The sequence below is a fragment of the Streptomyces griseoruber genome (genome assembly GCF_001514205.1).
In the GTDB taxonomy this organism is placed as follows: domain Bacteria; phylum Actinomycetota; class Actinomycetes; order Streptomycetales; family Streptomycetaceae; genus Streptomyces; species Streptomyces griseoruber.
In genome coordinates this window covers 111,326-167,368 of the sequence record NZ_KQ948764.1, presented here as the reverse complement: position 1 = coordinate 167,368, position 56,043 = coordinate 111,326, and the positions used below count along the sequence as shown (strand labels likewise).

55 protein-coding genes and 1 pseudogene (2 of these 56 only partly in view) are annotated in these 56,043 nt (G+C 70.6%); 38 read left to right on the top strand and 18 right to left on the bottom strand.

Features of this window, described 5'->3' with window-relative positions; genetic code table 11:
* Positions 1 to 14, top strand: partial view of a Fe-S cluster assembly sulfur transfer protein SufU gene (gene sufU, locus AQJ64_RS05150; RefSeq protein ID WP_055636908.1) — the final stretch only. It extends 451 nt beyond the left edge of the window; only the last 14 of its 465 coding nucleotides appear in the window; its start codon lies beyond the left edge, outside the window; its stop codon occupies positions 12 to 14.
* Positions 11 to 343: a metal-sulfur cluster assembly factor gene (locus AQJ64_RS05145; RefSeq protein ID WP_055636909.1), complete on the top strand. Its 333-nt coding sequence runs from the start codon at positions 11 to 13 to the stop codon at positions 341 to 343. The genes sufU and AQJ64_RS05145 overlap by 4 nt, the downstream gene beginning before the upstream one ends.
* Positions 344 to 431: 88 nt before the next feature.
* Here AQJ64_RS05145 and AQJ64_RS05140 read toward each other — a convergent pair whose 3' ends face one another.
* Positions 432 to 1,316, bottom strand: coding sequence for an AbfB domain-containing protein (locus AQJ64_RS05140; protein ID WP_055636910.1), 885 nt, complete (start codon positions 1,314 to 1,316; stop codon positions 432 to 434).
* Between the two features lie 200 nt (positions 1,317 to 1,516).
* On the opposite strand from AQJ64_RS05140, the gene AQJ64_RS05135 reads away from it, so the two are divergent.
* Positions 1,517 to 1,837: a DMT family transporter gene (locus AQJ64_RS05135; protein ID WP_055636911.1), complete on the top strand. Its 321-nt coding sequence runs from the start codon at positions 1,517 to 1,519 to the stop codon at positions 1,835 to 1,837.
* Entirely contained in the window at positions 1,837 to 2,409 is a 573-nt protein-coding gene (locus tag AQJ64_RS05130; protein ID WP_059202438.1) for a TetR/AcrR family transcriptional regulator, read from the top strand. Before AQJ64_RS05135 ends, AQJ64_RS05130 begins: the two co-directional genes overlap by 1 nt.
* Here the strand turns inward: AQJ64_RS05130 and AQJ64_RS05125 are convergent.
* Positions 2,363 to 3,262, bottom strand: coding sequence for a winged helix-turn-helix transcriptional regulator (locus tag AQJ64_RS05125; RefSeq protein ID WP_059202437.1), 900 nt, complete (start codon positions 3,260 to 3,262; stop codon positions 2,363 to 2,365). The two genes, AQJ64_RS05130 and AQJ64_RS05125, sit on opposite strands and share 47 nt — an antisense overlap.
* Before the next feature lie 83 nt (positions 3,263 to 3,345).
* Here AQJ64_RS05125 and AQJ64_RS05120 point away from each other — a divergent pair, with 83 nt between their 5' ends.
* Positions 3,346 to 4,575 (top strand): MFS transporter, encoded by a 1,230-nt coding sequence (locus tag AQJ64_RS05120; protein ID WP_079061479.1) that lies wholly within the window; start codon positions 3,346 to 3,348, stop codon positions 4,573 to 4,575.
* A gap of 97 nt (positions 4,576 to 4,672) precedes the next feature.
* On the top strand, positions 4,673 to 5,662 hold the full coding sequence (gene dapD / locus AQJ64_RS05115) for a 2,3,4,5-tetrahydropyridine-2,6-dicarboxylate N-succinyltransferase (RefSeq protein ID WP_059202435.1): 990 nt from the start codon (positions 4,673 to 4,675) through the stop codon (positions 5,660 to 5,662).
* A gap of 130 nt (positions 5,663 to 5,792) precedes the next feature.
* Here the strand turns inward: dapD and AQJ64_RS05110 are convergent, their stop codons facing one another.
* Positions 5,793 to 6,281, bottom strand: coding sequence for a hypothetical protein (locus AQJ64_RS05110; RefSeq protein ID WP_206189651.1), 489 nt, complete (start codon positions 6,279 to 6,281; stop codon positions 5,793 to 5,795).
* A 107-nt stretch (positions 6,282 to 6,388) separates the two neighbouring features.
* Between AQJ64_RS05110 and AQJ64_RS05105 the strand changes: the two genes are divergently transcribed.
* Both AQJ64_RS05105 and AQJ64_RS05100 read left to right on the top strand, forming a co-directional pair.
* Positions 6,389 to 6,958, top strand: a complete 570-nt coding sequence (locus tag AQJ64_RS05105) for a hypothetical protein (RefSeq protein WP_157880878.1) — start codon at positions 6,389 to 6,391, stop codon at positions 6,956 to 6,958.
* Between the two features lie 247 nt (positions 6,959 to 7,205).
* Positions 7,206 to 7,520, top strand: coding sequence for an SUKH-3 domain-containing protein (locus tag AQJ64_RS05100; RefSeq protein ID WP_420876526.1), 315 nt, complete (start codon positions 7,206 to 7,208; stop codon positions 7,518 to 7,520).
* Positions 7,521 to 7,648: 128 nt separating this feature from the next.
* Here AQJ64_RS05100 and AQJ64_RS05095 read toward each other — a convergent pair whose 3' ends face one another.
* The 9 genes from AQJ64_RS05095 to AQJ64_RS05055 form a co-directional block, all read right to left on the bottom strand.
* The gene (locus AQJ64_RS05095; protein ID WP_079061477.1) at positions 7,649 to 8,077 is read right to left on the bottom strand and encodes a hypothetical protein; all 429 of its coding nucleotides are present in this window, start codon (positions 8,075 to 8,077) and stop codon (positions 7,649 to 7,651) included.
* On the bottom strand, positions 8,067 to 8,624 hold the full coding sequence (locus AQJ64_RS47750; RefSeq protein WP_206189652.1) for a hypothetical protein: 558 nt from the start codon (positions 8,622 to 8,624) through the stop codon (positions 8,067 to 8,069). The genes AQJ64_RS05095 and AQJ64_RS47750 overlap by 11 nt, the downstream gene beginning before the upstream one ends.
* Before the next feature lie 132 nt (positions 8,625 to 8,756).
* Positions 8,757 to 9,485 carry an SDR family oxidoreductase gene (locus AQJ64_RS05085; protein ID WP_055632852.1) on the bottom strand — a complete coding sequence of 243 codons (729 nt, stop codon included), beginning with the start codon at positions 9,483 to 9,485 and terminating at the stop codon, positions 8,757 to 8,759.
* Positions 9,482 to 11,923: a site-specific integrase gene (locus AQJ64_RS05080; RefSeq protein ID WP_059202434.1), complete on the bottom strand. Its 2,442-nt coding sequence runs from the start codon at positions 11,921 to 11,923 to the stop codon at positions 9,482 to 9,484. The genes AQJ64_RS05085 and AQJ64_RS05080 overlap by 4 nt, the downstream gene beginning before the upstream one ends.
* Complete coding sequence (locus AQJ64_RS05075; RefSeq protein WP_055632854.1) at positions 11,920 to 12,267, bottom strand: helix-turn-helix domain-containing protein; 348 nt, start codon at positions 12,265 to 12,267, stop codon at positions 11,920 to 11,922. Before AQJ64_RS05075 ends, AQJ64_RS05080 begins: the two co-directional genes overlap by 4 nt.
* 14 nt (positions 12,268 to 12,281) lie before the next feature.
* Positions 12,282 to 13,385, bottom strand: coding sequence for a tyrosine-type recombinase/integrase (locus tag AQJ64_RS05070; protein WP_055632855.1), 1,104 nt, complete (start codon positions 13,383 to 13,385; stop codon positions 12,282 to 12,284).
* A 65-nt stretch (positions 13,386 to 13,450) separates the two neighbouring features.
* Positions 13,451 to 15,145, bottom strand: a complete 1,695-nt coding sequence (locus tag AQJ64_RS05065; protein ID WP_055632856.1) for a site-specific integrase — start codon at positions 15,143 to 15,145, stop codon at positions 13,451 to 13,453.
* Positions 15,142 to 16,821, bottom strand: a complete 1,680-nt coding sequence (locus AQJ64_RS05060; RefSeq protein WP_055632857.1) for a hypothetical protein — start codon at positions 16,819 to 16,821, stop codon at positions 15,142 to 15,144. Before AQJ64_RS05060 ends, AQJ64_RS05065 begins: the two co-directional genes overlap by 4 nt.
* Entirely contained in the window at positions 16,811 to 18,244 is a 1,434-nt protein-coding gene (locus AQJ64_RS05055; protein ID WP_055632858.1) for a tyrosine-type recombinase/integrase, read from the bottom strand. Before AQJ64_RS05055 ends, AQJ64_RS05060 begins: the two co-directional genes overlap by 11 nt.
* A 281-nt stretch (positions 18,245 to 18,525) precedes the next feature.
* Here AQJ64_RS05055 and AQJ64_RS05050 point away from each other — a divergent pair, with 281 nt between their 5' ends.
* Together AQJ64_RS05050 and AQJ64_RS05045 are read left to right on the top strand one after the other, a co-directional pair.
* Entirely contained in the window at positions 18,526 to 19,083 is a 558-nt protein-coding gene (locus tag AQJ64_RS05050; RefSeq protein WP_055632867.1) for a SigE family RNA polymerase sigma factor, read from the top strand.
* On the top strand, positions 19,080 to 20,300 hold the full coding sequence (locus AQJ64_RS05045; RefSeq protein ID WP_055632859.1) for a hypothetical protein: 1,221 nt from the start codon (positions 19,080 to 19,082) through the stop codon (positions 20,298 to 20,300). The genes AQJ64_RS05050 and AQJ64_RS05045 overlap by 4 nt, the downstream gene beginning before the upstream one ends.
* A 12-nt stretch (positions 20,301 to 20,312) precedes the next feature.
* Here the strand turns inward: AQJ64_RS05045 and dapA are convergent, their stop codons facing one another.
* On the bottom strand, positions 20,313 to 21,212 hold the full coding sequence (gene dapA / locus AQJ64_RS05040) for a 4-hydroxy-tetrahydrodipicolinate synthase (RefSeq protein ID WP_079061476.1): 900 nt from the start codon (positions 21,210 to 21,212) through the stop codon (positions 20,313 to 20,315).
* Positions 21,213 to 21,351: 139 nt separating this feature from the next.
* Here dapA and AQJ64_RS05035 point away from each other — a divergent pair, with 139 nt between their 5' ends.
* The 3 genes from AQJ64_RS05035 (at position 21,352) to AQJ64_RS05025 (ending at position 23,219) form a co-directional block, all read left to right on the top strand.
* Entirely contained in the window at positions 21,352 to 21,753 is a 402-nt protein-coding gene (locus tag AQJ64_RS05035) for a DUF3618 domain-containing protein (RefSeq protein WP_055632861.1), read from the top strand.
* Between the two features lie 72 nt (positions 21,754 to 21,825).
* Positions 21,826 to 22,464, top strand: coding sequence for an ArsR/SmtB family transcription factor (locus tag AQJ64_RS05030; RefSeq protein ID WP_055632862.1), 639 nt, complete (start codon positions 21,826 to 21,828; stop codon positions 22,462 to 22,464).
* Positions 22,465 to 22,484: 20 nt separating this feature from the next.
* Entirely contained in the window at positions 22,485 to 23,219 is a 735-nt protein-coding gene (locus AQJ64_RS05025) for an SRPBCC family protein (RefSeq protein WP_055632863.1), read from the top strand.
* A gap of 9 nt (positions 23,220 to 23,228) precedes the next feature.
* Here AQJ64_RS05025 and AQJ64_RS05020 read toward each other — a convergent pair whose 3' ends face one another.
* A complete protein-coding gene (locus AQJ64_RS05020; RefSeq protein WP_055632864.1) occupies positions 23,229 to 25,055 on the bottom strand; it encodes an endonuclease/exonuclease/phosphatase family protein in 1,827 nt (608 codons plus the stop codon).
* Positions 25,056 to 25,316: 261 nt separating this feature from the next.
* Between AQJ64_RS05020 and AQJ64_RS05015 the strand changes: the two genes are divergently transcribed.
* From AQJ64_RS05015 to AQJ64_RS04995, 6 genes and pseudogenes are all read left to right on the top strand, one after another.
* Complete coding sequence (locus AQJ64_RS05015) at positions 25,317 to 26,747, top strand: hypothetical protein (RefSeq protein ID WP_055632865.1); 1,431 nt, start codon at positions 25,317 to 25,319, stop codon at positions 26,745 to 26,747.
* A 1,059-nt stretch (positions 26,748 to 27,806) separates the two neighbouring features.
* On the top strand, positions 27,807 to 29,255 hold the full coding sequence (locus AQJ64_RS05010) for an alkaline phosphatase PhoX (RefSeq protein ID WP_055633437.1): 1,449 nt from the start codon (positions 27,807 to 27,809) through the stop codon (positions 29,253 to 29,255).
* A gap of 337 nt (positions 29,256 to 29,592) precedes the next feature.
* Positions 29,593 to 29,965 (top strand): annotated as a pseudogene (locus AQJ64_RS50535) (hypothetical protein); the annotation flags it as partial.
* 37 nt (positions 29,966 to 30,002) lie between these two features.
* A complete protein-coding gene (locus AQJ64_RS50000) occupies positions 30,003 to 30,209 on the top strand; it encodes a hypothetical protein (RefSeq protein WP_055633436.1) in 207 nt (68 codons plus the stop codon).
* An 11-nt stretch (positions 30,210 to 30,220) separates the two neighbouring features.
* On the top strand, positions 30,221 to 30,859 hold the full coding sequence (locus AQJ64_RS05000; RefSeq protein ID WP_055633435.1) for a GntR family transcriptional regulator: 639 nt from the start codon (positions 30,221 to 30,223) through the stop codon (positions 30,857 to 30,859).
* 14 nt (positions 30,860 to 30,873) lie between these two features.
* Positions 30,874 to 31,899 carry a 1-aminocyclopropane-1-carboxylate deaminase gene (locus tag AQJ64_RS04995; RefSeq protein WP_055633434.1) on the top strand — a complete coding sequence of 342 codons (1,026 nt, stop codon included), beginning with the start codon at positions 30,874 to 30,876 and terminating at the stop codon, positions 31,897 to 31,899.
* Here the strand turns inward: AQJ64_RS04995 and AQJ64_RS47745 are convergent.
* The gene (locus AQJ64_RS47745; RefSeq protein WP_206189679.1) at positions 31,881 to 32,057 is read right to left on the bottom strand and encodes a hypothetical protein; all 177 of its coding nucleotides are present in this window, start codon (positions 32,055 to 32,057) and stop codon (positions 31,881 to 31,883) included. The two genes, AQJ64_RS04995 and AQJ64_RS47745, sit on opposite strands and share 19 nt — an antisense overlap.
* 306 nt (positions 32,058 to 32,363) lie before the next feature.
* Here AQJ64_RS47745 and AQJ64_RS04990 point away from each other — a divergent pair, with 306 nt between their 5' ends.
* Entirely contained in the window at positions 32,364 to 32,930 is a 567-nt protein-coding gene (locus tag AQJ64_RS04990; RefSeq protein ID WP_055633433.1) for a TetR/AcrR family transcriptional regulator, read from the top strand.
* 34 nt (positions 32,931 to 32,964) lie between these two features.
* Here the strand turns inward: AQJ64_RS04990 and AQJ64_RS04985 are convergent, their stop codons facing one another.
* Together AQJ64_RS04985 and AQJ64_RS04980 are read right to left on the bottom strand one after the other, a co-directional pair.
* On the bottom strand, positions 32,965 to 34,158 hold the full coding sequence (locus tag AQJ64_RS04985) for a TerD family protein (protein WP_059202433.1): 1,194 nt from the start codon (positions 34,156 to 34,158) through the stop codon (positions 32,965 to 32,967).
* Positions 34,159 to 34,291: 133 nt separating this feature from the next.
* Complete coding sequence (locus AQJ64_RS04980) at positions 34,292 to 35,116, bottom strand: NAD-dependent epimerase/dehydratase family protein (RefSeq protein WP_055636571.1); 825 nt, start codon at positions 35,114 to 35,116, stop codon at positions 34,292 to 34,294.
* A 166-nt stretch (positions 35,117 to 35,282) separates the two neighbouring features.
* Between AQJ64_RS04980 and AQJ64_RS04975 the strand changes: the two genes are divergently transcribed.
* The 13 genes from AQJ64_RS04975 (at position 35,283) to AQJ64_RS04915 (ending at position 49,108) form a co-directional block, all read left to right on the top strand.
* Positions 35,283 to 36,227, top strand: coding sequence for a 5-dehydro-4-deoxyglucarate dehydratase (locus AQJ64_RS04975; protein WP_055636570.1), 945 nt, complete (start codon positions 35,283 to 35,285; stop codon positions 36,225 to 36,227).
* A complete protein-coding gene (locus AQJ64_RS04970; RefSeq protein ID WP_055636569.1) occupies positions 36,224 to 37,387 on the top strand; it encodes a hypothetical protein in 1,164 nt (387 codons plus the stop codon). The genes AQJ64_RS04975 and AQJ64_RS04970 overlap by 4 nt, the downstream gene beginning before the upstream one ends.
* A 43-nt stretch (positions 37,388 to 37,430) precedes the next feature.
* Complete coding sequence (locus tag AQJ64_RS04965) at positions 37,431 to 38,030, top strand: TIGR03086 family metal-binding protein (RefSeq protein ID WP_055636568.1); 600 nt, start codon at positions 37,431 to 37,433, stop codon at positions 38,028 to 38,030.
* Positions 38,031 to 38,163: 133 nt separating this feature from the next.
* Positions 38,164 to 38,916, top strand: coding sequence for an MBL fold metallo-hydrolase (locus tag AQJ64_RS04960; protein ID WP_055636567.1), 753 nt, complete (start codon positions 38,164 to 38,166; stop codon positions 38,914 to 38,916).
* Positions 38,917 to 39,060: 144 nt separating this feature from the next.
* Entirely contained in the window at positions 39,061 to 39,717 is a 657-nt protein-coding gene (locus tag AQJ64_RS04955) for a GntR family transcriptional regulator (RefSeq protein ID WP_055636566.1), read from the top strand.
* Entirely contained in the window at positions 39,714 to 40,625 is a 912-nt protein-coding gene (locus AQJ64_RS04950; RefSeq protein WP_055636565.1) for a dihydrodipicolinate synthase family protein, read from the top strand. The genes AQJ64_RS04955 and AQJ64_RS04950 overlap by 4 nt, the downstream gene beginning before the upstream one ends.
* Entirely contained in the window at positions 40,625 to 42,367 is a 1,743-nt protein-coding gene (gene araD / locus AQJ64_RS04945) for an L-arabinonate dehydratase (RefSeq protein ID WP_055636564.1), read from the top strand. The genes AQJ64_RS04950 and araD overlap by 1 nt, the downstream gene beginning before the upstream one ends.
* 92 nt (positions 42,368 to 42,459) lie before the next feature.
* Positions 42,460 to 43,395: a carbohydrate ABC transporter permease gene (locus AQJ64_RS04940; protein ID WP_055636563.1), complete on the top strand. Its 936-nt coding sequence runs from the start codon at positions 42,460 to 42,462 to the stop codon at positions 43,393 to 43,395.
* Complete coding sequence (locus AQJ64_RS04935; protein WP_055636562.1) at positions 43,392 to 44,291, top strand: carbohydrate ABC transporter permease; 900 nt, start codon at positions 43,392 to 43,394, stop codon at positions 44,289 to 44,291. Before AQJ64_RS04940 ends, AQJ64_RS04935 begins: the two co-directional genes overlap by 4 nt.
* Positions 44,288 to 45,601 (top strand): pectate lyase family protein, encoded by a 1,314-nt coding sequence (locus AQJ64_RS04930; RefSeq protein WP_055636561.1) that lies wholly within the window; start codon positions 44,288 to 44,290, stop codon positions 45,599 to 45,601. Before AQJ64_RS04935 ends, AQJ64_RS04930 begins: the two co-directional genes overlap by 4 nt.
* The gene (locus AQJ64_RS04925; RefSeq protein ID WP_055636560.1) at positions 45,598 to 46,752 is read left to right on the top strand and encodes a Gfo/Idh/MocA family protein; all 1,155 of its coding nucleotides are present in this window, start codon (positions 45,598 to 45,600) and stop codon (positions 46,750 to 46,752) included. The genes AQJ64_RS04930 and AQJ64_RS04925 overlap by 4 nt, the downstream gene beginning before the upstream one ends.
* Entirely contained in the window at positions 46,752 to 47,603 is an 852-nt protein-coding gene (locus AQJ64_RS04920; RefSeq protein ID WP_059202432.1) for a DUF6807 domain-containing protein, read from the top strand. Before AQJ64_RS04925 ends, AQJ64_RS04920 begins: the two co-directional genes overlap by 1 nt.
* Positions 47,600 to 49,108: a glycoside hydrolase family 43 protein gene (locus AQJ64_RS04915; protein WP_055636113.1), complete on the top strand. Its 1,509-nt coding sequence runs from the start codon at positions 47,600 to 47,602 to the stop codon at positions 49,106 to 49,108. The genes AQJ64_RS04920 and AQJ64_RS04915 overlap by 4 nt, the downstream gene beginning before the upstream one ends.
* Here AQJ64_RS04915 and AQJ64_RS04910 read toward each other — a convergent pair.
* Positions 49,095 to 50,369 (bottom strand): RNA-guided endonuclease InsQ/TnpB family protein, encoded by a 1,275-nt coding sequence (locus AQJ64_RS04910; protein ID WP_055636114.1) that lies wholly within the window; start codon positions 50,367 to 50,369, stop codon positions 49,095 to 49,097. The genes AQJ64_RS04915 and AQJ64_RS04910 overlap by 14 nt on opposite strands.
* 158 nt (positions 50,370 to 50,527) lie before the next feature.
* On the opposite strand from AQJ64_RS04910, the gene AQJ64_RS04905 reads away from it, so the two are divergent.
* From AQJ64_RS04905 to AQJ64_RS04885, 5 genes are all read left to right on the top strand, one after another.
* Positions 50,528 to 51,865 (top strand): ABC transporter substrate-binding protein, encoded by a 1,338-nt coding sequence (locus AQJ64_RS04905; protein WP_055636115.1) that lies wholly within the window; start codon positions 50,528 to 50,530, stop codon positions 51,863 to 51,865.
* Positions 51,866 to 51,958: 93 nt separating this feature from the next.
* Positions 51,959 to 52,753, top strand: coding sequence for a rhamnogalacturonan acetylesterase (locus tag AQJ64_RS04900; RefSeq protein ID WP_055636116.1), 795 nt, complete (start codon positions 51,959 to 51,961; stop codon positions 52,751 to 52,753).
* Between the two features lie 18 nt (positions 52,754 to 52,771).
* Entirely contained in the window at positions 52,772 to 54,085 is a 1,314-nt protein-coding gene (locus tag AQJ64_RS04895) for a pectate lyase family protein (RefSeq protein ID WP_055636117.1), read from the top strand.
* 92 nt (positions 54,086 to 54,177) lie between these two features.
* A complete protein-coding gene (locus tag AQJ64_RS04890) occupies positions 54,178 to 55,293 on the top strand; it encodes a pectinesterase family protein (protein ID WP_059202431.1) in 1,116 nt (371 codons plus the stop codon).
* Positions 55,294 to 55,300: 7 nt separating this feature from the next.
* A protein-coding gene (locus tag AQJ64_RS04885) for a pectinesterase family protein (protein ID WP_059202520.1) crosses the window boundary here: on the top strand, positions 55,301 to 56,043 show its 5' portion. Its footprint extends 301 nt past the window's final position; the window shows 743 of its 1,044 coding nt (coding positions 1-743); its start codon is at positions 55,301 to 55,303; its stop codon lies off the right edge, out of view.

Sequence of the window (56,043 nt, the reverse complement as noted above, 5' to 3'; positions counted from 1 at the left end):
GGAAGACGGCATGAGCGACACCGTGGAGATGAAGCCGGCCTCCGAGGAGGAGGTCCGCGAGGCCCTGTACGACGTCGTCGACCCCGAGCTGGGCATCGACGTCGTCAACCTGGGCCTCATCTACGGCATCCACATCGACGACGCGAACATCGCGACGATCGACATGACCCTGACCTCCGCGGCCTGCCCGCTGACGGACGTCATCGAGGACCAGGCCAAGTCCGCCACGGACGGCCTCGTCAACGAACTCCGCATCAACTGGGTCTGGATGCCCCCGTGGGGCCCCGACAAGATCACGGACGACGGCCGCGAGCAGCTGCGCGCGCTCGGCTTCAACGTCTGAGATCACCGACGTCCGAGATCACCTGCCGGAAACGGCGAAGTGGCGGCATCCCTCCCGGGGTGCCGCCACTCGCGTTTCTCCGGCTGCCTCAGCCCAGTCCGGCCACGAACCGGAACGCCGAGTCGGCGCGGTACAGGTCGCTGTTCTGGTACGTGTCGAGGCGGATCTGGAAGTCCTTGTGGCGCAGGTAGCGGCCCGGGTAGTTCACCGACTCCAGCATGACGGCGCCGGAGTAGGAGGAGGGGCGGGCGCAGAAGGTGGCGTCCTGCTTGAACAGGGAGGAGCCGTCGTAGCCGTCGGCGCGCAGCACGAAGTTGCGGTGCCGCAGATACCGGCCGTCGTCCGTCTTGAAGGAGTAACAGGAGCTGTCCGTCAGCCCCTTGACCACGGTGAACGTGGAGTCCTCGCGGGACTCCGAGCCGCGCAGCGGGTCGAGCTTCACCAGACCACTGCTCAGATGCCAGTAGCGGTCCGGGTAGTTGACCGACCGCACCGACCGCTCGTAGCTGGTCGGCGTGGGCTCGGAGGGCTTCTTGGTCGGCGACGCCGAGGCCTTGCCCGAGGTGTGCGGCGAGGGGCTGGCGTTGTCTTCCGCCCCGGCGGTCGGCGAGGCCTCCCCGGCCGCCGAGGGCGAGGAGGAGACGGACGCGGAGGGGCTGTCGGAGCCCTCGGCGCCCTGGTGGCCGCCTGCCGTCGAGGAGATGACGCCGCTGGCGGAGACCGACGGCGTGGCGAACGAGATCAGCCCGTCCGAGTTCGGGTCGCCGGACAGCGCCCGCCCCTCACGTGCTTCCGAACTCCCGTCGGAATTCCGGTCGTTGACCGCGATCGCGGTCACGCAGGCGACGACGGTGGCCACGGCGAGTCCGCCGGCCAGCCAGAGCCGTCGGGTTCCGGGAGCCCGGGAGGTGTCCGGGGCCCAGCCGTTCTCCCACGGTTGCTCCTGGGGCGGCCGGGACTTGTTTTCTGGCATGCGCTAGTTCCTCCAGCGGCGCTGCTGACGGCGGCCGCGGCTGCGATGGCCCGGTGTATGAACGGTGAAACAGTAGTGGACGCCGTGGCTCACGTTCAGCCGTTTGGGTGAGCGCTTTCGATAACGCTTTCGTAGCTGTTCGCGCGCTGCATGCGTACGTCCGTACATATCACCCCGATTCGTTGTGTACGCTCGTACACATGGGATACCTGACGCTCTCCGGAGCCATCGCCGCCGAGGTCGCCGCGACGACCGCCATGAAGTACAGCGAGGGCTTCAGCAGGCTCTGGCCCACTCTCCTGACGACGGTGGGCTACGCCGTCTCCTTCCTCCTCCTCTCCCAGACCCTGAAGTCGGTGGGGATCGGCACGGCGTACGCGATCTGGTCCGGCGCGGGCACCGCGACCATCGCCGTCCTCGGTCTCGCCCTCTTCGGTGAGTCCCTCACCCTCACCAAGATCGCCGGAATCGTGCTGATCATCGGCGGAGTGGTGGTCCTGAACCTCGGCGGTGCGCACTGATGGCCCGCCGCTACGACCCCGAGCGCCGCCAGCGGATCATCGACGCGGCGATCCGCGTGGTCGGCCGCAAGGGCCTGGCCGGCCTCACCCACCGCTCGGTGGCGGCCGAGGCGGACGTCCCCCTGGGCTCCACCACGTACCACTTCACCACCCTCGACGACCTGATGACGGCCGCCCTGCGCCAGGCCAACGAGGGCTTCGCCAAGGCGGTCGCGGCCCGCGGCGCCCTGTCGGACCCGCAGGCCGACCTGCCCACCGAACTCGCGGCCTGGCTCGGCGCCTGGCTGGCCGGCGACCGCACCGGCGTGGAGCTGGAGTACGAGCTCTACCTGGCCGCCCTGCGCCGCCCCGCCCTGCGCCCGGTGGCGGCCGAGTGGGCCGACGCGATGGCCGCCCTCCTGGCCCCCCGCACCGACCCGCTGACGGCCCGCGCCCTGGTGGCCCTCATGGACGGCATCTGCCTCCAGGTCCTCCTCACCGACACCCCCTACGACGAGGAGTACGCCCGAGAGGCCCTCGCGCGCCTCATTCCCCCGTCGCCGTCCCCGCCCCCAGCCGCCGCACCACACTGAGCGCGGCCTCCACGCTCCCCGCCACGTCGGTCACCGGATACTGCACGTCCCGCACCACCCGCTCCCGGTCCACGACCAAGGTCAGCCGCTTCAGCCGAGTGGCGCCGGCCGCCCGGAACGTGGGCAGCCGCAGGGCCCCGATGAACGACAACTCCGCATCGGACAGCAGCGGAAACCCGAGCCCCTCCTTCTCGGAGAACTCCCGCTGCTCGTCGGCCCGTTGGGTCGACACCCCCCGCACGGCACCTCCCGCCTCCCGGAACTCCCCCCTCCGGTCCCGGTACGTGCACGACTCCAACGTGCATCCCGCGGTTCCCGGAATGTCGGCCCACCCGGGCGGATAGGACGCCCCCCGGGCGTAGGCCCCCGGAAAGCAGTACAGAACGGTGTACGGCATCCCCCCGTCCACCGGATCCCGCGGCTCCCCCCGGTCGTCGACCAGCCGAAGCCCGGGCAACCGGGTCCCCAGGAGGGCATGCACCCGCCGCCCCTCGGCGGACGCCTCCTCACCCGTGGCCGTGGTCGCCCCGTCCCCCAGCACCCACGCGTCCCCCCAGTCCTGAAGGGCCACCAGTACCGGCAGCAGCGCACGCCCCCTCGGGGTGAGCCGGTACTCGTAGCGCACGGGCCGCTCCTGGTACGGCACCCGCACCAGCACCTCGGCCTCCACCAGCAGCCGCAGCCGCTCGGTCAGCACCTTCCGGGACAGACCGAGTTCACGTTGCAGCGCGTCGAACCGATGCACCCCGCGCGCCGCGTCCCGCACGATCAGCAGCGTCCACCAGTCACCCACGACGTCCAGGGCCTGCGCGATCGCGCAGGTGGAGTCCTCGAGGCTCGTCCTGCGGGCCATGACAGGCCTCCCTTCTCCATTGACCCGAGGCTGTCATGCTGACACAGTGAGTTCCCAAAAGGAACTCACTCAGAGGGGGACGGGTGCGAGGACTACGGCAATTACCGCGACCGGTGTGGCTGCTGGCGGCCGGCACGTTCGCCAACATGACCGTCAGCGTCGGTTTCGTCTTCGTCTTCCTCTACCTGACCGGCCCCCGCGCCATGAGCCCCGGCGAGGCGGGCCTCCTGGTGGGCCTCGGCGGCACCGGCCTGCTGGCGGGCAACTTCACCGGCGGCTGGTACGGCGACCACCTGGGCCACCGCCGAGTCCTCCTCGCCGCCGCGACCGCCTCCGGCGCCCTGCTGGCAGCCGTCCCCGCCCTCCCCACCCCCGCCCTCTACCTCGCGCTCCCCCTCGCCCAGTACACCTCCGGCGTACAACGCGCGGCCAACTCCGCCCTCGTGGCGGTGATCGTCCCCGACGGCGCCCGCCGCCAGGCCTTCGCCCTGATCCGGGCCTCGGCGAACGGCGGCTTCACCATCGGCCCCGTCCTGGGCGCCTTCGTGGCCACCCGCCTCTCCTACGACTACCTCTACGCGGCCGAAGGCATCGGCAGCCTGGCCCTGGCCGCCTGGACGGCCCGGGTGGTCCCCGGCGGAACCACCCCCCACCCCCGCCCACCCCGTCGTGAGGCGGGCGGCCTCTGGCCGGAACTGCGCACCCGCCCAGCCGTCCTCACCCTCCTCCTGGCGATAGTGATCACCGACATCGTCTACCGCCAGCAGTACTCCACGTTCCCCCTCTACCTGGCCGACCACCACATGGACACCGGCGTGTACGGCGCACTCCTGGCGGTCAACGGAGCGGTCCTCCTCTGCCTGGAACTCCCCGCGGCACTGGCCCTGCGCCGCCACGCCCCCCTGCGCATCGTCGGAACGGGCCTCCTCCTGGTGGGCGCCGGCTACGCGACCCTCCTCCTGGGCGCGAGCATCACCACGGCGGCCGCCATGATGATCCTCCTCACCCTCGGCGAACTCCTCTACAAGACAACGGCCACGGCCTACATGGCGGACGAGGCACCACCCCATGTCCAGGGCCGCTTCCAGTCCCTCTACGCCGGCGCGTCGATCACCGGCGTGGTCCTCGCGGCCCCTCTGGGAGGCACCCTCTACGCGGCACACCCGACCGCCCTCTGGCCCCTGTGCGCGACACTCGCGGCGCTGGCGGGAGCGGCGGTACTGGCCACCACCCACCACAGGCCGCGCGGCAGCGAGAGAGGGAACCCGACGGAAGCACCCCGGACCGAAAGCACACAGCAGGCAGTCGGCTGACAACCGCCCCGGACTTCCCCCGCCCCCCTTGGCCCGCTACCTGAGACAACGCCCCGCTGGTTAGCCTCCGCACTCTTCGTCCGGTTAGGTTTTTCCCATGACCGATACGACTGCTCCAAGCACCACCGGCGCGGTGGCCACCGGCCTCGCCACCCTCGCCGCCGACGGCACGATCCTCGACACCTGGTTCCCGGCCCCCGCGCTCGTGACCGACCCCGGCCCCTCCGGCACCGAGCGCCTCTCGGCCGACCGGGCCGCGGAGCTTCTCGGCGACGGTGCGCGCGCGGCCGTCGGCCCGGACCCCCGCCGAGGTGTGGAAGTCGTAGCGGTCCGCACGGTCATCGCCTCCCTCGACGCCAAGCCGCTCGACGCGCACGACGTCTACCTCCGTCTCCACCTCCTCTCCCACCGCCTGGTCCGCCCGCACGGCCAGAACCTGGACGGCATCTTCGCCCACCTCGCCAACGTCGCCTGGACCTCCCTCGGCCCGGTCGCCGTCGACGACGTGGAGAAGGTCCGCCTGAACGCCCGCGCCGCGGGTCTCCACCTTCAGGTGACCTCGATCGACAAGTTCCCGCGCATGACCGACTACGTCGCCCCCAAGGGCGTGCGTATCGCCGACGCCGACCGCGTCCGCCTCGGCGCGCACCTCGCCGAGGGCACCACGGTCATGCACGAGGGCTTCGTCAACTTCAACGCCGGCACCCTCGGCACCTCGATGGTCGAGGGCCGCATCTCGGCCGGCGTGATCATCGGCGACGGCTCGGACATCGGCGGCGGCGCCTCCACGATGGGCACGCTCTCCGGCGGCGGCAACGTCATCATCTCCATCGGCGAGCGCTGCCTCATCGGCGCCGAGGCGGGCGTGGGCATCGCGCTCGGCGACGAGTGCGTGGTCGAGGCCGGCCTCTACGTCACCGCGGGCACCCGCGTCACGATGCCCGACGGCCAGATCGTCAAGGCCCGCGAACTCTCCGGCGCCTCCCACATCCTCTTCCGCCGCAACTCGGTCACCGGCACGGTGGAGGCCCGCCCGAACAACGCGGTCTGGGGCGGCCTGAACGACATCCTCCACAGCCACAACTGACCCCCACGGGCTCACCCCTCACAGCGCCCCTCCCCACCCCGGAGGGGCGCTCGTGCAGGTGCCCCAGGCCGCGCTCTGCCTCGTCCGCACCGCGTCCCGCACCCGCTGGCGACCGGTGAGCCGGGGACCCCTACACACCGAGACCCGAGGCGAACCCCCGCAACGTCTCGAAGTCCCCGTCCCTCAGACCCACGCGCGGACTGACGTGATGCAGCAGAGCCGGGGCCGGGTGATGGGTGGTGACGAAGTCGGAGTCGGCGGCGGTGAGTTCGTCGTCGACCCAGGCGAAGGGGCGGCCCCCGGCATGGGCGACGAGTGTCTCCGTCTTCCAGTGGACGCCGTCGGCGCGCTCGGCTGACAGGGCCGGGCCGAAATCGACGTACGGAAGGTCGGGGAGCCCCAGCACCGGCCCGATCCAGCGATTGGCCAGGGCCATCCAGGTCGTGGCCCAGATCAGCTCGTAGGGAAGCCGCAGCAGCGCAGCCCCGTGCCCCGGGTTCAGCCAGACCCGCAGCGGGCGCCCCGGCCGCACGGACGCCCTGATCGTCGTATGGCCGTCGGGGCGCCGCTCGGGCTTGGCGGCGTACGGGTTCAGCGGCCTTATGCGGGCATGAGACACGTCCGCGACTTTCGGGCTATAGGCCACACAGGCGAGTGGGCGACCGTAGCTTCGCCGTACATCAAGCCGGGTACGGTGTACACCACAGAGCGAGCAGAGGTGGCAGGGTGGACGCAGGAGATTGGATCGCGGCCGCTGCAACGAGCATCAGTGTTGTTGCTGGTGTGTTCTCCTGGTCTCAGGCTCGCAGCGCGAAGGTTCAGGCGGAGACCGCCAAGGAATCTGCCCTCTACGCCCAGCGACAGACTGTGGCCGCCGAGGAACAGCTGCGCCTCGCCAGGGAGCAGTTTGCCGCTGAGATCGCTGTGCAACACGAGGCCGGCGGCCCCACATTCGAGCTCGAACCTGGTTCCGTCTTCTACGACGAGCAGCGGTACGCCAAGATGACCCTGTGTCAGGTAACAGGTCCGGTCCTGGCGTCCGTCGTCATCTCCTACCCCGACGACTACGACAATCTCTCTGGTCTCGACGGGCGGGATCTCGGCGCGTCCTCCCCAGGCTCGCGGATTCCAGTGCAGTGCGACGCGGAGTACAACATGGTGACACCGGTCGCCGTGTCTCTCACTCTCACGTGCACTGGGGCGAACGGGGAGACGTGGGTTCGCGGCGCTGGGTGTCAGCTGGACAGCGAGCCGGATCCGGCGCCTTCATGGCGCTCGCGATCACGCCGCCGCTGATGCGTCTCCACGACTAAATGGCGAGTGTGGTTGCGTTCGCTGCCAGTAGCAGCATTTGTAAGTGAGCTCGGGCCCTGGCTCTCGTTCTGTCAAGCGACTACGCAGTGTGTGGACCCGGGGGACTCGTCGGTGTGTCACGAGGTTCAAATGATCGTCTCTCGATCAAGAGGGAGGTTCGTGGTGGGGAGTTGGACGCCGGAGGTGTGCGAAGTGCTGAACACCGCTGGCTGGGCACCCGGCCGGAAGGTTGACACAGGGCCCTGGCGGATTCGGTTCGCAGTATGTGAGCGTCCACGGCCCCGGGATCAGCGTCGCTCGAACACCCTTCGAGTTCGATCCTGAGCTGCTGGTCGGTGAGGAGGACCGGTTCAGTGAGTGGGGCGACGAGATTGGGCGCCGCATCCTTCCGCTGGGTGAGCTGGATGAGGGGCGGCATTTCCTCGGCATCGACGAGTTCAGCGAGATCTACCTCGTTGACATGTGGGTGGGCAGTTTCGGCCGGATGCCGGAGGCCATGGAGAACCTGGTCCTCGGGGTCATGCCACGTCGCCTCGCTGGCTGAATCCCTAGGAGAGTAAGGCCCGTTGACGCAGGGAGAGTGGTCGGCCGCGCAACCATCGAGAGGTTGTACTCCATCACCACCAGGGCCCCTTGCTTTGGCGTTCCGTCGTCAGACAGGGGCGCCGAGGTTCATCGTGGAGGCACCACGCGCAGGCCCCCTGCGGTGGTCTCGCTGAGCTCGCGTCTCAGCGACACGATCTCCTCGTGCTGGGCGGCCAGCCGGGACAGGGCCGTGGTTCGGAAATCCTCTGCCTCGGAGCGTTCTTGGCTCATGCGTGCGATCCGCCCCCGTAGCCGAGCGACGTCCTCCTTGAGTCGGTCGATTTGGACAATCCGGGGGTCCGGCTCGCCTCCGGTTTCCCGCACCCGGCCCAGTCGTTGCTCGAATTCCTGCTTGAGGTGCGGATAGGTGCGATACAGCGTCGCTCTGGGGACCCGTGACAGGATGCTCAGAGACTTGATGTCGCACCTCAGCCCTTCGGGGATGTCCCCGCCCAGGAGCTGCTCCATCGCGGCCCGGATTCGGGCCTCCGCCTGGGCATGACGTTCACTGGCCACTGTCAGTCTCCTCGGTGTTCAATCCCGTCGATGCGGCATCGATGGCGTCTACGATCCGCATCGCTCGGTCGTAGGCGTCCTGAGCCCGCCGCCGCTCCAGCGGGGCCAGCCTCGGGTTGCCGAGGAACACTTCCTGAGTGTTCTTTGCCTGGTCCGCCCATGTCTGCCGGTGCTGCGGATGGTGGGTAGCCTGCGGGCAGCGTGCAGAGTCGCACATGCCGATCAGCGGTTCCGTCGCTTCCGGAGTCCCGGCCAGTGTCAGACACAGAGCCTTTTTCGGGTCGGTGAACCAGCAGTAGTTTGCAGCCCCCACGTGCAGGGTCTTCGCCCTGGTCTTGAGCAGCCGTTCCAGCCGCCGGTCATCTGCGAGGACGGGGGGTTGAGTTTCATGCGCGGCCAGTTCCTCATCCACCGTACGAAAGGCCGCGATGAGATCGCGTGCTCCCCGGCCGGACGGCAGCTCCCCCTGCCGGTAACTTTCGTAAGCCGCGGTGGTCAGTCGGGTGTGCTCGGCTTCCTCTTCGGCTTGTACCTCGGCGAGGAACACTGCTTGGTGTCCGCCCGGCCGAGCTAATGGTGGAGTCGGGTATTGGAACTGCCTGAATGCCTGTGGTTCTGAGCGGCGGTGGCTTGCCGGACCTGGCATCAGCCGTCGTGTGTCGACGTGCGAGGGCATTGATCAGACCTGTTCGAAGTGGAACGCTTTGATGAAGCAGTCGCGGGGCTGGGCGACAGCGAAGAGGATGCATTCCACGAGCGAGTGCGCGGTGAGGGCGTCCTTGGCCTCGCGCGGGGTGGTCTCCCACTCCTCGGAGAGCGGGTCGGCGTTGTCGAAGTCGGGCGGGTAGAGCGAGATCACCCGGACCCCTTGCGGACGCAGGCGCTTGGAGAGGATCTCGGCGAACCCTGCCTGGGCGCTCTTGGCCGCGTAGAAGGCGTCGTGCGCGTCCGACCGGTGGTGGCCCGGTGTTCCGCAGGCAGAGACCATCGTCACAACATCTGGTATCTCCGAGTTGAGCAGGAGAGGGAGGAAGCTCTTCGTGGTCAGGACCGTGCCGGTGGCGCCAGAGGCGATGGTGTCGACAACGTCGGCGTCGGTTGCGGACAGCAGGTCCGGCCCTGCGAGGTAGCGAGAGCCGTTGTTGATGAGTACGTCGACGCGGTCCGTGTGTTCCGCGACGCTGGAGGCGAAGTCACGGATCGAGGCGGGGTTTGTCAGGTCGCAGGCGAAGGCGTGCACCCGCTGATGGCCGCGGTTGCGAATCTCGTCGCGGACTCGTTGAGCGGCGGTGAGTTCGCGCGCAGAGAGGAAGATCTCGGCGCCAAGGTCTGCGAGGCGGATGGCCAGGGTTCGCCCGAAGTCGCGGCCAGCGGCCGTGATGACGACGCGGTGGTTGTCCCATCTCATGGTGTCGCTCCTGGTTCGTGGATCGGTTGGTGCGGTGCATTGCGGCCGCTGACGTCGGCGGCGTAGGCGGCCCAGTCGCCGGCCGATGCTTTTTGCCACTGGACGGCGACCTTGATGTGGATGCCGAGCATCCGGGCGAGGATCGCGGCGGGAAGCTCGGTCGCGAGGGTGAACAGCGCAGTGGACCGATCCTGTTTGGGTCGAATTCCGATGCCGTGGAGGCGCTTGCCGATCTGGCTGTCGGTGAGAGGGAGCCCTGGATGGCCGCCCGGGAACAGCCAGGGGCAATCGTCCGGACTGCCGATCTTGGCCTTGCCTCGGCGGTTCGCGACGAGCTCACGGACCAGGCTGGCCAGCGGTGTGGGGAGGACGACTGGCGAGCTGCCGAATGTGATCGTGACGGTGTCGCCGTCGATGTGGACGTCGTCGACGGTGAGTTGGCTGATGGTCGCGATCTTCTGCGCGTAGAGGATCAGCAGCAGGCCAGCGACGCGATCCGGGGTCGGCAGCGTGTCGTCGTTGAGGAGGCGCCGGGCGTCGGCCCACCGTTTCTCGCTGTCGATGGTGCCCTGGGGGCCGGCCCAGCGGACGGTGCCATAGGTGAGTCCGCGGGCGTGCCCGTGCTGTACCGACCAGCGCACGAAGTGGCCGGTCTCGTCGCGGTAGCTGACCGTGGCATCGGCCATCCAACGTTCCAGGTCCGGCTGGGTGCACGTCCCCAGCGTGAGCCCTTCTCGGTTGAGCCAGGTCAGGAAGCTGTCGGCTGCGGTGACGTGGCAGCGAACGTTCAGATCCTGGAGTCGAGTCGTGTGGTCTTCGCCGAGGCGTCGTCGGAGTCGGCGCATGTGGTGCCAGACCGCGTAGCCGTGCAGGATCCGGCGCTCGGCGAGATCGGTGCGGGTCTGGACGGTCTCGGTGATCCATTTCTCCAGGGCGATGAGCCGTTCGTCGCGGGGCGGGAGGGTGCCGGTCGCGACCAGGACACTGCGCAGGTGGGCCAGCACTTTGCCCGGGGGCAGTTCGTCGAGTACCTCGTGGGTGACGGGCCGCTCGTCGCGTCCTATGTGCTCCAGGAGATCGCGGGCCTTTGAGCGGGAGATCCAGGCGATGGCGACGTCGGGGCGCTCGGCACTGGTCAATGCTTCGTGGAACGGGGCGAGTTCAGGACGAAGGGCCCCGGTGGCGTCACCCAGGAGGTCGCGTACTTGCTGGTCGAGGACGCACCGCTGGCAGGGGCGGGGGCTGAGCTGCCAGGTGGTGGTGCAGACCGGGCAGCGGCCCCAGAAGTCGGGGTCGGGGTTGGTGCACTTCGCGCACAACGGTGCCTCCCAGGTGCCGCCGCGGGCCTGGGCGACGGAGTCGCAGCCGCTGCAGGTCACCCATCGGTGCTGGCAGCGTTCGCACCACGGCTGGCCGGTGGCCCGGGACATCTCGCAGGGCGCCATTCGTCGGCAGATGCCGCACTCAGCGGTGATCCTTGGGCGGCAGTTGTTGCAACGCGGGCCGTCGGGCAGCCTCGTTGCGACGGGCATGCGTCGGCGGCAGCCGACGCACTCCTCCAGGTTCGCGGGCTGTCTGATCATGCAGTTCGGACACAACGGCCGCCCCTCGGAGTCGCGGGTGGCAGGCTCGCGCACGGCTCCGCAGCCGGAGCAGGCAACGGCCGCGTGGCGGGCAAAGCAGGCCCGGCAGATCCTCTTGCCCTCCAGCAGTTTGGACAGCGCCTTCACTCCGTGGCAGCGCGGGCAGGCCGGCCGGACCACCTTGGTCGCCCCGGCCTCGACGAGTTCATTGATGAACCGCAGGGCAGCAGGGGTGGGGGCTTCGTAACCGGCCCCGGTCAGCAGCTCGGGGCGGGCGACGACGGCCCAGGCCAGGCGCCGCTGCCCGGCGGGCCGGACGGTGGCGCGGCCGAGCGCGGCCAGGATCGCGTCGGTGTTGAGGCCGGGATCGAGGTTCGTGATCAGCTCGGTGAGTTCCCGCAGCGGATCGCCGTCGGTGTCAGGGCAGTTCTGACAGCGGGGCTCGCCGTGGCGGTCCCGGCTGGTGACGCGTCGTTCTTGGTGGCAGCCCGCGCAGACGGCCGGCTTGTCGAAGCAGGGCGAGCATCCCCACCGTCCGCCGGTGCTGCTGCCGACGTAGCGGCATGCGCGTCCGCATTCGCCGCAGCGGGGCAGCGCGACGTTCTGGGCTCCGGCGTCGTTCAGGGCCATGAGGAGTTTGGCGACGCAGTAGGGTGCCGGTGGTTGTCCGGTCCTCAGTAACGACGGGTCGTCGTGCAGGGCCTGGGCGAGACTGCGGCGGCCTGCTCGTGTGTGTACGACCGTGAGAACGATGTCTCGGATGTGCTCGGCGGGCAGATGCTTTTCGGCGTTGCCGACCAGGCGCACGACCAGGCCGACTGGATCCGCGAGGACCTCGTCGGCGAGACCGGTCACCGGTCGACACCTGTGATCCGGGCCCTCCGGGGACGCAGGTCGCCGACTCCTTCGGAGATCGAAGTCCCGCCTGCTGCGGCCTTCTTCGGCTTCGTTGCGGAGCCGGCCACGGCGATGGGCTCGATGAGGTCGTCCATGGTGCAGTCGAGGATGTCGAGCAGGGCCATGAGGATCTTCAGGCTGAGGCGTTCGGGCCGCTCGACGACGAGCCGGTAGACCTGGCTCGACGACAGTGTGATGCCGCGTTCCTTCAGCGGTGGGATGAGGTCGGTGGTGGAGAACATCCCGCAGTCCGCCATGACCTTGCGCAGGTGCCAGTGGTAGTCGAGCTTGGCGGCCATCATCGGGTCCTTCCTCGTCAGACGCCGGCGAACGCCGGGGCCAGTGCCTTGCTCAGGGCAGTGTTCATGAAGTCGTCGCTGACGTGGGTGTAGATGGCCGTGGAGCTGTCGCACTCGTGACCGGCCTGCTGCTGGATGAAGCGCCGGTCCACCCCGTCCTCGGTCAGATGCGTGACGTAAGAGTGACGAATTGAGTGCGGAACTAGTTCTTTTGGGAGCTTTAGGGCGTCTCGGTATGCCTCGAACCGGTCGTTGATCGAGCTCGGCTGCAGGCGTCCCCCGCGTTCGGTGATCCACAGAGCGGGGTGATCGGGGAAACCGAAGCGCGGCCGGACGTTCTCGACGTAGTCCTCGACCGCCTCGACGGCCCAGTCCATCACCGACAGCACGTTCCTTCGTCGTGGCGGCTGGCCCTTCTTTGCTTTGCCGTAGCGGACGTTGAGCGTGCCGTACCGGCCGAACTGGCGAGCCTTCGGGTTCCGTCCGAAGTCGACCACGTCGAGCTTCGACGTCTCGGTCCGGCGAAGGCCCCAGCCGTAGATGACCTTGAAGAGGGTGGCGTCGCGGTAGGCGGCGAGGGCGCCCTTGCGCTTGGACTTCACGGCGCGTGCGACCTGGTCGTCGGCGTAGTCGAGGAACCGCTGCAGTTCTTCGCGGGTGAACGGCCTCGCTTCCGGATCGCCTTCGTAGTCCTGCAGGTGGGGCAGGGTGTTCCACTCGTGCGCGATCGCCACCGGGTGAACGCCGAAGGCTTCTTCACAGGCAGGTCCCCAGCCGTAGCGGCCGTCGATGAGGAACTCGGTGAACAGCCGGATGTCACCCTGGTAGCTGCGGATCGTGGACGGCGCCAGATGCTTCTCGCCCGTCAGCGAGGCGGACCACTCGTCCATGTGGGCCGGCGTCCACTGCCACGGGTAGTCGTTCGTGAACTCGAGGAACCGGCGGACCAGCCGTTCCCGGGGGTCGATCGTCTCGTCCTTCAAGCCGCGCGACTTCTGCTGAGCCCGCCAGCCCCTCAGCATCGCGTCGAACATCGCGTCCTCCGGACGCAACTGAACCACCCCGGACACGAGCTCCAAACGAGCCGCCCCGGCCAGGGCCACCTTCTGCTGATGCACCACTCCAGACCATCCCTTCTGGAGGGCAGATCATGCATCAAACGGGATCGCCTCGGCAACATGTCTGCTCAGGCCGCTAGTTCGTAGTAGCGTCGGAGACCGTGAAGCCGTGTCCGTGAGCTGGCGACCTGCGACTTCTCGCCCATCTGATGCAATTCCCGAGGGTCGGCGTAACCCTCTGTCGTAGCCACGGATACGTGCTTGAGATGCCATTTCGCAGCCAGGAGGCCGTGCGGGCGCTGGGCGATGGACAGCGCGAGAGTACGGCGGAGAGCGCGCGGGTGCACCGGCCCATCGGGGATGGGGGCAAGGCCCAGACGCTGTCCGCAAGATCCGTTGACCCAGTTCCGGAGAGCGGCATAGCGGTTGCCGGAGTTACTCCCCGAAGCGAAGAGGAGTTCGCCGGGCTTGGTGCCAATGACGGCCTCGGCCGCGCCCAAGGCTCGGTGAACCTCTTCGATCACCACCCAGGAGTCGGGTACCCCGCCGAATTCCTCTCCCTTGATACGACGGGAGTCCACCCAGAGCCGGGGACCTTGGGAGCGGTCTTCGCGTCGACAGGCCCCGCCGGTGAGCTCGGCCAGCTCGGAGGCCCTCATTCCGGAGAGCGCGGCGGTGAGGTAGAACGCGGCGCTGGCGATGACGTGGACCATGGTCTCCAGTCCGAAGTGGTCCACAGGGATGGCGAACGGAACGGCGGAGTGGTTATCGGCCCGGGGAACGGCGGTGGCATCCCGACACCATGGCGGTTCGGTTCCGCAGTGCCTGATCCAGGCTTCCAGGTGAGGTCGGAGACGTTCCAGATCGCGCCTCTTGGAGAGCGAGAGTGCGGTGTCCCTCACGAACGAGTCGAAGGCGAACGGCAGTAGTGGGTCGTCTTGTTCCCAGCCCGTCGCAAGTCGCTTGCCGATGTAGCCGGGCGTGGTGCGGGGGGCGGGGATACCCGCCTTCATCTGTCGCTGGATTTCACCAATGACCTGCGGATACTGGTCGATGCGCAGTGCGGATCTGATTCCTGCCCGTGAAGCGATGACTTGTCGGGCTCGGGCGGCTTCAGCTGTGAGGTGAGGCCCGACCACGTCGATGAGGTAGATCGAGTTGCAGAGCAAGGGCCGCAGGATGTCGTCGGGCACGGGCGCGGTCCGATTGGCGTCGGCGCGTTCGTAGCCGGCGACTTCGGCGGCACTGCGGTCACCCCAGGGACGGAAACCGGGTGGGTAACAGTCTGGAAGCAACGGCGAGTAGGCCATCAGAGCTTGGGCTGTCAGGACGTACCCCGCGACGGTGCCGGGAGTGACGGACCGCTCCGGATCCGTGCGGCTGCGGGAGATGACACTCAGGTAGGTGTCGCAGTGGGGCTGCCTGACGAGCGAGAGGCTGTTGATCCCAGCCCCGGTGAGGTGGTTGAGCCAGGCAGTCAGTCGGCTGACTTCGTGACGAAGGGTGGGGAGTGCGAGAGGGGTTCGGTAGGCATGTGGAAGAACGGCGACGTCCGGGTGGGTGGGCAGGATCCGGGCCATCAGGTAGGCCCGGGCGACGCTTCGCCAGCGAGGGTTGGCGATGGTGGTGAAGTCCAGGATCTTCTCGCTGCGGGGCCAGGACGCAGGAGCGTCGGCGACCGCCGTCAGGTCCCAGATGTCTTGATCGAAGCAGGGGCCGCGCATACCGGGCTTGATGCGGTATCCAGCGGTTTGGAGGATGTTCATCCCTAGGAAGGGGTGCCGGTTCGGGTTGGTTTGGGGCAGCGGGATGGCGCTGGTCATGGGGCTTCCTCCGGGTGCAGGGGTGCGAACGCGGTGTCGGTGGCGACTCGGATGGCCGCAGAGCTGAAGCGCGGCAGTACGTCGGCATCGAGTCGATCGACATAGGGGCCGAAGACCGCCAGGAACTGCGGCGTCGTCATGTTCCTTGCCTGATCCGAGAAGTACTTCTTGAGGCGGAGCAGGTTGGGCAGGTGACGTGGAGCGAAAACCGCGAGCGGGCACAGCAGGCAGACCCAGGGACGGGCCGGGCAAAGGGTTTCGGCTGGGGCGTGTGGGCTGTTGTAGGGGTTTACGCAGGAGGCCAGAAAAACGTCCTGTTCACCGGTCAGCAGTCGCTTGAGGGCGTCGGCGTCGAGCCCGTTCTCTTTGGCGAGGTGGGGGAAGTCGGCGGCGAAGCGGGCTGTGTCTTGATGAGTGACGACGACCGGCGGTTCGGCTTTGCGTCGGATGTCCCGCTGAGCGTCTTCGATGATCCCCTCGATGGCGTCCACCTGCGCGGGGGTGTGGTGGGACAGGTAGTGGTCGCCTTCGACCGTGGGGGTGTGGTTGGGGTCGATCGTGGTACGACCGGTCCAGGCGGAGCGGTCGCGACGGTGGTGGTAGGTGGCGCGGATCCGGCCGCTGTGCGGGACGAGTGGCTGTCGGTGGTCGTCGAGCAGACCAGTCTCCTGCGCCCAGCGTGTTCGCCACCACGGGGTGCGTGGGGACGAGGACAGGTCGTGTCTGCCCGAATAGTGGATCCACATGTCATCAGCGGCGTCTGCGGCGTGCTCCCGGAGCGGCGCGGAGTGCTTGAGCCACTGGTCCAGGAGCCGAACCGCGGGCCCGTTGATGTTGAGCGATTCGCGGCCGGTGCGTCCCTTGATGTAGGACAGCAGGGCGGTGGATGGACTTGTACGGGTGAGGTTGGTGCAGGTAAGGGCATCAATGCCGTCCGGAACGATGCCGGTCAGCATCGCCAGACGTAGGTTGTAGGCGAGTGCGACCGGGGCCGTGGGATAGAAGCCGCTGCGGATCACGGCAATCGTCTTCTCGGCCGTTGCAGGAGCCGCCAGGATCATGGAGCGGATGGCCTTGGCTGTGAGGGGGCCGATGCGGTGGACCATCCAGGCGAGATTGTCGAAGGTGATGCCGTGCGCCGCTGGGTCGGCTCCTCGGTCGGCGGCTTCCAGGATGCTGCGATGGTCCCGCCAGGCGGTGGTGATGGTGGCGTTGGTGGCCTCATCGAGGCGACGCCATTCCGCTTCGCTGTAGGGCCGGTTGGGGGTGGACTCGCGCATCCGGTTGACGGACCGCCCGTCGAGATGGGCTTGGATGCTGGCGTGTAGCTGGCCGCCGTTCGTGCGGTAGCCGTTCAACATGATCCGGCTGTGCCGTTCGAAGGTGAACCCGGATGCAAGCCAGTACTGGGTGACCTGGGCGGGGGCAAGATGGCTGAGGCCGCCCCTGAACCCGGTGGCGCTCAGGTGCCGGGCGAAGTGGCGCGCGCAGCGGACGGCATGCCTTGCCTCGCCGTAAGTGCGGATCGGCCCGACGGGGTGGGTGGCTGAGATGAGCCCTTGGGCGAGATCGGCGGCGAGAACGGCGTCGGGGAGCTCGTGGAGAGTGCCGAGGTAGGGGCGCTGTCCAGGAAGCATGAAGTGGACAGCGAGAGGGTGGCGGAGTTCAGCGGGCATCGAAGTCCTGGAATTCGGCGGCGGCCTCGACCAGTGCGCGCGGAGTGGGGGAGGTTTCCTCATATGCCTCGCGGAAGATCCGTTGCGTGTCCAGCAAGTGGAGGTACGCCTGAGTGGTGGCGACGCTGGCGTGTCCCATCAAGTCCCGCAGAACCAGCAGTGGATCGGCCTTGGTGAGGTAGAGGGCCATGGAGTTGTCGCCGCCTGTGTCCACTACGAGTTGAGCCGCTCGCTGGTAGTAGCCCCGCACCAGTCGCTCCAGGGTGGCCATGGCAAAGGTGTGCCGGGTCATATGGGGAAAGACGTGCGGGAACGCAGGGTCGAATCGCTCGCGAACGCGGGCTGAGGTGCGTCGCAGCACAGTCGCCCAGTCCACGAAGGGGGACCCGTCCGACTGCACGGCGAGCAGGCCGCTCCCGCCCCCAGGAGCAACGAGGCGGCGCCGTTCGTCTGGGGTGAGAACGTGCCACCGCCGGAAGGTGCCGTTGATGCGGGCACCTGCATATGTCGGCTCTTCGATGTGCAGAGGATGCCTGGGCAGCCAGTGTGAGCCGTCGACGGAGGCCGCCCGCTCCAGCGTCACGTAGTCGTGGATACGGGCCAGAGCCTCGCAGTCGATCCACGTCTGCCGCCCCTTGCCGCCCTTCGCCGTGGGCGGGGCGAGCGCCAGCGGGACCGGCACGGTAGTGGGCAGACGTGGTAGCGGCGGAATCTCCCACACCGTCAGGTGGGACAGCTCTCGCAGCCGTAGGCCCGTAGCGAGGGCCAGGCTGATTCCAGCCGTATTCCGGCCGGTTTCCCGGCCTCGGAACTTGTGGTCGGGCTCGCCATCAGGATCGTTGCCGGCCAAGGCGTTCATCAGCAGCTCAACATAGGGCCGCTCCAGGTACTTGCGGGTTGCGTGCCGCTTGGCACCCCGCACGGTCGCCATATTGCGTACCGACTGCATGCGTACGCCGTCAGGCCGCCTGTATGAGCCTTCGGTGTAGCTGAACGGCACATCGGTGCAGTGACTGTTACGCACGGACCACTCGTAGAAGGCGGCGATCGTCTTGACCGCCAAGTTCCAGCTCGTCCCCTCCAACCGCGCCTCCAAGGGCCCCGACAGCCGGTGCTCGGCGTAGGCGGACAGCGCAGCACGGAGCCGGAACTGGTCGGCGAACACGTTGATGCCGTGCTCGGACAGGAACTCGGACCAGAACTTGAGCTGCTGGGCGTAGGTCCGCCAGGTGTTGGGGCTGGTGGCTCCTGTGATGGGCAACTCCTGGAGCCACCGGTTCATGGCGACGGTGGGGCGAGGGCCGTCCTCGTCTTCGAAGCGGAGGTCTTCGTCGACGAGGACGGGCATTCCGTGGCGGATGAGAGGCCGAGACGGAAGGTCCCAACTTTCCCAGCCAGTAGAGGAGAAGAGGTGCAGGATCACGACCGGCACGTTATGTGAGACATCACCGACTGCAAGGTATAAGGGCGAGTTTGGCACTCTTTCGAGTGAGACAAAGAGACACGCTCAAACTGCAAAGCTAAGCGGCCCGTCGACGTCGAGGAACAGCAGCGGCCGGCTCATACGGCCACCGTAGGGCAGCACCCCTTCCCGGCCGGCGGAATTATTTCCGCGCCGACAGGCATAGCGGCGCCCGCCCGGAGGCGTCACACGGGGCACAGGGATCGGGCAGCGGGTCCGCTCCGGGGGAAGAGAAGGTGACGATGGATGCCGAGGGACTGGAGAGCTTCCGCGACTTCGTGGACAGCAGGTCGTCCGCGCTGCTGAGGACCGCCGTCCTGCTCAGCGGCGGCGACCGGCACGCCGGCGAGGACCTGCTCCAGAACGCTCTGGCCAAGGCCGCGGGCCGCTGGCACCGCATCGAGGAACCCGAGGCGTACGTACGGCAGGTGCTGTACCGCCAGCAGATCAGCCGCTGGCGGCTGAAGTGGCGTCGGCGTGAGGTCAGCGTCGCCGAGCCGCCGGAACCCGGCGCCGACCCGGACGGCTCCTCCGCCGCCGACCTGCGCCTCGTGATGCGCGCGGCCCTGTCCCGGCTGACCGCCCGTCAGCGCACCGTCCTCGTGCTGCGCTACTTCGAGGATCTCCCGGAGGCCGACGTGGCCCGGATCCTGGGCTGCTCGGTGGGCACCGTACGGTCCACCACCCACCGTTCCCTGGCCCGGCTGCGCTCCCTCGCGCCGGAACTCGCCGCCCTCGGTCCCGCGGACGTCGAGCAGCCGCCGTCCCGTGACTTCTCGCCCGTGGAGGTGCGTCCGTGAACGTCGACGAACTCGTGCGTGACTCCCTGCGCGAACAGGCCGCGGGGCAGACGCCGGCCGCACCGGGACTCGCCGACCGTGTGCTGGGGCTGCGCCGGCGCCGCCGTACCCGCAGGCTGGTGTCGATGGCGGCCGCGGCCGCCGCCGTGGTGGCGGTCTCCGTGGCGGTGCCGATGCTGGATTCGGGCGGGACGAGGGACGTGCGCCCCGCGGACGTCACGGAGCCGAACCGGACCTCCGCACACCCCGACCAGTCCCCGCCGCGGGATCTGATCGCCGCGGGGCGGACGGCGCTCGCCGCGTACTACGGGACGGTCCCGGTCGCGCAGTCCAAGGAGATGGCGGTGGCGACGCGCACGTACTGGCTGCTGAACCCGGTGACCAAGAAGTACGTGAAGACCACCAAGTGGTCGTGGGTCGCCGTCGCACCGGGCCTGGAGACCGCCGCCGTCCTGGAGCAGAACCTGCCGGCGAGCCGGATCGGCCTGCTCGACATGGCCAGCGGCGAGGTCAAGCGGTGGATCAAGGTCGACCACACCGTCGGCGGGCTCGCCTTCTCCCGCGACGGACGGGAGCTCGTCGCGACGACCTACAGCGAGAACCCGGACCTCAGGCCCATCCCGAAGAAGCTGAAGGGGGGCGGCGAAGTGACCGTGGAGACGCGTTCGCACCGCACCGGCTTCTACGTCATCGACGTGGCGTCCGGGAAGGCGCGGTGGAGCCAGGTCGACGCGGGCGGCGGCCCCGGTTCGCTCGACATGATCAACACCCGCCAGGACTTCGCCTTCAGCCGCGACGGCAGCCTCATCTGGTCCGGCATGCCCATGGATCCGGGCTACCAGTACTACGACCGGGACGGCACCGAGGTGGGTCCGCCCGCCGACGCGAAGTATCTGCGCTGGTACGTCGACGCGGGCCTCTCACCCGACGGCAGCCTGCTCGCCGGGGACTTCGCGGGCGAGAAGTACAAGACGTCCTCCTGGATCCTCGACCCGGGGACCGGCAACAAGATCACCGAGACGCACGGCCAGCAGCTGCTCGCCTGGGCCGGCGACGACTCGCTCGTCGCCTGGGACATCGGCAAGGACGGCAACGAGTACCACCAGCGGCTCGTCCTGGTGACGCTCGACAGCGACAAGGTGGTCCCGCTCAGCGACTTCCGCTCGACGAAGGACGACACCCTGGGCCGCTGGGAACCGGTGTTCGCGGACCGATGACCGTCCTGGCCGTCAGGCGACGCATCGCTCGTAGGCGTCCCGCAGCCCGTCGACCGCCTCGCGGCCCGCCGGGCGCAGCGGGGCGCGGACCGGGCCCGCGGGCAGACCGAGCGCGCCGAGGAGCGCCTTGGCGGTGACGGCGCCGGGCAGGCCCGCCGCCATCATCGATTCGATGAGTGGTGCGGCGCGTTGCTGGAGGCGGGCGGACACGGGGGTGTCGCCCGCCTCGAACGCGTCCAGGACGGCGCGGAGTTGTTCCGGCACCACATTCGCGACGGTGCTGACGTACCCCGCCCCGCCCACCGCGTACAGCGCGAGATTGTGCTCGTCGCATCCCGCGTAGTACGCCAGCCCGGTCCGCCCGATGACCTTCTGGGCGCCGAGGAAGTCGTAGGAGCAGTCCTTGACGGCGACGATCCTGGGATGCCCGGCGAGCCGCAGCAGGGTCTCCGGCTCGATCCGGGTGCCGGTGCGGCCGGGGATGTCGTACAGCATTACGGGCAGCCCGGACGCGTCGGCCACCTCCCGGAAGTGCGCCTCCAGGGCGTCCTGCGGGGGCCGGCTGTAGTACGGGCTGACCACGAGGACCCCGTCGGCGCCGGCCTTCTCGGCGGACCGGGCGAGTTCGACCGTGTGCCGGGTGTCGAAGGTGCCGACGCCGGTGACGAGGGACACCCGGTCACCGACCGCCTCCCGCACGGCCGTGACCAGCTCCGCCTTCTCGGCGTCCGAGGTGGTCGGAGCCTCGCCGGTCGTGCCGGACAGCACCAGCCCGTCGCAGCCGTGCCCCACCAGCCACTCGGCGAGCCGCTGGGCCCCGTCGAGGTCGAGCGCACCGGACGGGGTGAAGGGCGTGACCATCGCGCAGAGGGCTCGGCCGAAGGGTGGGGTCTGGGAAGCCGCGTATGTCATGACAGCAGTCTCGGTATCACCACCGTGAAGCTCCACTTAAATCTGCTACGAGGTATTCCTAAGCACATCTGAGAGGTGAGGGTCCGGCCCGCCCGGGTACCCGGAGTCCCGCAACCGGGACGAGGGAAGGGGCGCACCGATGACGGACAGGGGATCGGCCAGGGGATCGGCCAGGGGGACGGCGACGCGGCTGCGCCGGCGGATGGCCCGGACCGGGAGCCGGCTGGGGGGCACGGTGGGGGAGTTGGCCGGCCGGGCGGACGTGGGCGGCCGGGCGTGGGTCCGCACGGCCGACCTCCGGGACCGGGCGGGCGCGATGACGTGGCAACTGCGCAGCACCGCGGCCCAGGCGGGCCACGCCCTCCGGGACCGGGCGGCCCGTACCGCCCACGCCGGTCACGCCGGTCACGCCTTGGAGCGTCAGGCCCCCGCACCCGCGCGGTTCGCGATGCGGCAGGCCGGGCCGGTCGTGATCGCCGGCGCGGCGGGCGCGGCGCTCACCGCGGCGGTGATCCTGAGGAGGCGCCGGCCGAAGTGCTGAACACCGTCCCGGGCGGGCACCGAAAACTCATTCCTCCTGGACAAAAAAAGTTTTCGGTGAGACGGTGGACGCATGCTGGATGTGACCGTGATCGAGGACCCCGAGGCCGCCGCCGTCTCCCTGGACCCCATACGGGCCAGGCTGCTGGCCGAGCTGGCCGCGGGGCCCGCGTCCGCGGCGATGCTGGCCGGGAAGGTCGGCCTGCCGCGACAGAAGGTGAACTACCACCTGAAGGCACTGGAGCGGCACGGCCTGGTCGAACTGGCCGGCGAGCGCCGCAAGGGCAATGTCACCGAGCGGCTGATGCGGGCCACCGCCGCCTCGTACGTCATCTCGCCGCTCGCCCTCGCCGAGGTGCAGCCGGACCCCGACCGCTTCCGCGACCAGCTCTCCGCGCGCTGGCTGCTCGCGCTCGGCGCACGTCTGGTGCGGGACGTCGGTTCGCTGATCACCGGAGCCGCGAAGGCCCGCAAACGGCTGGCGACCTACGCGCTGGACGGCGAGGTCCGCTTCGCCTCCGCCGCCGACCGCGCCGCGTTCGTCGAGGAACTCACGGCGGGGGTTGGTGCCCTCGTCCGCAAGTACGACTCCCCGGACGCGGAGGGCGGCCGCGACCACCGGATCGTCGTCGCCGTGCATCCCACGCTGAAACCGCAGGACCCCGGACCTCCTGCGGTCACCCCGCAGGACCCCGAACTTCCCCACCCGTGAGACCGGTTCAGGAGCAGAAGATGTCCAAGGAATTCGAGATCGTCCGTGAGTTCGAGGTCGACGCCACGCCGGAGGAGGTGTGGGAGGCGATCACCCACGGCACCGGGGCGTACCTGTGGCCGATGGAGGCCCCGGAGCCCAAGGTCGGCGGCACGGCGGCCTTCGGGTCCACCGTCACCGCGTACGACGCCCCGCACCACCTCACCATCCGCAGTGAGGACGTCGGCATCCCGATCCAGAGCCTGAACCAGCTCGAGCACGTCATCGAGGCGCGCGACGGCGGCCGGCGCGCCTGGGTGCGCTACGTGCACAGCGGGATCTTCACCGACGACTGGGACAACCAGTACGACGGGGCGAGCAGGCACACCGACTTCTATCTGCACACCCTGCGCGAGTACCTCACGCACTTCGCGCCCCGCCCCGTCACGTTCGCCCAGCTCAACGGGCCCGAGTCGGCGAGCGCCCCGGGGGCCCTCACCGAGGTCGAGCGGGCGCTGGGCCTGGCCGGGGACGCCGCCCCCGGCGACCGGGTGACGGTGCGCGGTCCCCGGGAGTTCGACGCCGTGCTCGACTACCGCAACCCCTACTTCGTCGGCCTGCGCACCGACGACGCCCTGATCCGCGTCTTCGGGCGCAACCACTGGGGCGCCCCGGTCGGCATCAGCATCCACGACTTCGCCGCGGACGCCGACGCCGACGTCAACGAGACCGCCTGGCAGGTCTGGCTGGACAAGGTGTACGGCCAGACCTCCTGACGGACGGGATCACGGCTCGAAGCGCAGCACCTGCGGGTCGTGGTCGCTGATCTGGTCGTGGAACTCCGCGTTGATGTGCACGCTGTCGTACGCGAAGTCGCAGGACCGCCGGACCGACGGGCTGACCAGGATCTGGTCCAGGACCTGCTGGTTGCCCTGGTAGTCGTAGCTGTACCGCTCGCTCCTGGGCAGCGACTTGATCGCCGACCACAGTTCGCCGTCACCCTCGAGGATCTTCGCGGTGTCGGAGAACTCGAAGTCGTTCATGTCGCCGAGCGCGATCACGTCGGCGTTCCGCTGCACCTTCAGCAGGTCCTTGACGAACGCGTTGACGAGCGTCGCCTGCTGGTGGCGCTGGACCTCCGAGCTGCGCACCACCGGCTGGTACTGCGCGTGCAGCGCCTGGTCGCCGCCCTTGGAGTTGAGGTGGTTGGCGATCACGAAGACCGTCTGTCCCCGGAAGACGAACTCGCCCACCAGCGGCTTGCGGCTGGCGTTCCAGGCCGTGTTCGCCGGGGCGATCCGGCCCGGGGACACGGTCAGCCGCGCCGTGCCGCGCACCTTCTCCACCCCGACGGCCGTGGTCGCGTCGCCGCCCGCGCGGTCGGTGAACGACACCCGCTGCGGGTTGAACAGGAACACCTGGCGGATGTTGCCGCCGGGCTCACCGCCGTCGGTGTCGTTCGCCGGGTCGATCGAGCGCCACTCGTACGCCGGACCGCCCGCCGCGACGATCGCGTCGATCAGCTTGGTCACGGTGACGTCCGCGGCGGTCGTCCCGTCGTCCTTCGCGCCGGTGTTGTCCTGGATCTCCTCCAGGGACACGATGTCGGGCGAGCGCAGGTTGTTCACGATCGCGGAGGCGTGGGCCGCGAACGTGGTGTCGGACGGGTCCAGGTTCTCGACGTTGTACGTCGCGACCGCGAGCTCGCCCTTCTTCTGCTTCTGGGTCGTCTCCCGCTCCAGGCCACCGCTCTTCAGCGAGCCGAGCGCGTTCGCCACCAGGGTGTAGCCGCCGAACTGGTTGTAGTCCAGCGGGCCCGCGGTGGTGCCGGTCAGGGTGTCGCCGACGTTCGCGGCCGGGAAGTCGGCCGTCGGGCCCAGCGACTGGATCTGGAGCCGGCCGGTGTTCTGCGAGGTGTACGAGCCGTACACCGTGCCGCCGCGCCGGCTGGCGTTCTCGTGCGGCTTCACCGTGACCCACAGCTCGCTGTACGGGTCGGTGGCGGTGACCACCCGGGCGTCGGCGACCTGGACGTTCATGCCCTCCAGGGACTCGTAGAGGTCCAGGGCGTACTTCTTCGGCTCCAGGGTGAGCGCGTTGATCGAGTTGCTCGCGGCGCTGTCGCCGGCCGGGGCGTACGCGGCCGGGACCGACCGCGCGTCGATCACCGTGGCGGCCGGGACGGCGTTGCCGCCGGAGACGACGGTCACCGTCGGCTTGACGATCTCGGTGACGGACTGGTTCCCGGACGACGTGCCGCCGGGGACGTACTCGGAGACCGTGCCGTTCACGGTGACCGAGTCGCCGACCGCGACCTTCGGGACGGAGCTGGTGAAGACGAAGACGCCCTCACTGGTGGCCGGATCGGCGTCCGGGTTCGGATCCTGGATCCAGAAGCCTCTGGAGGAGCCGTAGGTGCGTACGCCGGTGACGATTCCGGGTACCCCCGTGACGGCCTGGCCGGCGTACGGCGAGATCCGGGTCGTGCCCTGGATGTCATGGACGGCCACCGTGTCCGCGTGCGCGGGGGAGGTGAGAGCGACGGTGGACGCCGCGGAACAGACGGCGGCGACGGTGAGCGCGGCGACGCGCGCGGACTTCTTGCTCGGCAACGGGATCCCTCCGGGGACATACGTGGGTGCCGGGACGAGGGTGGAGCGGGAGCGCGTATGACGCGCGTAGAAATACGCGGAGAAATGAGTGAACAGTCGTTCCCCCGAACTTCTACGCGCGTCAATCTCCTGCCTGATCAGGCCAGTTGTCAAGGATTGAGCCATGTATGACTCCTGGCGGGGAGATGAACCGGACGTGATGGGTGGAAATCCCTCTAGGCTGAACGCCTGAGTGGTACGACGCCCTAGGAGACCCCACCGATGTCAGACAGCTCCCCCCTGCCGCCCGTACGGCTGCACCCCGAAGCGGAGCTGGCGCGTGACGCGCTGTCCACGCCGTTGCTCTCCCGGGCCGCCCGGCTCGCCCGCTGGGCCGGCCCCGGCGCCCGCGTCGACGCCGGAGGCCGGCTGACCGAGGAACTGCTGCCGGCCGCCGCCGAGGAGCTCGGACTGACCGGCGACGACGCGGCCGCCGACGTGGCGGACGCCTGGCGGGTCGCCCTGGACATCGGCCTGCTGGAGGTCGTCGACGAGCAGGCCGACACCGTCACGCCCGGCGAGGACCTCGCCCTGCTGACCGGCGGCTCCCCGCACGACGTGCTCGGCGTCTGGCTCGGCGCGCTGGAGTCGGTGATCGCCGACGCGGCCGTGCCCGATCTCGACGGCCTGATCGACGCCATGGACGAGGGCGGCGCCGTCGACTTCTCCAAGCTGGACTGGGACCCCGAGGGCGAGGCCGCCTTCCTCGACGGCGTGCTCGGCAACCTCTATCTGCTCACCGCCAGCGAGGACGGCCCCGGCGACGGCCCCGTCCCGCTGCCCGCGCTCGCCGCCTCCATGATCGTCCCCGGTGACATGGGCGAGCCCACCAACGACGTCCTGGAACAGGTCTCCGACGCGATGATGCGCCTCGACGACCAGTTCCGGCTCCTGGAGCCGATCGGTCTCGTCACCTACCGGCCGGTGGACGAGGCACTCATGACCGAGACGGACGAGGAGGGCGCCGGGACCTCCGTCGACGAGACGGACGTCTCCCGCTACGGCATGGTCAGCCTCACCCCGCTCGGCCTGTACGGGCTGCGCGCGCGTCTGCTGGAGTCCGGCTTCGAGGCGCCGTCCGTCGGCGAACTCTCCGACAAGGGCGCCGACGTCCTCCTCGACGGCAGCGCCGGGTACGGTCCGCGGGCCGCCCGCGCCGAAACCGAACAGTGGCTGGAGCGCCGCGAACCCCTCGACGCCGCACGGGAGTTGCTCGCCGCCGCCCGGGGCACCGACCCCGGTGCCCCGCTGCGCCGGCTCCGCTGTCAGGAGGCACTCTCCCTCGTCGGCGCCCTGGCCGAACCCGCCGTGCGCGAGGTCCTCGACGACCCCGAGCTGGGCGGACTCGCCCGGGTGTGGCTGAGCGAGCTGGGCGCGACCGACGTCCCCGCGCCCTCCGAGGACCTCGTCTTCTGGCTCACCATCGACACCGTCGCCGCGCAGCTCGCCGCCGAGGGCAACTCCGCGGAGCTCCAGGCACTCGTCGAGGGCCTCGCCGCCCAGCACAGCGGCTTCTTCGCTGCGGCCTGGCGCGTCGGCCACCCGGCGACCCCCGACGTCCTGGAGGCGATGGGCCGCCTCCACCCGGACAAGCGCATCGCGAAGGAGGCCCGCAAGGCGGCCTTCAAGGCGAGATCCCAGCAGAACGGCTGAGCACCTCGCCCGGCCACGCGGACACCGGACCACCGACGGGTGGGGGTGGCGCAGTGCTTCTTCGGCACGTTCTGGGCTGGACGACGGGCAGGCTCGCCCCGCAGGATTTCGGCGGCACCCCCGGGACACCGCTCCGACCGAGGCGCACCGGGGACCGGGGGCCGGGGACTGGGGGAGCTGGCGGATTGACGACTGGGGACCCGCGCCCGGCGGGCAGGGACAACGCGGGCTTCCGTGGCGGGAGCGGTCCCGCGTCCCCGGCGGTGGGCCGGGAGGACGCGTCCCGCCCGCTCAGTGGGCGTGCTCGGCAGTCGGCCGGGGAGCGAGACCGGTCCCGGGTCTTTTGGTGGCCGGTGGGGATGTGGCTGGCCCCGTGCCCTTTGGCGGTCGGTGGGGAAGTGGCCGGCCCGTGCTCTTCGGCGGTCGGCGGGGGGAGTGGTCGGCCCCGTGTCAATCGGCGGTCGGGGCCGGGTTGCGGGCGAGAATGGCCCCGTGTCCTTCAGTGGCCGGTGGGGAGTGCCCCGTACCCGCTTCGACAGTCTTCGGGCAGCAGCCCTTTCCGGCCTCGCCCCGGTCTTTGCCCGCCGCAGCCTCGCCCCGGTCTTTGCCCGCCGCGGCGTTTGTCCGTCCCGGCCTTCGCCCTCCCCGGCCTTTTGCCCCCGCCTCACCAGCGGCCCTTCGCGCTCCCGGCTTTCCGCGTTGCTCCCGGCCTCGTCCCCGGCCTTTCGCCCTTCCGGGCCTTTGCTCCCGTCTCGTTCCTGGTTCGCTCTGCCCCGGCCTTTTGCTCCCGTCTCGTCCCCGGCCTTTCGCCCTCCCGGCCCTTCGCCCTCCACCTCACCTCGGCCCTCGCCCCCCACCTCACCTCGGCCCCCTCGCCCCCGGCCTGTCGCCCCCGCAGGGGGTCTCTTTTGGCTTCCATGGCTGGATCCGTACGGATTCATGGAACCGGGGCCCCGTCCGCCGCGCGCCGTTCAACTCCCGTTCACGCATGGGCGGGACGGTGTCGCCCGAACGAGGTCCGCCACCCTCCACGGCACGTCCACCGTCTCAGGAGACTTCATGTCGCTCACCCGCAGGGACTTCGCCAGACACTCCGCGCTCACCGGTGCCGGGGTGGCACTGGCGGGCACCGTCGGCGCCCTCGCCACCGCGCCGAACGCCCTCGCCTCGACGGAGACCGAGAGCGCGACGGAGGAGTCCGCGGCCGCGCACGGCGGCGTCGGCTACGGGGCGCTCGTCCCCGACCCCGACGGCATCCTCGCGCTGCCCGCCGGGTTCAAGTACCGGATCATCACGTACAGCGGCAGGACCAAGCTGGAGTCGGGTGAGTTCACCCCCTCCAACCACGACGGCACCTCCACCTTCGACGGCCCGCGCGGCGCGACCCTGCTGGTCAACAACCACGAGCTCAAGGGCCCGCGCGCCAACTGGAAGTACCCCGTCCCGCTCACCGAGGGCCTGGTCTACGACCCCGCCGCCTCCGGTGGCTGCACGGTCGTCGAGGTCCGTCCCGGCGGCAAGGTCGCCGAGTGGGTCGGCATCGCCGGCACCTCCACCAACTGCGCGGGCGGCAACACCCCCTGGGGCACCTGGCTGACCTGCGAGGAGACCGAGGACAAGGCCGGCCAGAACGGCATGACCAAGGACCACGGCTATGTCTTCGAGGTCGACCCCGAGGACCGCCGCGCCAACCTGAGCCCCAAGCCGGTCAAGGCGCTGGGCCGCTACGCCCACGAGGCCGTCGTCGTCGACCCCAAGCGCGGCCACCTGTACCTCACCGAGGACGCGGCCGGCCCCAACGGCCTCCTCTACCGCTGGACCCCGCCGGAGCACTTCTGCCACGGCCGCGGCAAGCTGCGCACCCTCGCCGACGACGCCGGCGTCCTCGAGGCCTTCAAGTGCTTCGACTCCGGCGGTCAGTTCGTCGACGACCTGTCCCGTGCCACGAAGATCGGCACGGTGTACGGCGTCGACTGGGTCACCGTCCCCGACCGCGACGCCAGGTCCACGGCCGTCCGCAAGCAGTTCGCCGACGGCCAGGTCACCCGCGCCCGCAAGCTGGAGGGCATGTGGTGGGGCGACGGCGGCACGTACATCGTGTCCTCGTACGCCCGCAGCGAGAGCCCCGTCCAGCACGACGGCGCCGTCTGGTTCTACGACCCCAAGCGCCGCACCCTCACCCTGAAGGTCCTCATCGGCGTCAACCCGGACCCGGACGCGGACGGCAACTTCGACGGCCCGGACAACATCACGGTCTCCCCGTACGGCGGACTGGTCATCGCCGAGGACGGCGAGGGCATCCAGCACCTCTTCGGCGCCACCGACAGCGGCCGCACCTACCCGATCGCCCGCAACGAACTCAACATCGGCACCGCGGAGGAGCCGGAGTACAGCGAGTTCACCGGCGTCACCTTCTCCCCGGACGGCAAGACCCTCTTCGCCAACATCCAGGACCCGGGCATCATGCTCGCGATCACCGGTCCGTGGAAGCGCCAGAAGCGCGGCTGAGCGGCCCGGCGGAGTAATCCGCTCGCGACCCGCGTGCTGCGTCTCCTACCTTGAGATCAGGAAAGCGCACCTCCCGGTGCGACGGCGGCGGCTCCTTCTTCTGCCAAGAAACCAGCGCCGCCGCCGACTTGATCCCGGGAGGCGCAGCATACGGTGGGTGCCCGGTGCGCAGGCAACGGCTACTTCATCGGATCGGACGGTTGCGGGTTCGAATCCCGTCATCGACTTCGGGTCGATGTAGCTCAATCGGGCAGAGCATCCGACTGAGTCCGTCGCCGACGCCTGATCTCGGGCACCCTCCCTTTGCCGTACTGCCAAGGCGCAGCCCGTCCCGCCCGTGCGCACGACGGGCCCGCCCGCTCCGCACCGCTCCGGGCGGCCGGGGCTCCGAGCGGGACGCCCGCTTCTCCGAGCTCGTCCGCGAACTCGCCGTCGGCGAACCCGAGTGGACGGCCGGTCTGCTCGGCCGGCTGCGCGGCGAGGGCAACCTCCGTACGGCCGCGCTCGTCGGCGCCGCCGCCTCGGTGCAGGCCCGTCGCGCGGCCGGCGCGACCGACGGCCCCGCCGGCTGCCGGGTCGTGGACTCCGCACGACCCGCCGGCCGCCGGGTGGTCGTGGACTCCGCACGACCCGCCGGCCGCCGGGTGGTCGTGGACTCCGCACCCCGACGGCCCGACGAGCCCGGCGAACTGCTCGCCCACGGGACGGCACCGACACGACCGGGGCCGTGCGCCAGGCACCACCAGGGTGCACGACCGGGTCCTGATCCTCACCGACGAGCAGTACGCGGCGAGCCGGCACGGCGACCCCACCGACCAGGCGCCGGCGGGCGCGCCGGTCCGCACCTGGAACCTGCCGGGCCACCGACCGGGCCACGGCCCGTCGGGAAAGGCGAACCGGCACACGCGGGAGGGTGCGGGCCGCACCCTTGTCCGCGTGCGAACTGACATCTAACATTTCAGTTCATGGAGGCCGTACCCCGCACCCTGCTCAGGGACCGCGCCTATGCCGCGATCCGGGACGCCATCGTGACCGGGGCCATCGAGCCCGGGGCGGTGGTGCGGGACGCCGAACTCGCGGAGCGGCTCGGGCTGTCCCGGGGGCCGGTGCGGGAGGCGTTCGCCCGGCTGGTGGACGAGGGGCTGCTGGAGAGCAAGCCGCAGAGCTACACCCGGGTGACGCCGGTGGTCGCGGCCGACGTACGGGACGCGGCGGCGGTGGTCGGCGCCATGCACGAGCTGGCGACGAGGATCGCGGTGCCGCGCCTGTTCGCCGCGGACATCGAGTCGATGCGTACGGCCAACGATCGGTTCACGGCCGCCGTACGGGACGGCGACGTGGACGCGGCCCTGCGCGCCGACGACGCACTGCACGACGTCCTGGTCCGGGCCGCCGGCAACCGCGCGGCCGCCGCGACCGTCGCCCGCTACACCCCCCTGATCCGGCGGCTGGAGCGACGGCGCTTCGGCGAGGGCGGCACCTGCCGCTCGGCCGGGCTGCACGGACGGCTGATCGGGGCCTGCGCCGACGGTGACGTGGACGAGGCGGTCCGGATCACGGCGGAGATCTGGCGCACCCTGGCCGACCTGGCCGACACCGAATGAGCCAAGGAGGCTCCATGCCCGCGAAGTCCCTCTCCTCGTACGAGCGCTACCCCCTCCTCTTCGGCCCCTCTCCCGTCCACCCGCTGGAACGGCTCACCGCCCACCTCGGCGGCGCCGCCCTGTGGGCCAAGCGCGAGGACTGCAACTCCGGGATCGCGTACGGCGGCAACAAGACCCGCAAGCTGGAGTACCTGGTCGCCGACGCCCTCGCGCAGGGCTGCGACACCCTCGTCTCGATCGGCGGGGTGCAGTCCAACCACACCCGCCAGGTCGCCGCCGTCGCCGCCCGCGCCGGGCTGAAGTGCGTGCTGGTGCAGGAGAGCTGGGTGGAGTGGCCCGACGCCGTGTACGACAAGGTCGGCAACATCCTGATCAGCCGGCTGGCCGGGGCCGACGTACGGCTGGTGCGGGCCGGGTTCGGGATCGGCTTCAAGGAGAGCTGGGAACTGGCGCTGCGGGAGGTCGAGGAGTCGGGCGGCAAGCCGTATGCCATCCCGGCCGGCGCCTCCGACCATCCGCTCGGCGGACTGGGCTTCGCCGGCTGGGCCTATGAAGTGGCCGAGCAGGAAAGGGAGTCGGGTGTCTTCTTCGACACCGTGATCGTGTGCTCCGTGACCGGCTCCACCCAGGCCGGCATGGTCGCCGGGTTCGCCGCGCTGGAGGAGGCCGGCGGCCGGCCCCGCAGGGTGATCGGGATCGACGCCTCGGCCAAGCCCGCCGAGACCCGCGAGCAGATCGCCCGCATCGCCCACCGCACCGGACGACTCATCGGCGTCCGGAGTGAGTTGACGGTCGACGACATCGAACTCGACGAGCGGTACCACGCGGGTGTCTACGGCGTCCCCGACGACACCACCCTGGAGGCGATGCGCCTCGCCGCCCGCACCGAGGGCATGGTCACCGACCCCGTCTACGAGGGCAAGTCGATGGCCGGCCTGATCGACCTGGTCGCCCGGGGCGAGATCGGCGCCGACTCCACCGTGCTGTACGCGCACCTGGGCGGCCAGCCGGCGCTGAACGCCTACAGCGCGCTGTTCTGACCGGCGGCCGGGGCGCCCCGGCGCGCCCTGATCGCGAAGGCCGCCGTGAGGAGTGCGGCCAGGGCGATCGGGGCCGCCGCGCCGAAGGAGCGGGAGGCGCCGTGGGTGAGGATCTCCGCCGGGCTGCCCGTGGCCTGCCGGGTGGCCGTGCCGTACACAGGACGCCGGCGGTGAGGGTGCGGCCGCGGCCCAGGAGGCCGCCGGTGCGGCCGCCGAGCGGCAGTAGCCCGCCGAAGGCGAGGGTGTGGGCGTTGAGCACCGGCGGGTCGCGGACTCGGGTGCCGGGTGCGGGGGTGCGCCGGTGGTGGACATGGGGTGCTCCCTGTCTGGTGTCCCCGCGTGAAGTGGTGGAGCATGCGGGCAGCACGACGTAGCCCGCAGAGACAAGCGAATTAAGCGGGGACAGTCTCCGTTTAGTGCCCGTAAAATACGGAGAGGGTCCCCGGTTCGCGAGGAGTAACTGGATGACGCAGGTCAGGCCCATGCGCGCGGACGCTCGCCGCAACTATGAGCGGTTGCTGAAGGTGGCGGCCGAGGCCTTCGCCGAGCATGGGGAGGGGGCGTCCCTGGACGACATCGCCAAGCGGGCCGGGGTCGGCTCCGGCACGCTGTACCGGCATTTCCCCACGCGTCAGGCGCTGTTGGAGGCGGCGTACGTCGACCGGATCGAGGCGCTCGCGGCGCGGGCCGATGAGCTGGGGGAGACGCTGCCGCCGGGGGAGGCGCTGGTGGAGTGGCTCAACGAGCTGTGCGCGGGGACGATCGAGGTGCGCGGCATGAAGGCGCTGCTCGGCTCCGCCGTCACGGACGGGAGCGTGGCCGCGGTGACGGCCTGCGGGACGAGCATGAAGGGGGCGGCGACCCGCCTGGTGTCGGCCGCGCAGGCGGCCGGAGTGCTACGGGGCGACCTCGAACCGATCGATGTCCTGCGGCTGGCCCACGGCGTGGCCACGGCATCGGAGCTGGCGAAGGGGGACGGCACGGTGATCCGACGGTATGTGGGCTTGCTGCTGGAGGGGTTGGAGGCGTAGCCCGGGTGACCGCGCCCCCTTCCCGGCCCCCCGGCTACAGCGACTGCGCCGCCGGCTTGACCATGTTGCGAACGGTCCTGGCCTTGACGAAGTCGCCCATCGCCGTCATGTCCCACTCCCCGGAGAACTGGCGGATCAGCTTGGCCATCATCACACCGGTCTGGGGTTCGGCGTTGGTGAGGTCGAAGCGGACGAGTTCCTCGCCGGTGACGGCGTCGAGGAGCCGGCAGTAGGCCTTGGCGACCTCGGTGAACTTCTGGCCGGAGAACGAGTTGACGGTGAAGACCAGACCGGTGACCTCCTGCGGGAGCCGGCCGAGGTCGACGGCGATCACCTCGTCGTCGCCCCCGCCCTCACCGGTGAGGTTGTCGCCGGAGTGCTTGATCGCGCCGTTCACGATGGACAGCTTGCCGAAGTAGCAGCTGTCGATGTGGTTGCGCTGGGGGCCGAAGGCGATCACGGACGCGTCGAGGTCGATGTCCGCGCCCCGGAAGGCGGGCTCCCAGCCGAGACCCATCTTGATCTGCGAGAGCAGCGGCCGGCCGCCCTTGACGAGGGACACGGTCTGGTTCTTCTGGAGGCTGACCCGGCCCTTGTCCAGGTTGATCTTCCCGGTGCCGGGCGCGGGCGGGGCGGGCGGCGGCGGCGGGGTCTGCGGCAGGGGAGGGGCGGCCGGCGCCACCGGGGCCGGAGCGACCGGCACCGGGGCCGCGGGCGCGGCGGCCGGCGCCGCCGGCTCCTCCACCGTCACCCCGAAGTCGGTGGCGATGCCCGCCAGCCCGTTGGCGTACCCCTGCCCCACCGCCCGGGCCTTCCAGGCGCCGTTGCGCAGATAGATCTCCACGACCACCAGCGCCGTCTCGCTGCCGAGCTGCGGCGGGGTGAAGGTGGCGAGGACGCTGTCGTCGTCCGCGTTGCGGAGGGTGGCCGTCGGTTCGATGCCCTGGAAGGTCTGACCCGCGGCGTCCGGGCTCGCCGTGACGACGATCTTCTCGATGCCCGGAGGGACGGCGGCCGTGTCGACCGTGATCGCGTCCGGTGACGTACCGCCGCCGGAGCGGTACGTCACACCGGGGCCGGAGGGCTGGTTGTAGAAGATGAAGTCGTCGTCGGAGCGCACCTTGCCGTCGCCGGTGAGCAGCAGGCCCGACACGTCGAGCCGCACCGGGGCGGCGACGTCCACCGCCACCCGGGGGACGGGGAGAGGGATGTTCGAGCCAGGGGTCATAGCTGTCATGCCAGGTAGAACGAACGAACCCGCTTTACCGTTCCCTTACCGTCCTGGCGTTGTCGGCGTTGTCGGCGTTGTCGGCGTTGTCGGCCGAATCGGCGCGGGGGACCGTGACGCGGGAGACGAGGGGTCAGTACGGCCAGATCGGCGGGTCGCTCACGAAGTGGCCGCCCAGGTAGGCGTGCGCGATGTTCTCCGGGTCCAGCTCGCCCTGTTCGGCGATCAGCTTCTCGGCGTACGGCTCGGAGTCGTCCTGCGGCTCGTAGCCGAGCGCCCGCGCGGAGCTGAGGTCCCACCACAGGCGGGTGTTGGCGGAGGAGCCGTAGACGATCGTGTGGCCGACGTTCTCGGCGGTGAGGGCCGCGTGCAGGAGGCGGGCGCAGTCGGCCGGACTCATCCAGATGGAGAGCATGCGCACGCTGGTGGGCTCGCCGAAGCAGGAGCCGATGCGCACCGACACGGTCTCCAGGCCGTGCTTGTCCCAGTAGAGCTGGGCGAGGTCCTCGCCGAAGGACTTGGACAGGCCGTAGAAGGTGTCCGGGCGGCGCGGGGTGTCGACCGGGATCAGCGCGCCCGGATCAAGGGGCGTGTCGCCCCGGGGGCGGGGGGTGAAGCCGACGGAGTGGTTGGAGGAGGCGAAGACGATCCGGCCGACGCCCTCCTCGCGGGCGGCCTCGTAGAGGTGGTACGTGCCCTCGATGTTGGCCTTGAGGATCTTCTCGAAGGGGGCTTCCAGGGAGATGCCCGCGAGATGGACGATCGCGTCGACGCCCCGGACGGCCTCCCGCAGGGCCTCCCGGTCGGCGAGGTCGGCGAGGATCGCGTCCGGCTCGCCGTCGATCGGGCGCAGGTCCAGCAGGCGCAGCTCGTAGCCGTGGGCGGGGAGCAGGTCCCGCATCAGGGTGCCGAGGCCGCCGGCGGCCCCGGTGAGCAGGACGGTGCGGGGAGCGGGCATCCTCGGGTCTCCTTGGGTCACAGGCTTCATGCGCGCACGGTATTCACATTCGTGGACAAGTTAAGGATCACTGCCTTGCCCGGTCAAGAGTGGCGCAAGGTATGTTCATAAATATAAACTCCGATCAGAAGCATGCACGCCTCGGTATTATCTCCAGGGAGAGCCCGTGACGCCTGCCGACCTGGCCACTCGCCTCGGCATCCCCAGTGGACCGCTGTTCTTCCCCGTCACGGCCTACGGCCCGGACGGGGCCGTCGCCCTCGACGTCTACCGCGCGCATGTCCGCCGGGGCGTGGAGGAGGGCGCCGCGGCCGTCTTCGCCTGCTGCGGTACGGGGGAGTTCCACGCGCTCACCCCGGAGGAGTTCCAGGCCTGTGTCCGGGCGGCGGTCGAGGAGACCGGCGGACGGGTCCCGGTCGTCGCGGGCGCCGGGTACGGGACCGCGCTCGCCGTGCGCTACGCGCGGCTCGCCGAGGAGGCCGGCGCCGACGGGCTGCTCGCCCTGCCGCCCTATCTCGTCCTCGCCCCCCAGGAGGGCCTGCTGCGGCACTACCGGGAGGTGGCGGCGGCCACCGCGCTCCCCGTGATCGTCTACCAGCGCGACAACGCGGTCTTCACCCCCGGGACGGTCGTCGAACTCGCCCGCACCGAGGGGATCATCGGCCTCAAGGACGGCCTCGGCGACCTCGACCTCATGCAGCGGATCGTCAGCGCCGTCCGCACCGAGGCCCCCGGCGACTTCCTCTACTTCAACGGACTGCCGACCGCCGAGCAGACCCAGCTCGCCTACCGCGCCCTCGGGGTCACCCTCTACTCCTCCGCCGTGTTCTGCTTCGCCCCCGAGATCGCCCTCGCCTTCCACCGCGCGCTCACCACCGGCGACGAGTCCACCGTCCACCGCCTGCTCGACGGCTTCTACCGTCCGTTCGTCGAACTGCGCGCGCGTGGCCGCGGATACGCCGTCTCCCTCGTCAAGGCGGGCGTCCGGCTGCGCGGCCTCGACGTCGGCGAAGTCCGCCCGCCGCTGCACGAACCGGGCGAGGATCATGTCAAACAGCTCGCGCGGCTGATCGAGCGCGCCCACGCGCTCCTGGAGGAGGAGAAGAAGTGAAGGCGTCGACGTTCGTCTACCCCTGGGACGTCAACGGCGATCCCGCGGCCCCCGCCCGGATCGCCTCCCTCGGCGTGGAGCAGGTGACCCTGGCCGCCGCGTACCACTCCACCCGCGCCCTCACCCCCCGCCATCCGCGCCACCGCATCGTCACCGCCGAGCACGCGGCCGTGCTGTACCCGGCGGACGCCCGCTGGGAGGGCCGGGAGCTGCGTCCGTACCCGGCGGGCGCCTGGGCGCCCGGCGACGCCTACGGGGAGGCCGCCGAGGCCCTCACGGACGCCGGTCTTGAGGTGCACACCTGGGTGGTCCTCGCCCACAACTCCCGTCTGGGCGCCGACCGTCCGGACACCTCGGTGGTCAACGCCTACGGCGACCGCTACCCCTGGGCGCCGTGCATCGCCCAGCCCGCCACGCGCGCGTACCTCGTCGACCTCGCCGCCGAGGCCGCCGTACGCCCCGGCGCGCACGGCACCGAACTGGAGTCCCTCGGCTGGTACGGCCTCCAGCATCTGCACGCCCACGACAAGACCGCCGGGGTCGGCCTCGGCGACGCCGGCCTGTACCTGATGGCGCTCTGCTTCTGTCCCGCCTGCCGGGCCGGCTACGGCGCACAGGGCCTGGACGCCGACGCGCTCGCCGCCGCGGTGCGCGAGGCGCTGGAGCCGCTGTGGCGGGGCGCGCCGGACGACGGAGGCTGGGCGGGCGTCGAGAAGCTGCTGGGGGAGGAGACGGCGGCGGCCACGCGCGCGTGGCGCGACGACACCGCCCGCACGCTCCAGGAGACGGCGGTCGCCGCCGTCCGCGCGGCCGCACCCGAGGGCTTCCAGGTGCTGCTGCACGCCGACCCCGTGACCTACCACGTGGGCGCCAACCCGGGTGTCGACCCGGGACACGTCCTGTCCGTCGCGGACGGTGTCGTGGTGCCGTGCGCGGGCGGGCCGGGCCTGCTGACGCCCTTCGCCGAGCAGGGCCGCGCGGACGCGGTGATCGCCGCCAACTTCGGCGTCGTCTCCGGCATGGGCGGCAGCCCCGGCACGCTCACCGCCGACACGGCACGCGCGCGTGAGCTGGGGGCGACGGAGATCCGGCTGTACCACGCGGGCCTGGCGTCGGACGCCGACCTGACCGCCGTACGGGAGGCACTGGCGGCGCGCTGAACGGGCGGCGATGAGTTTTCGCGTCCCGGACGGTCCACCCTCCATGACCGACACGACGACCCGCATTCTCGACCTCGGACCCCAGAGCCGGATCGTGGCGCGCCTCGCGGCGGCCGTCCGGGACGAGCAGCTCACGCACGGCACGCCCTGCCCGGCGTACCCCGTGGGTACCCTGCTCGGCCATCTGGCCGGCCTCGCCGCCGCCTTCCGGGACGCCGCGCGCAAGGACCTGGGGGCCACCACCGACACCCCGCCGACCGACTCCGAACCCCGGCTCGGGCCCGGCTGGCGCACCGAGCTGCCCCGGGTCCTCGGCGAACTGGCCGAGGCCTGGCGGGAGCCCGCCGCCTGGACCGGTATGACCCGCGCCGGCGGCGTCGACCTGCCCGGCGCGGTCGCCGGAGCCGTCGCCGCCGACGAACTGGTGATCCACGGCTGGGACCTCGCCCGGGCCACCGGCCAGGAGTACACCCCCGACCCGGCCGCGCTGGAGGCGACGTACGCCTTCCTGCGGGCCGCCGCCGACGATCCGAGCCGCGGCGGCGGGATCTTCGCTCCCGTGGTGCCCGTACCGGAGGACGCCCCGCTGCTGGACCGGGCGGTCGGCCTGAGCGGACGGGACCCGGGCCGGACGCCCCGGTGACCGCCGCGGGGGCCGGCAAGGGCTGCCCAGGGGCCGCAGGGGGCCGCGGCGGGCCGTAGACGGTCTTGTACGGATGCCGTAGACCGACGCAATCGGGGCCCGCCCGGCAGGGGCGGACCGTACGCTCCCCACCATGCCCCTGAGTCTCACCATCCTCGGTACCGCCTCCCCGCACCCCCGTCCGGGCCGCCCGTGCTCGGGCTATCTGCTGCGCGGCGGGAGCGCCGAGATCTGGGTGGACGCGGGCCCCGGAACGTTCGCCGAGTTGCAGCGGCACACGGATCCAGAGCGGCTCACGGCGATCTGGATCTCCCATCTCCACGCCGATCACAGCGCCGATCTGCTCTCCGCCGCCTATGCGTTCGCCTACGGCGGCCTGACCCCGCCGGTGCCCATCCTGGTGTACGCCCCCATGGACTGCGCCCGGCGCCTGGCGGGGTTCTTCGGGCGGCCGGACATCCGGTTCCTGAGCGAGGTCTTCGACTTCCGGCCGCTGTACGACGGCCACACCGTCCGGCACTGGAACGTGCGCCTCACCTCCCGCGCGGTGGCGCACGGCACCGAGGCGTACGCCCTGCGCGCCGAGTCCCAGGGGAGCGTCTTCGTGTACTCCGGGGACAGCGGCCCGTGCGACGCGCTCACCGAGACCGCCTCCGGGGCCGACCTCTTCCTGTGCGAGGCGGACATCGACCTCCATCGCGAAAGCGAACGGGTGCATCTGACTCCGGAGGACGCCGGTGACGCGGCCCGCAAGGCGGGTGTGCGCGAACTGTTCGTCACCCATGTGGGGCCCACGCTCACCCGCGAGGAGGCGACCGCGCGGGCCGCGGCGGCCTTCGGCGGACCCACCCGCACGGCACGCGAGGGCGAGACCGTCCCCTTCTGAACCGGCGTCCGGCAATGCCGACTTCCTTTGTCAGAAGCATTGACGAAACACAGGACCCCTCCCTACCTTCAACGCGTCGTACTTCGTACGTCATATATGAGACGCGATATGTGAGATCCGATCCTTGAGATCCGAGAGGCGCGCATGACCTCTGTGCCCACGCCGATCCCGTCCCGCACGCAGTACGTGCTGGAGGAGATCAAACGCCGCATCCTCACCGGGCAGCTGACGCCGGGGCAGGCCCTGGTCGAGACCGAGCTCGCCGCACGGTTCGGGGTGTCCAAGACCCCGGTGCGCGAGGCGCTCAAGACCCTGGCCGGGACCGGACTGGTCGTCATGAGCCAGTACAAGGGCGTCACGGTGCGCATGGTGGACGCGGACATGGCGCGCGAGGTCTACGACGTACGGCTGCTGCTGGAGCCCGAGGCGCTGAAGCGGGCCGTCCGGCGCGGGGCCTCGCTGGACGCCGCCCGGGACGCGCTCGCCCGGGCCGACGACGCGGCCGACACCGCCGAACGCTCCCTCGCCAACCGGGAGTTCCACCGCGCCCTCTACCTGCCCTGCGGCAACCCGCTGCTCGGCCGGATGCTCGACGAGGTCCGTGACCAGGCCGCCCTGGTCTCCGCCGTAGCCTGGGCCGCCTCCCCGTCCTGGGAGCGCGAGGCCGGCGAGCACCGGGAGATCCTGAGGCTCGCCCTCGACGGCGACGCCGACGGCGCGGCCCGCGCCCTGCACGCCCACATCGCCTCGTTCGTCGAGCGAGCGTTCCCCGAGGCAGCGAACCAGGAAGGCCAGGAATGAGCAGCGTGGCGTTCGAGACCGAGCGTGCGGCCCTGGCCGACGTGGTGGCGATCCCGGTGACCCCGTTCGCCGAGGACGGCACCGTCGACGCGGCCGCCCACCGGGCCCTGCTGCGCCGGCTGCTCGACGGCGGGATCACCACGCTCACGCCGAACGGCAACACCGGCGAGTTCTACGCCCTCACGCCCGAGGAGCGGCGGCTGGTCACGGAACTGACGGTCGACGAGGCGGGGGATCGTTCGACGATCCTCGTGGGGGTCGGGCATGACGTCCCCACCGCCGTCGCCTCCGCCCGGCACGCCCGGGAGCTGGGCGCCGGGATGGTGATGGTCCACCAGCCCGTCCACCCGTACGTCTCCCAGCGCGGCTGGGTCGACTACCACCGGGCCATCGCCGAGGCCGTGCCCGAGCTGGGTGTCGTCCCGTACATCCGCAACGCGCAGCTGCACGGCGACCGCCTCGCGGAACTCGCCGACGCCTGCCCCAACGTGATCGGCGTGAAGTACGCCGTCCCGGACGCGGCCCGCTTCGCCGCCTTCGCCCGGGACGCGGGCCTGGAGCGCTTCGTCTGGGTGGCCGGGCTCGCCGAGCCCTACGCCCCCTCCTACTTCTCGGCGGGCGCCACCGGCTTCACCTCGGGGCTGGTGAACGTCGCCCCGGCCGTTTCGCTGAACATGATTGAAGCGCTTCGATCAGGGGACTATCCGGCGGCCATGAAGGTCTGGGAGCAGATCCGCCGCTTCGAGGAGCTGCGGGCCGCCAACGGCTCCGCCAACAATGTCACGGTGGTCAAGGAAGCCCTTTCCTCCCTGGGGCTGTGCCGCAGCGAGGTGCGCCCGCCGAGCCGCGGGCTGCCCGAGAGCGAGCGCGCCGAGGTCGCCGCCATCGCCGCCGGATGGTCCCTGTGATGCGCTTCGACGATCTTCCCCGCAAGCGGCCCGAAGAGCTGCGGAGCCACCAGTGGTACGGCACCGACGGCCTGCGCTCCTTCAGCCATCGCGCCCGCACCCGCCAGCTCGGCTACCTCCCCGAGGAACACCTCGGCAAGCCGGTCATCGCGATCCTCAACACCTGGTCGGACATCAATCCCTGTCATGTGCACCTCCGTGATCGCGCGCAGGCGGTCAAGCGGGGCGTCTGGCAGGCCGGCGGTTTCCCGCTGGAGTTCCCGGTCTCCACGCTCAGCGAGACCTTCCAGAAACCGACCCCGATGCTCTACCGCAATCTCCTCGCGATGGAGACCGAGGAGCTGCTGCGCTCCTACCCGGTCGACGGGGCCGTCCTGATGGGCGGCTGCGACAAGACCACCCCCGCGCTGCTCATGGGCGCGGCCAGCGTCGACCTGCCCACCGTCTTCGTGCCCGCCGGGCCGATGCTGCCGGGGCACTGGCGCAATGAGGTGCTCGGCTCCGGCACCGACATGTGGAAGTACTGGGACGACAAGCGCGCCGGCCTCATCGGCGACTGCGAGATGGCCGAGCTGGAGAACGGCCTCGCGCGCTCGCCGGGCCACTGCATGACGATGGGCACCGCGTCCACGCTGACGGCCGCCGCGGAGGCGCTGGGCGTGACGGTCCCGGGTGCGTCGAGCATCCCGGCCGTGGACTCCGGACACGACCGGATGGCCGCACGGGCCGGCCTGACGATCGTCGAACAGGTCCACAAGGGGCGCGTCCTCTCCGAGATCCTCACCGCCGAGGCCTTCGAGGACGCCGTCACCACCGTCCTCGGCCTCGGCGGCTCCACCAACGCCGTCATCCACCTCATCGCCATGGCCGGCCGGGCCGGAGTCCGCCTCACCCTCGACGACTTCGACCGCATCGCCCGCACGGTCCCCGTCCTCGCCAACGTCCGTCCCGGCGGACGGACGTACCTCATGGAGGACTTCCACTTCGCCGGCGGCCTGCCCGGCTTCCTCTCCCGGATCCCGGACCTGCTCCACCTGGACCGGCCGACCGTCTCCTGCGACACCCTGCGCGAGCAGCTCGCCGGCGCCCAGGTCCACCAGGACGACGTCATCCGGCCCCGCGACAACCCGGTCGCGAGCGAGGGCGGGGTCGCCGTACTGCGCGGCAACCTCTGCCCGGACGGCGCGGTCATCAAGCACATCGCCGCCGAACCGCACCTGCTCAAGCACACCGGTCCCGCGGTCGTCTTCGACGACTACCGGACCATGCAGCGCACCGTCAACGACCCGGAGCTGGGCATCACCGCCGACAGCGTGCTGGTGCTGCGGGGTTCCGGCCCGAAGGGCGGCCCGGGCATGCCGGAGTACGGCATGCTGCCCATCCCCGACCACCTGCTCAGGCAGGGCGTGCGGGACATGGTCCGGATCTCCGACGCCCGGATGAGCGGCACCAGCTACGGCGCCTGTGTGCTGCACGTGGCGCCGGAGTCGTACGTCGGCGGGCCGCTCGCGCTGGTCCGCACCGGCGACTCGATCACCCTCGACGTCGAGGCCCGCACCCTCCATCTCCATGTCGACGACGAGGAGCTTCAGCGGCGCAGGGCGGCCTGGACACCGCCGCCCACCCGCTACGAGCGCGGCTACGGCGCGCTCTACAACGAGCAGATCACCCAGGCCGACACCGGCTGCGACTTCGCGTTCCTGGCCCGCCCGGGCAAGGTCGCGGACCCGTACGCGGGCTGAGCACGGCACCCGCACGACAGCGCACACCCCTGCACAGGGAGAAAGCGCTTCCTGTACGACGCACGCACGACGTACCAGAACGGAGAACAGTCATGGCCCAAGCCGCAGCCGTGGCGAAGCCGCCCGCGCCACCCCGGCGGCGCCGTGCCTCCGCCACGCCCCGCAGGCTCCCGTACCTGCTGATCGCGCCGGCGGCCCTGCTGATGCTGGGCTTCATCGCCTACCCGGTGATCAGCGTCTTCTACTACAGCCTGCAGAACTACAACCCCACCAAACCATGGCGGAACGGCTACGCGGGCTTCGACAACTTCGTCCACGCCTTCACCGACGACCCGCAGTTCTGGGACACGCTGACCTTCAGCGCCAAGTGGGTCGTCGTCGAGGTCGGACTGCAACTGCTGTTCGGTCTGGCGCTGGCGCTGATCGTCAACCAGACCTTCGTCGGCCGGGCGCTGGGCCGCGCCCTGGTCTTCTCCCCGTGGGCCGTCTCCGGCGTGCTGACCTCCGCGATCTGGGTGCTCCTCTACAACTCCCAGACCGGCATCACCCGTTACCTCGCCGACGCGGGCATCGGCGAGTACGGCACCAGCTGGCTGTCGGACACCTCCACCGTCTTCCCGGCGGCGATCGTCGCCGACCTGTGGCGCGGGGTCCCCTTCTTCGCGATCCTCATCCTCGCCGACCTCCAGTCCGTCTCGAAGGACCTGTACGAGGCCGCCGAGGTCGACGGGGCCAGCAGACTCAAGCAGTTCTGGCACATCACCCTGCCCCATCTGAAGGACGCCATCGTCCTGTCCACGCTGCTGCGCGCGGTGTGGGAGTTCAACAACGTCGACCTGCTGTACACGCTCACCGGCGGCGGCCCGGCGGGGGAGACCACCACCCTCCCGCTCTACATCGCCAACACCTCCGTCGACGCCCACAACTTCGGCTACGCGTCCGCCCTCACCACGGTGGCGTTCGTGATCCTGCTCTTCTGCTCGATGGTCTATCTGCGGCTCAGCAAGTTCGGAGGTGAAGGCAAGTGATCACCAAGGAGGCCACCGAGGTCGCGCCCGCACCCGCGCCCGTGACCCCCGCCGCCGACCAGCGGCCGCGCACGAGCCACCGTGCCTGGGACGAGGTCCCCCGCTGGCAGATCTACGTCCCCCTGTCGATCTACCTGATCTTCACCCTGATCCCGTTCTACTGGATCCTGCTCTTCGCGCTGCGCCCGGCCGGCTCGACCTCGCTCGTGCCCTGGCCGATGACCTTCGAGCACTTCGAGAAGGTCTGGAACGAACGCGACTTCGGGATCTACTTCCAGAACAGCGTGCTCACCGGCGTCGCCACCCTGCTGCTCACCACCCTCGTCGCGCTGACCGGCGGCTACGCCCTGGCCCGCTTCGACTTCAAGATCAAGCGCGGGTTCATGCTGGCCCTGCTGTGCACCCAGTTCGTCCCGGGCGCGCTGCTGCTGGTCCCGCTCTTCCAGATCTTCGCCGAGCTGAAGATGATCAACTCGCTGGGCAGTGTCATCATCGCCGAGACGGTCTTCCAGCTGCCCCTGTCGATGATCCTGATCAGCGGCTTCATCCGGAACGTGCCCTACTCCCTGGAGGAGGCCGCCTGGGTCGACGGCTGCGGCCGGCTCACCGCCTTCCGGATCGTCGTCCTCCCCCTGCTGCGCCCCGGTCTGATCGCCGTCGGCTCCTTCGCCTTCGTGCACGCCTGGAACCACTTCCTGTTCGCCCTGATGTTCCTCTCCGACCAGACCAAGCAGACCATCCCGGTCGGTCTCAACACCCTGATGAGCGCGGACAGCGTCGACCTCGGCGCGCTCGCCGCGGGCGGCATCATCGCCGCCGTCCCCGTGGTGATCGTGTTCGCCTTCATCCAGAAGTGGCTGATCACCGGCTTCAGCGCGGGGGCGGTGAAGGGATGAGACTCCGTCAGATCGCCTTCGTGGGCGTACTGGTGGGCGCCTTCCGCCTCCCGGCCCACGCCGAGGCCCGGGACATCGGCCGCGACACCCTCGCCCCGGACGACGGCTGGGCGGCGTACGGCACCGGCACCACCGGTGGCGCGGCCGCCGACGACGCCCACGTCCACACCGTCACCAACCGCGCCGAACTCGTCCGGGCCCTCGACAACGGCAGTGACACCCCCAAGATCATCAAGATCGCCGGGACGATCGACGCCGACACCGACGACGACGGCGACCACCTGTCCTGCGCCGACCACGCCACCGACGGCTACAGCCTGAAGAAGTACCTGGCCGCCTACGACCCCCGCACCTGGGGCTCCGCCAAGCCGGCCGGCGCCCAGGAGGAGGCCCGGCAGGCCTCGGCGGCCCGCCAGGCCGAGCGGATCGTCCTGACCGTCGGCTCCAACACCACCCTCGTCGGTCTCGGCAAGGGCGCCGTCCTCAAGGGCGCCAGCCTCCAGGTCAGGAACGCGGACAACGTCATCCTCCGCAACCTCGACCTGCGCGACGCCTACGACTGCTTCCCCGTCCGGCAGCCCGACACCGGCGGCCTCGGCGACTGGAAGACGGCGTACGACACCGTCTGGCTCACCGGCGCCCCCCATGTCTGGGTCGACCACATCACCGCGAGCGACCGGGGCCGTCCGGACGAGGACGAGCCCACCTACTTCGCCCGCACCTACCTCCGCCACGACGGCCTGCTCGACATCACCAACGGCTCCGACCTGGTCACCGTCTCCTGGAGCCGGTTCGCCGACCACGACAAGGCGATGCTGATCGGCAACAGCGACTCCGCCACCGGGGACCGGGGCAGGCTCCGGGTCACCCTGCACCACAACCAGTTCGAGTCCGTCGTCCAGCGCGCCCCGCGCGTCCGCTTCGGACAGGTGCACGTCCACGACAACCGGTACGTCGTCCCCGAGGGCACGGAGTACCGCTACTCGCTCGGCGTGTCGACCGAGTCGGCGATCCACGCCGAGAACAACGCCTTCCACACCCCCGGGCACGTCGAGGTGGCCGACCTGGTCAAGAGCTGGAACGGCACCGCCCTGGACCAGAGCGGCACCCTCTGGGGGTCCCCCCGGACGAAGTCTGGGGGAGGCTGGCCCGTCGACCTCCTCGCCATCCACAACGCCTGCAACAGCGGCAGCGAGCGCGATCTCGCCGCGGACGTCGGCTGGACACCTACCCTGCACGGAAAGATCGACAGCGCCGCGGTGGCCGACCGCGAGGTGGCACGCGGCGCGGGCGCAGGGAGGATCCCATGACCATCGACATCGTCCAGGCGGGCGCGCGCGGCCACGGCCGCTGGCACCTGGACAACATCCGCCGGCTCCAGGACAAGGGCATCGTCCGGCTGGCGGGCGTCTGCGAGCTGACCCCGCTCACCCCGGACGAGCTCCCCGAGGGCCTCGGCACGCCCGAGCAGTCCGCCGACTTCGGGGCGCTCCTGGACTCCACCGGTGCCCGGATCGCGGTGATCTGCACCCCGATCCCGACCCACACCGACCTGGCCCTCACAGCCGCCGCCCGCGGGGTGCACGTACTGCTGGAGAAGCCGCCCGCCCCGTCCTACGCCGAGTTCCGCCGGATGGCCGACGGGGTCGCCGCGGCGGGCGTGGTCTGCCAGATCGGCTTCCAGTCGCTGGGCTCGCACGCCGTACCCGCGATCCGCCGGCTGCTCGCCGACGGGGTGATCGGCGAGATCAGCGGGGTCGGCGGCGCCGGGGCCTGGGCCCGCGCCGAGGCGTACTTCCGGCGGGCCCCCTGGGCGGGCAAGCGACGGCTGAACGGGGTCGACGTCATCGACGGCGCCCTCACCAACCCGCTCGCGCACGCCGTCGCCACCGCCCTCGCCCTGGCCGGCGCCACCCGCGCCGAGGACGTCGCCGGCATCGAGACGGAGCTGGCGCACGCCAACGCCATCGAGTCCGACGACACCTCCTGCGTCCGCGTCACCACCACGGACGGCCTGCCGGTCGTGGTCGCCGCGACCCTGTGCGCCGAGGACCCCGACGACCCCTATGTCGTCGTCCACGGCGACCGGGGCCGGATCACCTACTGGTACAAGCAGGACCGCGTCCTGCTCCAGCGGGCCGGCCACGGTCCCGAGGAGTTCGAGTACGGCCGCACCGACCTGCTGGAGAACCTCGTCGAGCACCTCACCGACGGGACGGACCTGCTGGTCCCGCCCGCCGCCACCGAGGCCTTCATGCGGGTCGTCGAGGCGATCCGCGTCGCCCCCGACCCCGTGCAGCTCGACCAGGACACCTGGCACCTGCTGAAGGACGAGGACCGCAGGGTCGTCCCCGGCATCGACGGCCTGGTCGCCGCCGCAGCCGACACCCTCGCCCTCTACTCCGAACTGGGCGCCGCCTGGGCGCTCACGACCGCGCATCCGAAAGAGGTGAGCACCTGATGGCACCGGCACCCGACGCACCGGTCGTGCTGCGCGTCGCGGGCCGCCCGGTCGGCCGCTACGTCATCCGGCCCGAGCTGCCCGCCCGGCTCTCCCCCCGCCCCTACCTCCACCCCGTCACCACCCTGGCCGGCACCCAGGTCACCGAGCTGGCCCCCGCCGACCACCTCCACCACCTCGGCGTCGGTGTAGCCGTACCCGACGTCGAGGGGCACAACTTCTGGGGCGGACGCACCTACGTCCGCGACCGGGGCCCGACCGAGCTGGAGAACCACGGCGTCCAGCGCCACCACTCCTTCCAGCTCCGCGACCCCGACGGCTTCGTCCAGGAGCTGCGCTGGGTCGCCTCGGGAGCCGAGCTGCTGCGCGAGCGCCGTACGGTCGCGGCCACCGAACTCACCGACACGGCCTGGGCGCTGGACTTCACCTTCTCCCTCACCGACGTCACCGGGGCCGGGCTGTCCATCGGCAGCCCGGCGACCAACGGACGCCCCGGCGCGGCCTACGGCGGCTTCTTCTGGCGGGCCCCCAAGGAGGACACCGCTCCGGACGTCTTCACCGCGCACACCGAGGGCGAGGAGCGGGTGCACGGCGGCCGGGCCGACTGGCTGGCACTGGCCGGCACCGGCTGGACCCTGGTCTTCGCGGGCGCCACCGACGCCACCCGCCGCGACCCCTGGTTCGTCCGCACCGCCGAGTACCCGGGCGTCGGCTCCTCGCTGGCCTCGGCCGCCCGCCTCCCGATCGCCCCCGGCGACACCGCCGTACGCCGGATCGTCACCGTCGTCGCCGACGGCCGCCTGGGCCGCGACGAGGCGGCGGCACTGGTCAGGAAGGCGGTGAGCCAGTGACCGCCGACACCTACACCAATCCGATCCTGAACGCCGACTGGTCCGACCCGGACGTCGTCCGGGTCGGCGACGACTTCTACCTCACCGCCTCCAGCTTCGGCCGCGCCCCCGGACTGCCCCTGCTGCACTCCCGGGACCTGGTCAACTGGACGCTGGTCGGGCACGCCCTCGAACGCCTCGAACCGGCCGCGGAGTTCACCGCGCCCCGGCACGACTGCGGGGTGTGGGCCCCGTCGATCCGCCACCACGACGACCGCTTCTGGATCTTCTGGGGCGACCCCGACCAGGGCATCTTCCAGGTCAACGCCGCGCAGATCAGGGGGCCTTGGACCCGCCCGCACCTGGTGAAGGCGGGCAAGGGGCTCATCGACCCCTGCCCCCTGTGGGACGAGGAGACCGGCGAGGCGTATCTCGTGCACGCCTGGGCGAAGTCCCGCGCGGGCGTCAAGAACCGGCTCACCGGCCACCGGATGCACCCCGACGGCACCTCCCTCCTCGACGAGGGCAAGCTGATCGTCGACGGGGACAGCATCCCCGGCTGGTTCACCCTCGAAGGCCCCAAGCTCTACCGGCACGACGGCTGGTTCTGGATCCTGGCGCCCGCCGGGGGAGTCGAGGCCGGCTGGCAGGGCGCCTTCCGCGCACGGGACTTCTTCGGCCCGTACGAGGAGAGGGCCGTCCTGGAGCAGCAGGACACCGAGGTCAACGGCCCCCACCAGGGCGGCTGGGTGCGCACCGCGGCCGGCGAGGACTGGTTCCTGCACTTCCAGCAGCGCGGTGCCTACGGCCGGGTCGTCCACCTCCAGCCGATGCGCTGGGGGACGGACGGCTGGCCGGTGCTCGGCGACGAGGGCGCCCCCGTCCTCGTCCACCGCCGCCCCGGCCTACCGGCGCAGCCGCCCGCCGCACCCGCCACCGACGACGACTTCCCCGGCGGACGCTTCGGCCGCCAGTGGCAGTGGACCGCCAACCCCCAGGTCGGCTGGGCCACCCAGCACTCCGGCGACGGCCTGCGCCTGTCCTGCGTCCGGACCGGCGACGCGCACGACCTGCGCAGGCTGCCGAGCGTCCTCACCCAGCGGCTCCCCGGCGTCCCGTCGGCCGTCGAGGTGGAGCTGACCCTGCACGGCGAGGAGCCCGGTGCCCGCGCCGGACTCGCGGTCCTCGGCGACGCGTTCGCCTGGATCGGGCTGGAGCGGGCCGGCGACGGAGGCGTCCACCTCGTCCACCGGTTCGCCGAACCGGTCGCCGAACGGGAACGCGACGCCGCCCACCCACGGCTCGCCCCCAGGGGCCGGGCCCGGCTGCGGATCGAGATCGGCGCGGGCGCCCGCTGCCGGTTCGCCTACGACATCGGCGAGGGCCTGCGCTGGTCCGGCCCCGTCTTCGCCGCCACCCCCTGGCGCTGGGTCGGCGCCCTGCTCGGTCTCTTCGCGCTCGCCCCCTCGGGACCGGGGCACGCCGGAGCGGCCTCCTTCACGGAGTTCCGGATCAGACCGCTCTGACCCCTTCCCCCGTACGCCTGTCGGGAGCCGCATTGGCTTCCTCCCCTGCCTGACGGCGGGGGATTCCAGCGGTCGCCCGCTGGGTTTCCTGCTTCACCGACGACCGCCCCGTCCGGGAGGACTCCCGTTGAGGTCTTACACCGTCTCCACAGGCAGACGCCGCCAGCCCGGCGGCCAGGATGTTGCGTGCCGCGTTCGCGTCGCGGTCGTGCACGACACCGCAGTTGTCGCACGTCCACTCGCGGAGGTTCAGCGGCAGCTTCTCGCGGACCGCGCCGCAGTTTCCGCACAGCTTGCTGCTGGGGAAGAAACGGTCGATCACGACGAGTTCGCGCCCGTACCAGGCGCACTTGTACTCCAGCATCGTGCGGAGTTCCGTCCAGGACGCCTCGGAGATGGCGCGCGCGAGCCTGCCGTTCTTGAGCAGGTTGCGGACGGTGAGGTCCTCGATCACGACCGTTTGGTTCTCACGGACGAGCCGAGTGGTGAGCTTGTGCAGGAAGTCTCTGCGACGGTCGGTGATCCGCGCGTGCACACGGGCCACCTTTCGGCGGGCCTTCTCCCGATTCTCCGAGCCTTTGACCTTGCGGGACAGCTCCCGTTGCGCGCGGGCCAGTCGGGTGCGGTCCCGGCGCTCGTGCTTCGGGTTGGCGATTTTCTCCCCGGTGGACAGGGTCACCAGGGAGGTGATCCCGGCGTCCAGGCCCACCACCGCGTTGGTGGCGGGGGCTGGAGCGATGACGTCCTCGACGAGCAGCGAGGCGAACCAGCGGCCCGCGCTGTCCCGGGACACCGTCACCGTGGACGGCTCCGCGCCTTCTGGGAGCGGACGCGACCAGCGGATGTCGAGGGCCTCCGCCATCTTCGCCAGCGTCAGCTTCCCGTCACGCCACTTGAACGCGCTGCGGGTGTACTCGGCCGACGCACGGGACTTCTTCCGCGACTTGAAACGCGGGTACTTCGCCCGCCTGGCGAAGAAGTTCCCGAACGCCGTCTGAAGATGGCGCAGCACCTGCTGGAGCGGGACGGAGGAGACCTCGGTGAGGAAGGCGAGTTCCTCAGTCTTCTTCCACTCCGTCAGCGCTGCGGACGACTCCACATAGGAAATCCGGCGTTGCTCGCCGTACCAGGCGCGAGTGCGCTCCTCCAGTGCTGTGTTGTACACGAACCGGACGCAGCCGAACGTGCGCGACAGCTCCGCCGCCTGCTCGTCCGTGGGGTAAAAGCGGTACCTGAAAGCCCGCTTGACCTGCTGCGCCATGCCTCACATTCCACCGGTTCCCGTGTGAGGGCCGCCGTGTGGTGATGGGCGGACGCCGCATCGCCCTGGCGACGATTCACCTTTCCCCGCCCCGTTGTGCGGGAGCTTCGATTCCTTCCCCGGTTGAAGCCGGGGGTACCCACGAGGGAGAGCCGCAAATGAACAGCAGCATCCGCAGAAGCAGGCGCGCCGCACTGGCCGTCGCCCTGGGCTCCGTGCTCGCGCTGACCGCCACCGCCTGCGGTGACGACGGCAGCGGCAGCGCGGGGGACAAGGGAGGCGAGGGCTCGGGCAAGGGCGAGATCACCTTCTGGGACAACAACGGCGGTGTCCGCACCGACATCTGGAAGGAGATCATCGCCGACTTCGAGAAGGCGAACCCGGACATCAAGGTGAAGTACGTCGGTGTCCCCGCCGACAGCGTCCAGTCCAAGTACGACACCGCCATCCAGGGCGGCGGCCTGCCCGACGTCGGCGGTGTGGGCACCGCGATGCTCGCCGAGGTCGCGGCGCAGGGCGCCCTCGAACCGCTGGACGACCGCCTCGCCGAGAGCGACCTGAAGGACCAGCTCAACGCCAAGTTCCTGGACAGCGTCAAGGCGGCCGGGGTCGACGGCAAGACGTACAGCGTGCCGACCTCCGCCAACAACGGCACCCTGTGGTACCGCACCGACCTGTTCGAGCAGGCGGGTCTGGAGGCGCCGACGACCTGGACGAAGTTCTACACGGCCGCCGACAAGCTCACGAACAAGGGCAAGAACGCGTTCGGCTACACCATCCGCGGCGGCGCCGGGTCCATCGCCCAGGCGCTCGACGCCACCTACGGGCAGAGCGGCATCACCGAGTTCTGGAGCGGTGACAAGACCACGGTCAACGACCCCGAGAACGTGGCCGCGCTGGAGAAGTACGTCGGTCTGTACAAGAAGGACACCCCGGCCGCCGACGTCAACAACGACTTCACCAAGATGGTCGCCCAGTGGGACAGCGGCACCATCGGCATGCTGAGCCACAACCTCGGCTCCTTCGCCGACCACCAGAAGGCGCTCGCGGGCAAGTTCAAGGGCATCCCCGCGCCGACGCAGGACGACGGCACGCGGGTGCAGGTGTCCAACCCCGTCGACGGTCTCGGGCTGTTCAAGTCCAGCAAGAACAAGACCGCCGCCTGGAAGTTCATCGAGTTCGCCGCGGGCCATGAGGCGAACAGCAAGTGGAACGAGACGGCCGGGCAGGTGCCGGCGAACCTGGAGGCGGCGCAGGACAGCTGGGTGCAGTCCTCGGAGCCGACGAAGCTCGCCGCCGAGGCGCTGTCGGGGGACGGCACGAAGATCGTGCAGCTGCCCTACTACCTGCCCGACTGGAACACGATCTCCAAGGCCGACAACGAGCCGAACTTCCAGAAGGTGCTGCTCGGGAAGATGAGCGCGAAGGACTTCCTGGACACGCTGGCCGAACAGCTGAACGCCGCTCAGGCGGACTGGAAGAAGAACCACGGATAACTCGGGTGGTTGCTGTCGCGGGGCGACTGCGGGCCGGTTGTGGCTGGTCGCGCAGTTCCCCGCGCCCCCAAGAAGACATGAGGTGGACGTTCGTTGTCTCTTACCCGCAGACAGGTCACCTCGGCGGCCCTCGCCGCCGTACCCCTCTCGCTGGCCGCGGCCGGTACGGCCGAGGCCCACGGCCGGCCCCGCACGCTCTACATCGCCGGTGACTCCACCGCCGCCCAGAAGTACTCCGACGCCGCGCCCGAGACCGGGTGGGGCATGGCGCTGCCCTTCTTCCTCCGTTCCGGTCTGTCCGTCGCCAATCACGCGGTGAACGGGCGCAGTTCCAAGAGCTTCGTCGACGAGGGGCGCCTCGACGCCGTCCTCGCGGCCATCAGGCCCGGTGACTTCCTGATCGTGCAGTTCGCGCACAACGACGAGAAGACCACCGATCCCACCCGCTACACCGAGCCCTGGACGACGTACCAGGACTACCTGCGCCTCTACATCGCGGGTGCCAGGGCGAAGGGGGCGCGGCCGGTCCTGGCCACGCCCGTGGAGCGGCGGAGGTTCGACGCCGAGGGGAACGCCGTGCCGACGCACGGGGAGTACCCGGCGGCCATGCGGGCGCTCGCCGAGGAGGAGGGCGTGGCGCTGCTCGACCTCCAGGCGCTGTCGCTGGCGCTCTGGCAGGAGCTGGGCGTCGAGGCGACCAAGACCTACTTCAACTGGACCGACACCGAGCAGGACAACACGCATTTCAATCCGCCGGGCGCGATCGCCGTGGCGCGGCTTCTCGCGCGGGAGCTGCTGCGGACGCGGGTGCTCGGCCCGCGTGACGTGGTGCGGCTGCGTGACGAGATCCCGACGTCCTGGATCACCTGGCCCGAGCCGCTGACGTAACAAGAGGAGACCCGCACAGTGCGTACACAGAAATGTCATGGACGCGTCATTGCTGCCCTGGTGGGGTGCACCGCACTGGTGCTGTCCGTCACCGGTACCGCGTCCGCCCACACCACGTCCCGCGACCTCGGCCGCCAGGTGCTCGCCGCGAACGACGGCTGGGGCTCGTACGGGACCGGGACCACAGGCGGGTCGGCCGCCGACGCCGACCACGTGTACACCGTCACCACCTGGGCCGAGTTCAAGGCAGCCCTCGCGGCCGGTGGCTCCGCCCCGAAGATCATCAAGGTGAAGGGGGTCATCGACGCCGTCGCCGAGGGCTGCGACGCCTTCGCCGCGCCCGGCTACGACTTCGACGCCTACCTCGCCACGTACTCCCCGCAGGCCTGGGGTCTGGACACCGACCTCAGCGCCGAGCCCGACGACAGCCCGGAGGGGCTGCGCCGGGTCTCGCAGGCCAACCAGGACAAGGCGATCAAGGCGAGCATCCCCTCCAACACCACCATCGTCGGCATCGGCCGCAACGCCGGGTTCAAGGGCGTCAGCCTCCAGATCAGGGCCGTCGACAACGTGATCGTCCGCAATCTGTCCTTCGAGTCGCCGATCGACTGCTTCCCGCAGTGGGACCCGACCGACGGCACCAACGGCAACTGGAACTCCGAGTACGACACCGCCGTGGTGTACGGGGCCACCCATGTGTGGCTGGACCACAACACCTTCACCGACGGCTCCCACCCCGACAGCGCCGCCCCCACCTACTTCGGGATGCTCTACCAGCAGCACGACGGCGAGCTGGACATCGTCCGCGGCGCCGACTACGTCACCGCCTCCTGGAACGTCTTCACCGAGCACGACAAGACGATCCTCATCGGCAACAGCGACAGCGAGTCGACCGCGGCGGGCGACCGGGGCCACCTGAAGGTGACCTTCCACCACAACCTGTTCTCGAACCTGGTCGAGCGCGCCCCTCGCGTCCGCTTCGGCCAGGTCGACTCCTACAACAACCACTTCGTCGCGAACGGCGACTACTCCTACAGCTTCGGCATCGGCAAGGAATCCCGACTCGTCGCCGAGCACAACGCGTTCACCCTGCCCGAGGGGGTCAGCGCGGCCAAGGTGCTCAAGCGCTGGAACGTCTCGCCGCTGACCGCCGAGGACAACTACGTCAACGGCACGGCCACCGACCTGATCGCCGTCCACAACGCCGAGATCCCCGGCGAGGTCCTCCAGTCCGGGGCGGGCTGGACCCCGACCCTGCGCACCAAGGTCGACCCCACGAGGTCCGTGCCCCGGATCGTCGACTGCGGCGCGGGCGCGGGACGCCTGGGCTGAGGCCTCCCCCTTCTTTCAAGGCCGGGGCGGCGGCGTCCCGTCGTCACCCCGGCCCCTCCCCGCACCGCCGCACACCGCCAAGGAGCACCCGCATGCCCTCCCTTTCCAGAAGGCGGTTCCTCGCCGCGACCGGCGGCACGGTGGCCGCCCTGGGCCTGGCCGCCCGGCCCGCGCAGGCCACCCCCGGCAGACGCGGCCCGTTCGGCCGCCACGGCAGCCCGGCCGCCCGGCTCACCCCGCAGACCCTGTACGTCGACCCGCTCGGCCGGGGCGACTTCAGCACCGTCCGCGACGCCGTCGCCGCCACCACCGGCAGCGGCTGGACCCTCGTCCTCGCCGCGGGCGTCTACCGCGAGACGGTCGTCCTCGACACCACCCGCACCGAGGCCACCTGGATCGGCGCCGCCGAGGACCCGCGGGCCGTCGTCATCGTCTACGACAACGCGGCCGGCACCCCCAAGCCCGGCGGCGGCACCTACGGCACCACCGGCTCGGCCACCACCACCGTGCAGGCCGCCGGCTTCACCGCCCGCTGGATCACCTTCGCCAACGACTGGCTGCGCGCCGACCACCCCGACATCACCGGCACCCAGGCCGTCGCCATCAAGGTCCAGGGCGACCGCTCCGCCTTCCACCACTGCCGCTTCCTCGGCCACCAGGACACCCTGTACGCCGACTCGATCGCCCTGACCGCCTTCGCCCGGCAGTACTACGCCCACTGCTACGTCGAGGGCGACGTCGACTTCGTCTTCGGCCGGGCCACCGCCGTCTACGAGCACTGCCACTTCCGCACCCTGAACCGCACCGACCTGGCCGCCGCCCCCTACGGGTTCGTCTTCGCCCCCTCCACGGCGGGCGCCAATCCGCGCGGCTACCTCGTCACCCGCGGCCGGATCACCAGCGAGGCCCCGGACGCCTTCTACAAGCTGGCCCGCCCCTGGGTCCCCAGTTCCGACACCACCGCCCGGCCCTCGCTGACCGTCCGGGACACCCACCTCGGAGCCGGCGTCGACGCGGTGGCCCCCTACACCGACATGTCGGCCTCCTTCCCCTGGCAGAACCAGCGGTTCGCCGAGTACCGCAACACCGGCCCGGGCGCGGAGATCACCGTCCCCGAGAACCGGCCCCAGCTCACCGACGAACAGGCCGAGTCGGCGACCCGCGCCGTCCACCTCGGCGACTGGGAACCCTGGAAGGGGGAGTGCTGACATGGCACTGCGCAGACGCACCCTCCTCGCGGGCCTCACCGGCGCCGCGCTGCTCCCCGCCGCCCCGGCCCCGGCGGCTGAGGCCTTCCACCCCCGCCGCGTCCTGCACGTCCACCCCGGCGACTCCGTCCAGGCGGCCGTGGACACCGTCGACGGCCCCGGCCGGACGATCGTCGTGCACCCCGGGACCTATCGCGAGGTCGTCAACATCCCTGCGGAAAAGGAGGAGTTGACGATCCGGGGCGCGAGCCGCGACCCCCGTGCCGCCGTGATCGTCTACGACAACGCCAACGGGACGCCGAAGCCGGACGGATCCGGCACCCACGGCACGGCGGGCTCCGCCACCTTCACCTCCGCCGCCCCCGGGCTCACCGTCCACGGCCTCACCCTCGCCAACGACTGGCTGCGCGCCGACCACCCCGACATCACCGGCACCCAGGCCGTCGCCGCCTACGTCACCGGCGACCGCAGCCACTTCGAGAACGTGCGCCTCCTCGCCCACCAGGACACCCTCTTCGCGGACACCACCGCGCTCGACGCCTTCGACCGGCAGTACTACCGCCACTGCCACATCGAGGGGGACGTCGACTTCGTCTTCGGGCGGGCCCGGGCCGTCTTCGACGGCTGCCGCTTCCACACCCTCCAGCGGGACGTGACGTTCACCCCCAAGGGCATGGTCTTCGCCCCCTCCACCGCCCGGGCCAACCCCTACGGCTTCCTCGCCCTCCGCTCCCGGATCACCTCCGGCGC

What these genes read in the sequence shown, in the direction of transcription:
- AQJ64_RS05145 (WP_055636909.1), top strand. Translation starts at nt 11, where the DNA reads ATGAGCGACACCGTGGAGATGAAGCCGGCCTCCGAGGAGGAGGTCCGC.
- AQJ64_RS05140 (WP_055636910.1), bottom strand. Translation starts at nt 1,316, where the DNA reads ATGCCAGAAAACAAGTCCCGGCCGCCCCAGGAGCAACCGTGGGAGAAC.
- AQJ64_RS05135 (WP_055636911.1), top strand. Translation starts at nt 1,517, where the DNA reads ATGGGATACCTGACGCTCTCCGGAGCCATCGCCGCCGAGGTCGCCGCG.
- AQJ64_RS05130 (WP_059202438.1), top strand. Translation starts at nt 1,837, where the DNA reads ATGGCCCGCCGCTACGACCCCGAGCGCCGCCAGCGGATCATCGACGCG.
- AQJ64_RS05125 (WP_059202437.1), bottom strand. Translation starts at nt 3,262, where the DNA reads ATGGCCCGCAGGACGAGCCTCGAGGACTCCACCTGCGCGATCGCGCAG.
- dapD (WP_059202435.1), top strand. Translation starts at nt 4,673, where the DNA reads ATGACCGATACGACTGCTCCAAGCACCACCGGCGCGGTGGCCACCGGC.
- AQJ64_RS05085 (WP_055632852.1), bottom strand. Translation starts at nt 9,485, where the DNA reads ATGAGATGGGACAACCACCGCGTCGTCATCACGGCCGCTGGCCGCGAC.
- AQJ64_RS05075 (WP_055632854.1), bottom strand. Translation starts at nt 12,267, where the DNA reads ATGATGGCCGCCAAGCTCGACTACCACTGGCACCTGCGCAAGGTCATG.
- AQJ64_RS05065 (WP_055632856.1), bottom strand. Translation starts at nt 15,145, where the DNA reads ATGACCAGCGCCATCCCGCTGCCCCAAACCAACCCGAACCGGCACCCC.
- AQJ64_RS05060 (WP_055632857.1), bottom strand. Translation starts at nt 16,821, where the DNA reads ATGCCCGCTGAACTCCGCCACCCTCTCGCTGTCCACTTCATGCTTCCT.
- AQJ64_RS05050 (WP_055632867.1), top strand. Translation starts at nt 18,526, where the DNA reads ATGGATGCCGAGGGACTGGAGAGCTTCCGCGACTTCGTGGACAGCAGG.
- dapA (WP_079061476.1), bottom strand. Translation starts at nt 21,212, where the DNA reads ATGACATACGCGGCTTCCCAGACCCCACCCTTCGGCCGAGCCCTCTGC.
- AQJ64_RS05035 (WP_055632861.1), top strand. Translation starts at nt 21,352, where the DNA reads ATGACGGACAGGGGATCGGCCAGGGGATCGGCCAGGGGGACGGCGACG.
- AQJ64_RS05030 (WP_055632862.1), top strand. Translation starts at nt 21,826, where the DNA reads ATGCTGGATGTGACCGTGATCGAGGACCCCGAGGCCGCCGCCGTCTCC.
- AQJ64_RS05025 (WP_055632863.1), top strand. Translation starts at nt 22,485, where the DNA reads ATGTCCAAGGAATTCGAGATCGTCCGTGAGTTCGAGGTCGACGCCACG.
- AQJ64_RS05015 (WP_055632865.1), top strand. Translation starts at nt 25,317, where the DNA reads ATGTCAGACAGCTCCCCCCTGCCGCCCGTACGGCTGCACCCCGAAGCG.
- AQJ64_RS05010 (WP_055633437.1), top strand. Translation starts at nt 27,807, where the DNA reads ATGTCGCTCACCCGCAGGGACTTCGCCAGACACTCCGCGCTCACCGGT.
- AQJ64_RS05000 (WP_055633435.1), top strand. Translation starts at nt 30,221, where the DNA reads ATGGAGGCCGTACCCCGCACCCTGCTCAGGGACCGCGCCTATGCCGCG.
- AQJ64_RS04995 (WP_055633434.1), top strand. Translation starts at nt 30,874, where the DNA reads ATGCCCGCGAAGTCCCTCTCCTCGTACGAGCGCTACCCCCTCCTCTTC.
- AQJ64_RS04990 (WP_055633433.1), top strand. Translation starts at nt 32,364, where the DNA reads ATGACGCAGGTCAGGCCCATGCGCGCGGACGCTCGCCGCAACTATGAG.
- AQJ64_RS04985 (WP_059202433.1), bottom strand. Translation starts at nt 34,158, where the DNA reads ATGACCCCTGGCTCGAACATCCCTCTCCCCGTCCCCCGGGTGGCGGTG.
- AQJ64_RS04980 (WP_055636571.1), bottom strand. Translation starts at nt 35,116, where the DNA reads ATGCCCGCTCCCCGCACCGTCCTGCTCACCGGGGCCGCCGGCGGCCTC.
- AQJ64_RS04965 (WP_055636568.1), top strand. Translation starts at nt 37,431, where the DNA reads ATGACCGACACGACGACCCGCATTCTCGACCTCGGACCCCAGAGCCGG.
- AQJ64_RS04960 (WP_055636567.1), top strand. Translation starts at nt 38,164, where the DNA reads ATGCCCCTGAGTCTCACCATCCTCGGTACCGCCTCCCCGCACCCCCGT.
- AQJ64_RS04955 (WP_055636566.1), top strand. Translation starts at nt 39,061, where the DNA reads ATGACCTCTGTGCCCACGCCGATCCCGTCCCGCACGCAGTACGTGCTG.
- AQJ64_RS04950 (WP_055636565.1), top strand. Translation starts at nt 39,714, where the DNA reads ATGAGCAGCGTGGCGTTCGAGACCGAGCGTGCGGCCCTGGCCGACGTG.
- araD (WP_055636564.1), top strand. Translation starts at nt 40,625, where the DNA reads ATGCGCTTCGACGATCTTCCCCGCAAGCGGCCCGAAGAGCTGCGGAGC.
- AQJ64_RS04940 (WP_055636563.1), top strand. Translation starts at nt 42,460, where the DNA reads ATGGCCCAAGCCGCAGCCGTGGCGAAGCCGCCCGCGCCACCCCGGCGG.
- AQJ64_RS04930 (WP_055636561.1), top strand. Translation starts at nt 44,288, where the DNA reads ATGAGACTCCGTCAGATCGCCTTCGTGGGCGTACTGGTGGGCGCCTTC.
- AQJ64_RS04925 (WP_055636560.1), top strand. Translation starts at nt 45,598, where the DNA reads ATGACCATCGACATCGTCCAGGCGGGCGCGCGCGGCCACGGCCGCTGG.
- AQJ64_RS04920 (WP_059202432.1), top strand. Translation starts at nt 46,752, where the DNA reads ATGGCACCGGCACCCGACGCACCGGTCGTGCTGCGCGTCGCGGGCCGC.
- AQJ64_RS04910 (WP_055636114.1), bottom strand. Translation starts at nt 50,369, where the DNA reads ATGGCGCAGCAGGTCAAGCGGGCTTTCAGGTACCGCTTTTACCCCACG.
- AQJ64_RS04905 (WP_055636115.1), top strand. Translation starts at nt 50,528, where the DNA reads ATGAACAGCAGCATCCGCAGAAGCAGGCGCGCCGCACTGGCCGTCGCC.
- AQJ64_RS04890 (WP_059202431.1), top strand. Translation starts at nt 54,178, where the DNA reads ATGCCCTCCCTTTCCAGAAGGCGGTTCCTCGCCGCGACCGGCGGCACG.